At 49.0% G+C, this 57,671-nt stretch carries 56 protein-coding genes (2 of these 56 cut by a window edge); 15 read left to right on the top strand and 41 right to left on the bottom strand.

The features are described 5' to 3' along the window. The 4 genes from N179_RS13110 to N179_RS13125 all read right to left on the bottom strand — a co-directional run. Window positions 1-2,541: the 5' portion of an Ig-like domain-containing protein gene (locus tag N179_RS13110; RefSeq protein ID WP_075643014.1), read on the bottom strand. It extends 201 nt beyond the left edge of the window; 2,541 of the gene's 2,742 nt are visible here — the first part of the coding sequence; its start codon is at window positions 2,539-2,541; its stop codon lies beyond the left edge, outside the window. Between the two features lie 831 nt (window positions 2,542-3,372). Then, window positions 3,373-4,716: an Ig-like domain-containing protein gene (locus N179_RS13115; protein WP_143404479.1), complete on the bottom strand. Its 1,344-nt coding sequence runs from the start codon at window positions 4,714-4,716 to the stop codon at window positions 3,373-3,375. Between the two features lie 230 nt (window positions 4,717-4,946). After that, window positions 4,947-5,354 carry a hypothetical protein gene (locus N179_RS13120; RefSeq protein ID WP_035395896.1) on the bottom strand — a complete coding sequence of 136 codons (408 nt, stop codon included), beginning with the start codon at window positions 5,352-5,354 and terminating at the stop codon, window positions 4,947-4,949. Between the two features lie 73 nt (window positions 5,355-5,427). After that, a complete protein-coding gene (locus tag N179_RS13125) occupies window positions 5,428-6,663 on the bottom strand; it encodes a UDP-glucose dehydrogenase family protein (protein WP_075643016.1) in 1,236 nt (411 codons plus the stop codon). A 110-nt stretch (window positions 6,664-6,773) separates the two neighbouring features. Between N179_RS13125 and N179_RS13130 the strand changes: the two genes are divergently transcribed. Further along, window positions 6,774-7,022 carry a DUF1129 domain-containing protein gene (locus tag N179_RS13130; protein WP_244150242.1) on the top strand — a complete coding sequence of 83 codons (249 nt, stop codon included), beginning with the start codon at window positions 6,774-6,776 and terminating at the stop codon, window positions 7,020-7,022. A gap of 62 nt (window positions 7,023-7,084) precedes the next feature. Here the strand turns inward: N179_RS13130 and N179_RS13135 are convergent, their stop codons facing one another. Both N179_RS13135 and N179_RS13140 read right to left on the bottom strand, forming a co-directional pair. Continuing rightward, on the bottom strand, window positions 7,085-7,516 hold the full coding sequence (locus N179_RS13135) for a helix-turn-helix domain-containing protein (RefSeq protein ID WP_023469473.1): 432 nt from the start codon (window positions 7,514-7,516) through the stop codon (window positions 7,085-7,087). A 122-nt stretch (window positions 7,517-7,638) separates the two neighbouring features. Next, entirely contained in the window at window positions 7,639-9,072 is a 1,434-nt protein-coding gene (locus N179_RS13140) for an SdrD B-like domain-containing protein (RefSeq protein ID WP_075643018.1), read from the bottom strand. 140 nt (window positions 9,073-9,212) lie between these two features. Between N179_RS13140 and N179_RS13145 the strand changes: the two genes are divergently transcribed. After that, the gene (locus N179_RS13145; RefSeq protein WP_244150243.1) at window positions 9,213-10,730 is read left to right on the top strand and encodes a S8 family peptidase; all 1,518 of its coding nucleotides are present in this window, start codon (window positions 9,213-9,215) and stop codon (window positions 10,728-10,730) included. Between the two features lie 45 nt (window positions 10,731-10,775). On the opposite strand, the gene N179_RS13150 is transcribed toward N179_RS13145, so the two are convergent. From N179_RS13150 to N179_RS13160, 3 genes are read right to left on the bottom strand one after another with little or no spacing between them, the layout of a single operon-like run. After that, window positions 10,776-11,198, bottom strand: a complete 423-nt coding sequence (locus N179_RS13150) for a hypothetical protein (protein ID WP_053454386.1) — start codon at window positions 11,196-11,198, stop codon at window positions 10,776-10,778. A 7-nt stretch (window positions 11,199-11,205) separates the two neighbouring features. Continuing rightward, entirely contained in the window at window positions 11,206-11,628 is a 423-nt protein-coding gene (gene fabZ / locus N179_RS13155; RefSeq protein WP_023469477.1) for a 3-hydroxyacyl-ACP dehydratase FabZ, read from the bottom strand. 26 nt (window positions 11,629-11,654) lie between these two features. Continuing rightward, a complete protein-coding gene (locus N179_RS13160) occupies window positions 11,655-11,942 on the bottom strand; it encodes a DNA-directed RNA polymerase subunit beta (RefSeq protein WP_023469478.1) in 288 nt (95 codons plus the stop codon). A gap of 386 nt (window positions 11,943-12,328) precedes the next feature. Between N179_RS13160 and N179_RS13165 the strand changes: the two genes are divergently transcribed. Together N179_RS13165 and N179_RS13170 are read left to right on the top strand one after the other, a co-directional pair. After that, window positions 12,329-13,696, top strand: coding sequence for a copper amine oxidase (locus N179_RS13165; protein WP_075643019.1), 1,368 nt, complete (start codon window positions 12,329-12,331; stop codon window positions 13,694-13,696). Between the two features lie 88 nt (window positions 13,697-13,784). Further along, window positions 13,785-14,732 (top strand): class F sortase, encoded by a 948-nt coding sequence (locus tag N179_RS13170; protein ID WP_075643020.1) that lies wholly within the window; start codon window positions 13,785-13,787, stop codon window positions 14,730-14,732. 47 nt (window positions 14,733-14,779) lie between these two features. On the opposite strand, the gene N179_RS13175 is transcribed toward N179_RS13170, so the two are convergent. Continuing rightward, entirely contained in the window at window positions 14,780-15,103 is a 324-nt protein-coding gene (locus N179_RS13175) for a winged helix-turn-helix transcriptional regulator (protein WP_023469481.1), read from the bottom strand. Between the two features lie 67 nt (window positions 15,104-15,170). Beyond that, window positions 15,171-16,328, bottom strand: coding sequence for an AI-2E family transporter (locus N179_RS13180; protein ID WP_058264538.1), 1,158 nt, complete (start codon window positions 16,326-16,328; stop codon window positions 15,171-15,173). Between the two features lie 248 nt (window positions 16,329-16,576). Here N179_RS13180 and N179_RS13185 point away from each other — a divergent pair, with 248 nt between their 5' ends. Then, window positions 16,577-19,117 (top strand): HAMP domain-containing sensor histidine kinase, encoded by a 2,541-nt coding sequence (locus N179_RS13185; protein ID WP_075643021.1) that lies wholly within the window; start codon window positions 16,577-16,579, stop codon window positions 19,115-19,117. A 100-nt stretch (window positions 19,118-19,217) separates the two neighbouring features. Beyond that, entirely contained in the window at window positions 19,218-20,063 is an 846-nt protein-coding gene (locus N179_RS13190) for an NAD(P)-dependent oxidoreductase (RefSeq protein ID WP_075643022.1), read from the top strand. A 50-nt stretch (window positions 20,064-20,113) separates the two neighbouring features. Here N179_RS13190 and N179_RS13195 read toward each other — a convergent pair whose 3' ends face one another. Both N179_RS13195 and N179_RS13200 read right to left on the bottom strand, forming a co-directional pair. Beyond that, on the bottom strand, window positions 20,114-20,896 hold the full coding sequence (locus N179_RS13195; protein WP_023469485.1) for a flagellar hook-basal body protein: 783 nt from the start codon (window positions 20,894-20,896) through the stop codon (window positions 20,114-20,116). A gap of 15 nt (window positions 20,897-20,911) precedes the next feature. Continuing rightward, entirely contained in the window at window positions 20,912-21,706 is a 795-nt protein-coding gene (locus N179_RS13200; protein WP_075643023.1) for a flagellar hook-basal body protein, read from the bottom strand. Between the two features lie 242 nt (window positions 21,707-21,948). Here N179_RS13200 and N179_RS13205 point away from each other — a divergent pair, with 242 nt between their 5' ends. After that, on the top strand, window positions 21,949-24,801 hold the full coding sequence (locus N179_RS13205; protein ID WP_158024767.1) for a sensor domain-containing protein: 2,853 nt from the start codon (window positions 21,949-21,951) through the stop codon (window positions 24,799-24,801). A gap of 46 nt (window positions 24,802-24,847) precedes the next feature. Here the strand turns inward: N179_RS13205 and N179_RS13210 are convergent, their stop codons facing one another. The 28 genes from N179_RS13210 to prfA all read right to left on the bottom strand — a co-directional run bounded on the left by N179_RS13210 (window position 24,848) and on the right by prfA (window position 50,145). Then, window positions 24,848-26,044, bottom strand: coding sequence for a multidrug efflux MFS transporter (locus N179_RS13210; RefSeq protein ID WP_058712959.1), 1,197 nt, complete (start codon window positions 26,042-26,044; stop codon window positions 24,848-24,850). Window positions 26,045-26,238: 194 nt separating this feature from the next. Continuing rightward, window positions 26,239-27,219, bottom strand: a complete 981-nt coding sequence (gene mreB, locus N179_RS13215; protein ID WP_023469490.1) for a rod shape-determining protein MreB — start codon at window positions 27,217-27,219, stop codon at window positions 26,239-26,241. A gap of 217 nt (window positions 27,220-27,436) precedes the next feature. Continuing rightward, on the bottom strand, window positions 27,437-28,741 hold the full coding sequence (gene murA, locus N179_RS13220; RefSeq protein WP_023469491.1) for a UDP-N-acetylglucosamine 1-carboxyvinyltransferase: 1,305 nt from the start codon (window positions 28,739-28,741) through the stop codon (window positions 27,437-27,439). A gap of 221 nt (window positions 28,742-28,962) precedes the next feature. Then, window positions 28,963-29,202 (bottom strand): DUF1146 family protein, encoded by a 240-nt coding sequence (locus N179_RS13225; protein ID WP_235515945.1) that lies wholly within the window; start codon window positions 29,200-29,202, stop codon window positions 28,963-28,965. Window positions 29,203-29,514: 312 nt separating this feature from the next. Continuing rightward, the gene (locus tag N179_RS13230; RefSeq protein WP_029342737.1) at window positions 29,515-29,928 is read right to left on the bottom strand and encodes a F0F1 ATP synthase subunit epsilon; all 414 of its coding nucleotides are present in this window, start codon (window positions 29,926-29,928) and stop codon (window positions 29,515-29,517) included. Between the two features lie 26 nt (window positions 29,929-29,954). Further along, the gene (atpD, locus tag N179_RS13235; RefSeq protein WP_023469494.1) at window positions 29,955-31,373 is read right to left on the bottom strand and encodes a F0F1 ATP synthase subunit beta; all 1,419 of its coding nucleotides are present in this window, start codon (window positions 31,371-31,373) and stop codon (window positions 29,955-29,957) included. 36 nt (window positions 31,374-31,409) lie between these two features. Then, window positions 31,410-32,261: an ATP synthase F1 subunit gamma gene (atpG, locus tag N179_RS13240; protein ID WP_058704130.1), complete on the bottom strand. Its 852-nt coding sequence runs from the start codon at window positions 32,259-32,261 to the stop codon at window positions 31,410-31,412. A gap of 42 nt (window positions 32,262-32,303) precedes the next feature. After that, a complete protein-coding gene (gene atpA, locus N179_RS13245; protein WP_035395863.1) occupies window positions 32,304-33,812 on the bottom strand; it encodes a F0F1 ATP synthase subunit alpha in 1,509 nt (502 codons plus the stop codon). 19 nt (window positions 33,813-33,831) lie between these two features. Then, window positions 33,832-34,365, bottom strand: a complete 534-nt coding sequence (locus N179_RS13250) for a F0F1 ATP synthase subunit delta (protein WP_023469497.1) — start codon at window positions 34,363-34,365, stop codon at window positions 33,832-33,834. Then, the gene (atpF, locus tag N179_RS13255; RefSeq protein WP_023469498.1) at window positions 34,365-34,898 is read right to left on the bottom strand and encodes a F0F1 ATP synthase subunit B; all 534 of its coding nucleotides are present in this window, start codon (window positions 34,896-34,898) and stop codon (window positions 34,365-34,367) included. Before atpF ends, N179_RS13250 begins: the two co-directional genes overlap by 1 nt. Window positions 34,899-35,025: 127 nt before the next feature. Further along, on the bottom strand, window positions 35,026-35,238 hold the full coding sequence (gene atpE / locus N179_RS13260; protein WP_023469499.1) for a F0F1 ATP synthase subunit C: 213 nt from the start codon (window positions 35,236-35,238) through the stop codon (window positions 35,026-35,028). A 75-nt stretch (window positions 35,239-35,313) separates the two neighbouring features. Further along, window positions 35,314-36,057 (bottom strand): F0F1 ATP synthase subunit A, encoded by a 744-nt coding sequence (gene atpB / locus N179_RS13265; protein ID WP_023469500.1) that lies wholly within the window; start codon window positions 36,055-36,057, stop codon window positions 35,314-35,316. Window positions 36,058-36,065: 8 nt separating this feature from the next. Then, the gene (locus N179_RS13270; protein ID WP_023469501.1) at window positions 36,066-36,452 is read right to left on the bottom strand and encodes an ATP synthase subunit I; all 387 of its coding nucleotides are present in this window, start codon (window positions 36,450-36,452) and stop codon (window positions 36,066-36,068) included. Then, complete coding sequence (locus N179_RS13275) at window positions 36,449-36,667, bottom strand: AtpZ/AtpI family protein (RefSeq protein WP_023469502.1); 219 nt, start codon at window positions 36,665-36,667, stop codon at window positions 36,449-36,451. The genes N179_RS13270 and N179_RS13275 overlap by 4 nt, the downstream gene beginning before the upstream one ends. Window positions 36,668-37,444: 777 nt before the next feature. Continuing rightward, window positions 37,445-38,578 (bottom strand): non-hydrolyzing UDP-N-acetylglucosamine 2-epimerase, encoded by a 1,134-nt coding sequence (gene wecB, locus N179_RS13280; RefSeq protein WP_075643025.1) that lies wholly within the window; start codon window positions 38,576-38,578, stop codon window positions 37,445-37,447. Window positions 38,579-38,702: 124 nt separating this feature from the next. Further along, window positions 38,703-39,332, bottom strand: coding sequence for a uracil phosphoribosyltransferase (gene upp, locus N179_RS13285; RefSeq protein WP_023469504.1), 630 nt, complete (start codon window positions 39,330-39,332; stop codon window positions 38,703-38,705). A 72-nt stretch (window positions 39,333-39,404) separates the two neighbouring features. Next, window positions 39,405-40,385 carry a hypothetical protein gene (locus N179_RS13290; protein ID WP_075643026.1) on the bottom strand — a complete coding sequence of 327 codons (981 nt, stop codon included), beginning with the start codon at window positions 40,383-40,385 and terminating at the stop codon, window positions 39,405-39,407. Window positions 40,386-40,517: 132 nt separating this feature from the next. After that, on the bottom strand, window positions 40,518-41,159 hold the full coding sequence (locus N179_RS13295; protein ID WP_075643027.1) for an ABC transporter ATP-binding protein: 642 nt from the start codon (window positions 41,157-41,159) through the stop codon (window positions 40,518-40,520). Beyond that, window positions 41,156-42,184 carry an ABC transporter permease gene (locus tag N179_RS13300; protein WP_055969298.1) on the bottom strand — a complete coding sequence of 343 codons (1,029 nt, stop codon included), beginning with the start codon at window positions 42,182-42,184 and terminating at the stop codon, window positions 41,156-41,158. The genes N179_RS13295 and N179_RS13300 overlap by 4 nt, the downstream gene beginning before the upstream one ends. A gap of 75 nt (window positions 42,185-42,259) precedes the next feature. Further along, window positions 42,260-43,615: a HAMP domain-containing sensor histidine kinase gene (locus N179_RS13305; RefSeq protein WP_075643028.1), complete on the bottom strand. Its 1,356-nt coding sequence runs from the start codon at window positions 43,613-43,615 to the stop codon at window positions 42,260-42,262. Then, complete coding sequence (locus N179_RS13310; RefSeq protein ID WP_075643029.1) at window positions 43,612-44,280, bottom strand: response regulator transcription factor; 669 nt, start codon at window positions 44,278-44,280, stop codon at window positions 43,612-43,614. The genes N179_RS13305 and N179_RS13310 overlap by 4 nt, the downstream gene beginning before the upstream one ends. Window positions 44,281-44,354: 74 nt before the next feature. Further along, on the bottom strand, window positions 44,355-45,614 hold the full coding sequence (gene glyA / locus N179_RS13315) for a serine hydroxymethyltransferase (protein WP_058264526.1): 1,260 nt from the start codon (window positions 45,612-45,614) through the stop codon (window positions 44,355-44,357). A 111-nt stretch (window positions 45,615-45,725) separates the two neighbouring features. Beyond that, a complete protein-coding gene (locus N179_RS13320; protein ID WP_023469511.1) occupies window positions 45,726-46,265 on the bottom strand; it encodes a TIGR01440 family protein in 540 nt (179 codons plus the stop codon). Continuing rightward, complete coding sequence (gene rpiB / locus N179_RS13325) at window positions 46,265-46,705, bottom strand: ribose 5-phosphate isomerase B (RefSeq protein WP_023469512.1); 441 nt, start codon at window positions 46,703-46,705, stop codon at window positions 46,265-46,267. Before rpiB ends, N179_RS13320 begins: the two co-directional genes overlap by 1 nt. Window positions 46,706-46,710: 5 nt before the next feature. After that, on the bottom strand, window positions 46,711-47,226 hold the full coding sequence (locus N179_RS13330; protein ID WP_023469513.1) for a low molecular weight protein arginine phosphatase: 516 nt from the start codon (window positions 47,224-47,226) through the stop codon (window positions 46,711-46,713). Between the two features lie 17 nt (window positions 47,227-47,243). Further along, window positions 47,244-48,242: an L-threonylcarbamoyladenylate synthase gene (locus tag N179_RS13335; RefSeq protein WP_023469514.1), complete on the bottom strand. Its 999-nt coding sequence runs from the start codon at window positions 48,240-48,242 to the stop codon at window positions 47,244-47,246. Beyond that, a complete protein-coding gene (prmC, locus tag N179_RS13340) occupies window positions 48,239-49,087 on the bottom strand; it encodes a peptide chain release factor N(5)-glutamine methyltransferase (protein WP_075643030.1) in 849 nt (282 codons plus the stop codon). The genes N179_RS13335 and prmC overlap by 4 nt, the downstream gene beginning before the upstream one ends. Further along, window positions 49,087-50,145 carry a peptide chain release factor 1 gene (prfA, locus tag N179_RS13345; RefSeq protein WP_023469516.1) on the bottom strand — a complete coding sequence of 353 codons (1,059 nt, stop codon included), beginning with the start codon at window positions 50,143-50,145 and terminating at the stop codon, window positions 49,087-49,089. The genes prmC and prfA overlap by 1 nt, the downstream gene beginning before the upstream one ends. A gap of 156 nt (window positions 50,146-50,301) precedes the next feature. Here prfA and N179_RS13350 point away from each other — a divergent pair, with 156 nt between their 5' ends. The 8 genes from N179_RS13350 to treC form a co-directional block, all read left to right on the top strand. Continuing rightward, window positions 50,302-50,670, top strand: coding sequence for a GntR family transcriptional regulator (locus N179_RS13350; RefSeq protein WP_035395845.1), 369 nt, complete (start codon window positions 50,302-50,304; stop codon window positions 50,668-50,670). Beyond that, window positions 50,664-51,530 (top strand): ATP-binding cassette domain-containing protein, encoded by an 867-nt coding sequence (locus N179_RS13355; protein WP_023469525.1) that lies wholly within the window; start codon window positions 50,664-50,666, stop codon window positions 51,528-51,530. The genes N179_RS13350 and N179_RS13355 overlap by 7 nt, the downstream gene beginning before the upstream one ends. Then, the gene (locus tag N179_RS13360) at window positions 51,523-52,497 is read left to right on the top strand and encodes a hypothetical protein (RefSeq protein WP_075643031.1); all 975 of its coding nucleotides are present in this window, start codon (window positions 51,523-51,525) and stop codon (window positions 52,495-52,497) included. Before N179_RS13355 ends, N179_RS13360 begins: the two co-directional genes overlap by 8 nt. Window positions 52,498-52,667: 170 nt before the next feature. Next, window positions 52,668-54,026, top strand: a complete 1,359-nt coding sequence (locus tag N179_RS13365; RefSeq protein ID WP_075643032.1) for an alkaline phosphatase — start codon at window positions 52,668-52,670, stop codon at window positions 54,024-54,026. An 11-nt stretch (window positions 54,027-54,037) separates the two neighbouring features. Continuing rightward, a complete protein-coding gene (locus tag N179_RS13370; RefSeq protein WP_055969310.1) occupies window positions 54,038-54,685 on the top strand; it encodes a DUF4352 domain-containing protein in 648 nt (215 codons plus the stop codon). 128 nt (window positions 54,686-54,813) lie between these two features. Next, a complete protein-coding gene (treR, locus tag N179_RS13375; RefSeq protein ID WP_055969313.1) occupies window positions 54,814-55,521 on the top strand; it encodes a trehalose operon repressor in 708 nt (235 codons plus the stop codon). A 182-nt stretch (window positions 55,522-55,703) separates the two neighbouring features. Then, window positions 55,704-57,143 (top strand): PTS system trehalose-specific EIIBC component, encoded by a 1,440-nt coding sequence (gene treP / locus N179_RS13380; RefSeq protein WP_047394480.1) that lies wholly within the window; start codon window positions 55,704-55,706, stop codon window positions 57,141-57,143. Between the two features lie 21 nt (window positions 57,144-57,164). After that, a protein-coding gene (treC, locus tag N179_RS13385; protein WP_075643033.1) for an alpha,alpha-phosphotrehalase crosses the window boundary here: on the top strand, window positions 57,165-57,671 show its 5' end (the start). It continues 1,134 nt past the right edge of the window; 507 of the gene's 1,641 nt are visible here — the first part of the coding sequence; it begins with the start codon at window positions 57,165-57,167; its stop codon lies beyond the right edge, outside the window.

Consider the following 57,671-nt stretch of genomic DNA (forward strand, 5'->3'; position numbering starts at 1 on the left):
GAAGTCATCTTGCGTGTTAGCTGCATTAGTAACTGCCGCCAAGTTTTCACTGAATGTTACTTCGACTGTTGTTGAAGTAAGTTTCTTAGCAGAAACCAATGTTGGTTTTACGTTGTCAACTAATCCAGTAGCAATTACTTGGTTACGTGAAGCTGTGTCAAGTTTTGCACCCGCTTCAGAAACAACGCTTGATGATACTGTAAGAACAGCCGCTTGTGTACGAGCTACTGAACCTGCAGGAAGTTCGATTTTAACTGTGTTCTTAGAACCATCAAAGTATGCGATTGTTCCAGCAGGAAGAGCTTTGTTATCTAACTTGTAGTTAGAAAGATCGATAGCTGAGTTTGTCATCGGTGTTCCGAATGGAAGCGTGATAACGTTTGCTGAAGCAGTTGCTGTTACAGCAAAGTCAGTAGTCGTACCAGTAGCTTTTGTGAACGATACTGAAGTAGCAGCATTTGAGTTCAACGCTGAGTCTTTAACTGTACCTGCTCCAAGTGCAATTGTATACGCCCCTGAGAGAATTGCCCCACTTGCTGCTTGAACTGCTGTTGATTCAACTTGAAGAATTGTAAAAGCACCAGTAGAATCGGCTACAATGTTAGCATCTGATACCGTACGACGAACACCATCTTTGTCAGTAAGAATGATTTTAGAAGCATCAAGGTTACCGATCACTTCATCAAACTTGATGTTAAATACTTCATTTACAGTAGCTGAAGAATCTGCATCAACAATCTCGTTGAAACGTGTCTCAACTACAGGAGCAGTTGTATCTTTAGACAACGTTACAGATTGGTTCACTGCGTCACCAACAACATTATCAGCAACAGCTTTGAAAGCCGAGATGTTCAATGCAAGGTTAACAGAAGTTTCGCCAGTGTTGTAAAGTGCTACCCCACCATTGTTAGAAACAGTAACTGTCCATTCTTTTCCGGCTGCACCACTAACAGGAGCTGCAACAGTCAAATCAAGTCCGTTCTTCTTAGCTACAACAGTAGGTTGTGTAACTGGTTTGTTGAAAGTAATTTTGAATGTGTCTTCATCAACTTTTTCAACTTTGCTTACAGTTGGAGCTACTGTCACGTTAGAAATTGTGAAGTTTCCAGAAGTGAATGTTGTAAGGTTAGGCGTTCCAGCACCTGATGCTGCGTTAATGTTTGCAATGTCTTTAACGTTTGCAATCTGAACTGAGTAAGTTCCGTTGTCAAGGCCAGTCGCCCCACCAGAAATTACGAGTTCTTTAGAGTATGCTGACGCAGCAGCTGCTGCTTTTACAACACCATTAACTTTTACTAAACCAACTTCAGAAACGTAGTCGTTGAATGTAACTTTTAAGTCGTTACCGTCAACTTCAACTTTTTCAATTTCAGCTGCTGAGTTATCAATGAATGTGAAAGTCTTAGTGAAGTCATCAGCAAGTGGTTTTAAGTTTTTGTCAAGGATTGCTTTCTTCACTTTGACAGAAACATATGCACCATTGCTTAGTGCAGCTGTATCAGCAAGAGTAATTTTAACTTTAGTAGGATCTTTTTCATCTACAGCTACAGTGTAAGCAGTTGTAGCGAGTGCAGCTCCGTTGTTAACAGAGATTTCATAGTTAGCTTTGTTTTCAGCAGTGATTTTGTCAACGGCTTTGTTAAATTCAACAACATGATCTTTACCGTTAATCGCCTTAACTTCCTTAACCATTGGAGCTTCGATTGTGAAGTCTTTAGCAGGTGAAACTACATCTCCGATTTTAATCGCGAACGAATGTGTTCCAACTGGAATATTTTTACCAGAAGCTGTGAATTTACCGTTTTCGAGCTTACCGTCGATTGCAGGAAGTGCTTTGCTTTCGTCTTTGCCCGGGAAGATAAGAAGCTGTGCTTTTGCATCTTTCGCTGGGAATTTCACGTCAGCAGAAACTGAGAGATCATCAACTTTTACTTCGCCCATCACGTTTGTGATTTCAGCAGCTTTGACTTCATAAGCGATTGAACCCTTGATTGAAGAGTTTTTACCCATGTAGTTGTAAGAAAGCTTCATTTCGCCAGCTTTGTCTGTTTTTTCAGCCGTGAGGTTGAACGATTTAGCAGAACGAGCGATGACTTTACCGTCTTTGTATTTCACGTCGATTGTTGAAGGAAGGTTGAGTTTCTCACCAACTGCGACAGGAGCGAGCTTTGGCTCAACAACGTCAACTGGGTAGTTGTTCAACTTCACTTTGATCGAAGCTTTTTTCGTAGTACCTGAAACAGTACCAGAGATTGTTTGGTATTTACCGATGTATTTTTTGTCGTAAGAGACTTTGCCCCATTTGACTGAACGGTTTTCGTATTTCTTGTTTGAAAGCAATACTTTAACCGTTTTTGGAAGTGACAATTTTTTCACTGCGAATGTGTAACCACCGTAGTGTGAGATTGAAGCTGGGTTTGTAACAGATTTAACTGTGACTTTTGTAGCAGCATCCGCCGTAAGGCCTGGTGCTACTGCTGAAGCTGTCACTGCAAGAGCAGCTGCTGCAGCGTATAATTTGTTCGATTTCTTCGTGCCCATGTGTAAAAATCCTCCCTTAATTAAACTACTAGTTGACTTGACGACTTACCTCCAATAAAAGACAAAAGACAAACTTCAGGATCTCCTTCACCCAGCCTTTTCTCGTCCATACAATGGTAATTGAGTTGATATTTATACCAACAAAATTTCAATTGTATTTCAAATCCAAGTCAGATAAAGGAAGAAGTCTTACGTCCTGACGAAAATTGATAATTAGATAAAATAGGTAATATTAGAAACCTAATTTTTCCTTTTCTATCGAATCAGTATGTAATCGTCATTCCATATTCCTTATCGACACCTGATACTCCAATGTTTAACGATTTCTCGAAGAAAAATCGTTTTTCATGAATTTGCAGGTTAATCCCACTGTTTACCAGTTGTCTCGACCTACAAGAATAAATATACCGAAAGTGTTTCATTTCAACAACCCTAAATTTGTAACTAAAATGCAATCTAATGGTCTTATTAAAAATTTTTTACATGGTGTCTTATGGAAAATGATTTTCCGATTACCCTACCGTTAAAAAATACCTTTTTTTCGACAAAAAGTGACACGTTTTCACGACTGGGTGTCGAATGATTTTTTTATCAAAAAAGCTAGACTAACTTCTCTGCTTTTAGTCTGATTTTAAAAAACGCGGAAATGATTCGAAAGTCATGCTCCGATTTTCAATCCAAAAGAGATTAAAAAAATTTATTTTAGATGTTTTTTGATCCTTTCATCGCTTTTCCCCTGATTGTCCCCACTCACAAATTGTGTCAAAATCGTGAAAACGCATTCCTCGTCTGTTAGGAATGCGTTCTTTCTATAGATGATTAGCGAGATGATTAGCGCGTCACGTATATCTGCTTCGTTGTTTTCCCGTATTGGTTCTCAGAAGAGATAGTGATCTTTGTGCCACGCTTTGCTTTGGGAATTGAAAATGTATAGCGACCCGTTTGATTCGCTTTTTGTGTATACGTCCGCTGATTGATTGTTACTCGCACTGTAGCATTCTTCTCCGTCGTTCCGCTGACCTGTCGCGCTCCGGCTTTCACCGGATTGATTTGTAAGACTGGGAACAGGTGACTCGCTGTCATCCGGAAATGATAGTATCCGCTGTAGTACGTACTCCCAATCCGGAAGTAGTAGGTGCCTTTCGGAAGTTCGAGACTGTCCATCCATCTCCCTGGTGTCTTTTCACTTCCGCTCAGACTCCTATAATAGAGCGACTTGTTCATCGGATCCGTCCATTCAATCGTCATGGACGGATCGATCATCGTTGAGACGTCGAACGTCACCTGACTCTTTTTCGGCAGCGTCACGCGATAGTAATCGTGATGATCCTGCCACGTCAGCAGACCACTGTAGTCTTGCGCAAACAATAGACGTGTTGCTTCGAGCACTCCGTCATTCGGTTCCTGTTCATTCGTCGTTACCGGTTGCATCGCTGCCTGTACCTGATAACGACCGGTTTGTGTACTCGTCCGTGACAAGGTCAGGAAGTAAGTCCCCTCTTCTACATAAACCGTTCGACGGAATTTTCCCGGCGACTTCTCTTCACTGACGAGATAGCTTGAGAAGACGTTCTCGTTTAAACTGTCCGTCAGACTGATCGTTGCATTGCCGCGCAGGTATGTATCGATGGCTAGTGATAGCTTGCCGTTTTTTGGAACGTTCACTTGATAGATGTCTTTTTCATCTTGAGCAGACAGCATTCCACGGACCGCTTGCTGAAACGGTAAGACTTGCGCTTCTAGCGTACCGTTGTTCGGTTCCTGATCATCCGTCGTGACGGTCTCTGCTGTCGCACGAAGCGTGTAGGCTGCCGGTCGCTTACTTAAAATGTATTCCGATACGACGAGACGGTAGTTGCCCGGCTCCACGTATTCAGACAGGACAGCTTGTGCCGGTCTGACGCCGTCACTCGTTAAACTCTGATAGAGAACTTGTTTACCACGTTCATTCTGTAAGGTCACACGTGTATTTTCACCGAACCCACTGATGTCGACAGTCAACTTACTCGGACGCGTCACGGTGACATCGTACTTCGCTGACTCGTTGGCCTTTAGTACACCAGATACCGGTTGATCCCATACGAGTGGACCGTCCGCTTCGACCGCACCACCTGACCAGATCATCAGTAGTAAGCTCAGCACACTCGCTCGCCCGATCATACGTATTCTATTCATCGCCTTCACTCCTCGTTTTTAGGTCATGCCTTCCTCAGTATACGAAACGGACCGATAAAGGAGATTTGTTCTTTTCAGGAGAATGGGAACCGGTTCTTAAAAATCAGCGTTAACAAAAAAAGAAAGCCACGCAGGCTTTCTTTTTAAAGTCGATTTGCTAGTATTCGCCTGACCACAGCGTTCTTCTCTGACGAGTCAGCTACCTTACAATAGACCCTTTCTTATAAAACTCACGGTAGAGCATACATCGACTTTTCCAGTGCTTCAAGAAATGGACGCTCCGCAAAGGCATGACTCCGTTCTGCTGTGACGACGATCGTCTCCTTCTCGCGTTTAAAACGAACCGGTAGCCCTTCCGCAATCCAGTCGAGCTGGGCTTGCATCTTTTGGCGGATGCTGCCTCCCTTGCGTTCCGCTTCCATGAACTGACGTATGTACTGCAAGACATAGCCGAATCCGAACTCGATCGGAATTCGGAGTTCCGTTCCCCGTTGACGGATCCGGATCAGCCCTGCCCCGTAATGGACGGCACGTTCCCACTCTTCGTTCTGTCGTTGATTCCATCCGGGATATAACACGTGTGCCTCGAGCGCTCCTTTGGGACCGCTCGGTTGAACTGCGAAATAATCGATTTGCATGTCGCCTCGTCCTTTCATCTATCAAAATAGGGATGACACCATGACTGGTCTCATCCCTAATGACAGGTCGCACTTAGCGTTTGTTCGAAAATTCTTTTCCCGGACGTCCGATTGCTTCATAGGCGACGCCTGCTGGGGCATCAACGTACTGCCAACAGTTCCGTCCGTCGATCAAGCGTGGCGTCTGCATGACGCGCGTCAACAGTTCCGGCGCCATCGTCTTCATCTCCGGCCACTCCGTCATGATGACGGCGACGTCCGCTCCGCGTAACGCTTCTTCAAGCGTTGACTTTTGGTCAAGCAATGTCCGCGCTGCCGGGTCATACCCAGCAACGACGACACCAAGTTGCTCGAGTCGTTCCGCGAGGCGCAAAGCCGGTGCGTCCCGTAAATCGTCCGTGCCCGGCTTAAAAGCAAGCCCGAGCAGCGCGACACGCATCCCCCGCTCTGGACGGACCTTCGCGAGGACGTAATCGAGCTGGGCTTCGTTCGTCCGGTCAGCTGCTTCGATGACGTGCAGCGTCGTCTCGTGCGTTCGCGCAAGCGTCGTCAATGCGGCGATGTCTTTCGGGAAACAAGACCCACCGTAACCGGCACCTGCTCGTAAGAAAGCAGAACCGATCCGAGGATCGAGTCCGATCCCGTGGGCGACTTCCGTCACGTCGGCACCGACTGCATCCGCAAGCCGGGCGATCTCGTTAATGAAACTGATTTTGACGGCGAGGAAACTGTTCGCCGCATATTTCGTCAACTCCGCTGTCGTTGAATCAACGACGACGACCGGAGCTGTCGTTTGAAATAACTGCTCGACCGTTTTTGCAAAAGTGGCATCCGTCGTCCCGATGATTAGACGGCTCGGCTGACGGTTGTCCGCGAGGGCCGTTCCTTCACGCAGGAACTCCGGCACCATCGCGAAGCGTAACGTCGGGTGCTCGTCTTGCAGGCGGGCCGTTGTTCCCGGTGGTACCGTCGACTTGACGATGACACTCGCTCCCGGACGTGTTTCTTCAATCAAGCGTGCGACCGCTTCGACAGCCGATAGATCACAGCTACCGTCTGCTCGTTCCGGAGTCCCGACGGCAATCAAGTACAAGTCGGACGCCGGATAGTCCGTCGTGAACGTCAGGCGGTCGCGATTGAGGCGAAGTGCGTCTTCGATTCCTTCTTCGGTGATCGGTGCGATCCCTTGCGCTAACCGTTCCATCCGTTCTGCATTCAAGTCGACACACGTCACCTCATGTCCGTTTTCTGCGAGTCCGATCGCGGTGACGAGTCCGACATATCCTGTCCCAATCACTGTTGCTTGCATCTCCATCACGTCCTTGTCCATTTTTCTCTGTCTTCACTATACGGGAGGAAAGCCGATTTGTGCATCGAAAAAGCTTTCCGAATACGCTATACTGAGTACGGAATGGAGGAATGCATGTGGCGATCATCATTTTTAGCCTCATTTGTCTCTTCGCGTATCGGATCCGTAAGCTTCCAGAAGTCCTGCGGTCGATTTTACTCGTCCTTGGTTTAATCAGTGGATGGTTCGCGTTATTTGAGATCATTGGATATATCGAAGCCAATCCGTACTTGGCGGTCATCCCGATCGCACTCGGGCTCGGCTATTGGTACTGGAAACGTAAACAACGTTCCGTCAAAAAGACGCCTTCGGATCAGTGAAGGCGTCTTTTCCTCTTACATACGAAAGCGCACAAGGGAGATACCCCTACGTGCGCTTTGCTTTAGGATTGTTGTTTACGTTCCATCGACGCGATCTGTTCCTCGATATCGAGTAACTTCAATTCGTGTTCGAGCTCGAGGCGACGTTTCTTCCGTTTTAAGCGGGCGAGTTCTGCTTCCATTGAAGCTTTCGAGGCTTCCGGTGTTGCCGTCGTTTCACTCGATTGCATCGTCGCTTGGAGTGGATCAAAGACGTTCGACTTCGCGAACTGGGCTGCTTCCGGTCCGAACATATCTTGGATGATCGGGAGAATCTTGTTCAATGCGGTTCCCGGAATCTGTGATTTCTCATCGACTAACCGTTTCAACGCCAATTCATCGACACGGTACCCTTTGCCGTCCTGCTCCGCGTGCAATTCCCCTGTCCGAATCCAGCGCCGGACCGTCTCTTCCGATACCCGTAATAATTCACTGATCTGTTTTGTCGTTAACATCGAATCCCTCTTTCCTGTGATTTGATACTACCATTATGCGCATATGTGTGCGTGTGTGTCAATCAACACACATCCATTCACAAAAAAGAACGCCTCCACTCAAGAGACGTTCCATCTAAACCTTATCGTTTTCGGACAAGCAACCATAATCCGACGACGGCACTCATGCCACCGACGACCGCAAACGGAAACGGCTTGCCTTCCCCTGCTTGCGGTAGACGTTCCGCTGTAACGCTTGGAGTCGACGTAGTATCCGCTTTTGCTGCGACCGGTGCTGTCGATTTGACCGGACTAACGACTTTCGTCGGCGTTTCCTTGACCGGTTCAACAGGTGGAGCGAGTTCGACGGCAACCATCGTTCCGCCACCATCGCGTGTTAGATCAAGGACGGCGTCGACCGATTGACGCTTCAAGTGTTTCAAGAGGTGTGCCTGAGCATCTTTCGCCTCACTCATGTCCTCTTCAAACGCAATGTAATCGAGGTGATGCATCGCTTTGACTGTATAACCAGCAGGCGCTTTGACTTTTAGGATGTACGTGCCGACCGGGAGGCTGTCTCCTGATAAAACCTGATCATCCCCTTCGTCTTCAAACGTCCATGCCGTTTCACCCGTGACGGTATCCAGTAACGTGTACGTCATCGGGACGGTCTCTTCTTTTTCCTGCGGCTGTTGGTCCCCATTTGCGTCGACGAAGTTTGTCAGTGTTAAGAAGTGCGACGGCTCCGTCATCTCGTCCCCTTCCGTCATGCCGGCATCGATGACCCGGACGTCCCCTGCCTGGATCGTCACGTTCGTCGTTCCGAACGTGTTGACATCTGAATCCTGATGCGGCTTCGTGAACGTATACAAACCGATGTCATAACCATCGATCTTGACTTGATACGTCCCCGGTGTCACCTGTTCGAATATGTAGTTCCCTTGTTCCGTGATGGCCATGTCCGTGACGTCGCCACGTGGCGTGATCAAGAAGACACTCACGTCATCAAGAAGGGCTTCTGTCTCTTGGCGAATCCCGTCTTCGTTTGCGTCATACCAGACCGTTCCCGTAATTTGCCCCTTCGTCGCCTTGACGTTCGTCGCAGGAGCTGGTTTTGTTTCTGTGACCGGCTTTTCCTTTGTCGGCGTCGTCGGTTTTGATTGATTCGGTGTAACCGGTTGTGTATCCGGTTTGACGTCTGGTTTAACTTCTGGTTCCGTGACCGGTTCTTCCGGTGTCCCAGGATCATCCGTTGCCGGCTCCTCCGCGTCGACTTTCGGAAACTCAAGGATAATCGATTGCTGTGTCGTTGGTTCCGTGACGACGATCCGTGGTGCCGTCTCTGCTGTGAACGTCACCGTCGGATGCGCAGTGATATCGATGCCACTTCCCGTCAAACCGTCTGAGAACGCAAGCGCCGTCTCACTCGTCACATCGACGATTCCTTCTCCCGTGAAGGTCAACGTATACGGTCCTGTCCCGCTTGCTGTCACGTCCCATTTCGATTCGGCTTGGACCGGAGCGATGCCCGTCCCACTCCACATCAGGAGTAACAAAAAGATGATGATTTTTTTCATGGTGTCTCATTCAGCTCCGTTTCTAATAAGAAAAACATATCTAAATTTTAAACAACAACGTAAAATTAAACCAGATAATTTTGTTTGAACTGTCCTTTTTTTCAACTTTCCACCATTTTCCGTAAAGGTCGTGATTTTTCATGAAACGTATCCTTCCACTCCTACTCGGTGTCAGTCTCCTGACCCCGTCCGTCGCCTCGGCTGCTACGACACCACTTCCGGTGACGAGTCAGACGTTACGCGGTACATATGATGCGTCCGGACGTGTCGTCTTCACCCTACCTTCAGCCCTCTATATCGAACGGGCGACGCATCTCGAATTCGATCTCGATCGCTCGAAAGGTTCCGTCTATACCTCAAAGACGAATTACAGCAAAGGGACGACTTACAAACGGTATCGCCAATTGCAGGACGAAGCGTTGATCTTCCCGCTCAGCTGGTCCGGTACACAGTACGTCGTCTTCGAAGGGAAACCGGGAACCCGCTATCAAATTCCTTTTATCCTTCGTAAACTCCAGCCGCTCCTACCGATGAAACCAAGTGCGACGACGTCAAAGACCGCGAGTCTCCTCGTCAAGATGAAGCACGGCAGTCTGAAACAATCCGTCTCGACGTCGCTCCAGGCGACACGATCGTCGCTTCCGGGCCTGTCCCTCGAAGAATGGACGTTCAAGACGAATGCTGCCGCAGCGCAGGCAAAACGTTACTTAGAACGATCAGCTGCTGTTGACTACGTCGAGCATACACAGACCGTCCGGACGGCAAAGGATATGTATCGCCCGTACCAATGGTCGCTCCAGAACACAGGACAACGAAAAGGAAAAGTCGGGGCTGACATCCAGTACGCCGCTGCCTTAAAACGACTCGCCGGAAAAACGTTACAGCCGACACTTGTCGCCGTCGTTGATACCGGGATCAACTCGACCTATGCCGACTTCGCAGGACGCGTCCGGACCGATCTCGGGTACGACTTCATTCGCGGAAAGACTTCCGTCACCGATCCAGACGGTCACGGTTCCCATGTCGCCGGGATCATTGCTGCGAATGCCGATAATCTGTATGGCATTCAAGGGATCAATCCAGCGGCTTCCTTGATTCCGATTCGTGTCCTTGATGCAAACGGGCAAGGCTCCACGTCGGACGTCGCACGTGGTATTCTCCATGCGATCAAAAAAGGCGCCCGCGTCATTAACCTCAGTCTAGAAATGGATGAAAAATCACGCGCTATCGAGGATGCGATCGCGTATGCCGATCAGAAGAAGGTGCTCGTCGTCGCTGCTTCCGGTAATGACGGTGCGAAGACGATCAGCTATCCTGCACGCTATGCGCATGTTCTATCTGTCGGCGCGACGGACCGAAAAGATGTCCGCGCTTCGTTCTCGAATCGCGGAAAAGGACTCGATCTCGTCGCCCCAGGGGTTGAGATCCCAAGTTATATCGGTGACGGTGAACTCGCCTATTCGAGTGGGACTTCGATGGCGGCCCCTCACGTCGCAGCAGTCGCGAGTCTTTTGATGAGCTTGAAGCCGAGCTTGTCACCGAGTGCGACAGAGAAGCTTTTAAAATCGTCTGCCCGAGATCTCGGAACAAAAGGCTACGACACCTCATACGGCTACGGTCGCCTCGACGTAAACCGTGCCGTCTCGCTCGTCAAATAAACGATAAAGCGCCGATTCCTGTGACAGGAGTCGGCGCTTTATCGTTCATCGGATGATTTCGAGCGGAATCTCAATCCCGCGTCCTGCTCCGGCGTCAATGACGAGGACAGGCAGGCGATTTTCGTTGAAAACTTCATCTTCAACGGTTGTATCTGAAGTGTACGTGCGAATCTCACCCATTTTTTTAGCGGAAAACGACACGAATGGGAACGGAATCGATTGATTCGAGACCTCTAAGCGAATGTCGACTTGTTGATCGTCAAGACGAATGTCATTCGTCGTCTTGATCGTCAAACGCATCCGGTCCTTACTCGTCAAGGAAATCTGGGCGGAGATGTTCTCTGTCTGACCAGCCCGTTTGATCGGGTCGACGATGACCGATGGGGAAGCGGTCTCGACCTTTTCAGCACGCTGACAGCCAGGGATGATCAATAAGGAAATCGCGAGAGGAAGCAACCAGCGTTTCATCTGGTCGTCACTTAATTGCGAATGTCAATTCGGCAGTGCAGGCGACTTCCCCGTCTACCGTCGCTGTGGCACGACCTTTTCCGATAGGTCCACGTAACTTCGTCAATTCAACTTCGAGGCGCAATTGATCGCCTGGCACGACTTGACGTTTAAAGCGGCAGTTCTCGATGCCGGCAAAGAAAGCAAGCTTTCCTTGATTCGCTTCCATCTTAAGGACAGCGAAGGCACCGACTTGCGCGAGCGCCTCGACGATGAGAACGCCGGGCATGACGTTATAGTCAGGAAAGTGTCCGTTGAAGAATTCTTCGTTCGCAGACACGTTTTTCACTCCGACCGCGCGTTTGCCTTCTTCGACCTCTAAAATCCGATCGACGAGCAAAAAGGGATAACGGTGCGGAATGACTTCCTTGATTTGTTCGATTGTATACATATTAAACAGCTCCCATCACTGACAAATTAAGATTTCATCCAAAAATCGGTGATGCGGGTCCATGTGTCGAGCTTTAACACATCCATTGCCTCGCCACCACCAAACGTTGCATACCCTACCATTGCACCGACGACCAGTGCGACGATGACGAGAACGAGAACGATCAACAACCGGACGAGAATTGGGACACGTCGCGTCGTGTACTTCCGAAGACGTGGTGTTTTCTTTTCAGATGTTCCAGCGTCCTTGCCTTGTTGATGTCGCTTTGAACGTTCACGCGTTGGCTGTTCCGTACCTGCTTGGTCTTGTACCATTTTGATCACCTTTCATTGATTCAGTCTAAGCGTAGTATAGCACATTAGTACCAGGTAACAATATCAGGAATGACTTTGTTTTCTCCTGGTTCCTAGCTAGTGTAACACGAGCGATCGGTAAACATTTAAAAAAAGTTTTCTTTTGTTATATAAGGAAGTAAAAAATTCGCAACACATTATTTCCGTAAATCTCACATTTTTTTAAATCCAAATGCCATCCATCCGCGTAAGCCTTACAGATTCACGAGCAACACTTACAAGCACAGGATGACACGGGCCCGGTTTCATCCCTCTATTCAAGTTTAGATCAACGCTTCCAAACGTTTTTCATATTAAAAACCAAAGCAAGCGCTCCACTACCTTAAAATCGAGAGGATGGATTCAACATGAAACACACTAAAAAATTCGCAGCATCAGCAATGGCAGCAGCACTCGTACTTCCAGGAACAGCAGCATTCGCTTCTGGTGGCGCAGATGACATGAAACAAGAGGCACCAAAGAACGTCACGGTCAAAACAAAAGCTGCTGACCTTCGCGCAACACTCGATCAGTTACTTTCAGAGCACTTCGTCCTCGCTGTCATGGACATGAAAAAACAATATGACGGTTCAAAAGACGCAGAATATTACGAAGCAGCACTTAAACAAAATGCACTCGATATGACACCAGCCATCGCTTCAGTTTACGGCGATGAAGGCGCAAAACAATTCGAGAAAATTTTCGTTGATCACAATAAATACACAACAGACCTCGTCAAAGCTGTAAAAGCAGATGACCAAGACGGCATCAACGCTTCGAAGAAAGAGACAGAAGAGTTCGTACAAGATCTCTCAAGCTTCCTCGATACAGCAACGGAAGGGAAACTCCCGAAAGCAGCAGCTGAAGAAGTCCTCCGTGCGCACGAAGCAGACGTCTATAAGACATTCCAGCAATATGCAGCTGGTGACTACGAAGGATCGTACAACACATTCCGTGAAGGATACAGCCGCATGTACGATATCTCAAAAGCACTCTCAGTCGCTATCACAACACAGATGCCTGAGAAATTCGATAACACGAAAGCGGACTCAAAAGCAGCAGATCTTCGTTCAACACTTAACAGCCTTGCAGCTGAACACGTTGCACTTGCGAACCTCAGCATGACAGCTGGTGTTGATAAAGCGAAGGATTACGATGCAGCAAACTGGGCTGAAGATATGCACACGGCAGACTTCAAAGCAGCGATCAAATCAATCTACGGTCAAGCCGGTGCGGATCAGTTCGAACAAGATTGGACGAAAAACCACATCGAAGCACAAGCAAACCTTGTCACAGCAGCAATCAATGACGATAAAAAATTAATGGGTGACGCACAAGACATGCTCAAAATGTTCTCGAACGATTTCGGTGCATTCCTCGGTGCGGCAACAGAAGAAAACCTTCCAACAAAAGCAGCACAAGAAGCCGTATCAGGTCACGAGACTTACGTCCAAGATACGTTCATGCAGTATGTTGAAGGCGACTACAAAGGTTCTGTCGACACATTCCGTGAGTCTTACGCTTACATGTACGGCGTAGGTGAAAACCTTGGTGAGGCGATCGTCAAACAATCGCCAGAGAAATTCATGGATGGTACACCAGGCTCAATGCCGAACACTGGTAACGGTGGTATGAGCGACAACAACACAGCTGCAACAACAGGTGCAATCGCAGTATTCGGTCTCGCACTCGGAGCAGTTGGTCTTGTCCTCGCACGCAAACGTCAAAACGCCTAAGAAATTGGGTATAATCAAAAACAGGATAGCAATCTGCTATCCTGTTTTTACATAGAGAGACCCTTCTCTCGGAAAGGAGTTACACGTCATGCGAAAATGGTTACTGCCGACAAGCATCGTTTTGATGGTTGCTTCCGTCGGAACGCTCTTGTTCCTGCTCTTTAGCACACCGGAACAAGCAGCATCCAACATCACCCAAGGAACGGCGTCACCCAAGACGGTGACTTCTTCCGAGAATAAGAAGGAGGCGCCAGCAGAAGATCCGTTAAAACCATCGGACATCTTCAAAAAAGAGTTCAAGGATCTTTCGACGAATGAAGTCGAATTACCAAAGACTCTCTCGATTCCAACGCTTGACGTCAAAACAAAGGTCGAGCAAGTCGGTCTTGATAAGAATGGCGCCATGGCGACACCAAAGAATGAACAACAAGTCGGCTGGTATAAGTTCGGTCCACGTCCGGGCGATGTCGGGAATGCTGTCATCGATGGACACACCGATACGAAAACAGGTCCTGCCGTCTTCTATCAACTACGAGACTTAAAGAAGAATGATCAAATCAAGATTAAGGATGCTTCGGGACGGACGCTCGTCTTCCGCGTCAAAAAGCTTGTTCAATACGATCACTTGGATGCCCCGCTTCAAAAAATCTTTGGTGCTTCTGAGAAACGGAATCTTAACTTGATTACGTGTATCGGAACATTTGACCAAAATGCCGGAACGTATGATGATCGACTCGTCGTTTTCACAGAACTCGATGAGAAAGCATCTGATCCCGTCAAAACACCACCGAAACCAGCCACGAACGTCCGCGTCAGTGGTGGATTCGTGAACTGGTATGCTTCTACGGATAAAGATGTCGTCAAATACAACATCTATCAAGAAAAAGACGGTAAACGCAAAAAACTCGGTACAACAGATGTCATCGAACGGAAAGCCTTCCCACTTCCAGAAGATGCGACGGGTCGTTTCATCATTACAGCCGTCAACAAAGCAGGCATTGAATCGGAAGAAGCCTTCAGTGCCGTACATCGTTAAGATCCACACAAAAGCCAGAGTCTAGCGACTCTGGCTTTTGACGTTCCTCAATAACGAATATGCTGTTTGCTCCAGCGGATCGATTCCTTGAACTGACGGACGAGATCTTCTGCCGGTGCCGTTAAATAATAGGCCAGCCCGTGCACTTTTTCTGACATCTGCTGGACGACGAGACCATCTTCGATCAGCTCCTGCAGCTGTTCGAGGATTTGACCGTGTGACTGATCGATCCGTTGCTCGAGTTCCCCGATCGTCAACGCCCCATCACGCAAGAGATAAATGATACTCGACTTGAGGCTGTTTTCGAAGTTGTGTTGAAACTTCTGCAATGCCAGTAAATCGGCTTGTTCTTCGGTATGACGTGAATCCATCTGATCCCTGCCCCCTTTTTCTTAACTACGTCTTCAGTATGACGCACTTTTACGTAAATTTCAAAACTCAATCGCGCTCCGTGATGATCGTATCGAACGTCTTCTCTTCTTCCGTAATGACCATCTTCTTTTGCGACCGAAGATGATAGAGACGACGGATGTTCAGGATGACGACCTTCATGACGGCGTAGAACGGGACACCGAGTAAGACCCCGAAGAAACCAGCGATGTTCCCCGCAACCAGCAGGACGATGATGATCGTCAATGGATGGACATCGAGCGTTTTCCCTTGAACGAGCGGTGACATAATGTGCGAATCGATCTGTTGTGCTACCGTCATGACGATGATTGCATAAATCGCAAGAATCGGATCCTGGATGAACCCAACGATCAAGGCCGGAATGACACCGAGGACTGGACCGAGGAACGGAATGATGTTCGTCAGTGTCGCAAACAACGCGAGTAGCAACGCATAATCAATCCCGATGATCAGATATCCGATATAAGCGATGATTCCTACACCAATGCTGACGATGACTTGTCCTCGGATATAACTCATGATCGTCAAGTGAACGTCACCGAGGATTTTTTTCGTTTCTTTATGGTACTCATACGGCATCAGCTTGACGAGATTACCTTTCAGCTTATCACCATCAAGCAACATATAAATCAACATGATCGGGATGATGACGATCGTCACGACCGTCGTCGTCACGACACTGACGAAGCCACCGACACCCGTACCGATGTTCTTGAGGAACGTCGAAGCGTACTCCGAAATATTGCTAGAAAACTTATTGAACAAGTTATCTGGTCCTGAGAGGAAGCGTGAGAAGACCGAACTGTTTTCAAGTTGCTCTCGAACATCGATCAATTGACGCTGAAACTGCGTCGCAAGTGTCGGAATCGAGTTGACGAACTGTGTGATCTGTTCTGATAGCATCGGACCGAAGATGAAGCCGAGCGTCGTCAAGATTCCGATCAGACCAACGAGGACGATCAAGACAGCAGGCCGTCGCTTCATCTTTTTCTCGAGCAACTCGACGATCGGTAGCAGGACATAATAGAGAATCCCGGCGATCGCAAGCGGTGGTACGACCATCTGTAGCAAAATCGCGACCGGTCGGAATAGGAACGTGACATGATCGCCAATCCAGACGATGATGAGTAACGTCATGATCCACCAGGCGAATCGGTACCATTTGTTTTCGAACATTTTTTGCATCTAACCACTTCCCTAATTTAAAGTATGAAGTTCCATATCCCCTATTGTTTTCCTTAAAACCATACTTCTTAATCCTTATTCTCAGAAAATATATCGTTTCCTCCATTTTAACCAATATATGATATATTTGTTTTAATAAGATTTGCAGATTCAAATTTGCCGTACAAGTTGAATGTGCGTAAGATGAATATATTCGAACTTAAGCAATCTTTTTCATACATGTAAAATAGAATACGGAGGATACCCCAGTGAAATGGATCAACCATACCATCGGTCGCCAATTGATGTTCGCCTTCTATATGGTGTTCGTCGCACTCAGCATCACGTCTGCGATCGTTTATTTCTACACAGAACAAAAAATCGATCAGGCGAATGCGACATTCGATGACTTGAGTGAACGACGAACGAATGCCAACGCACTCGCAAGCGAGTGGACCGTCGCGCAAAGTAACGTCAAATCCTATTTGTTGACCGGCTCACAGGAAACACTGGATGCCGTCAAGACGAATCAACAGGAAATCAATCGTTTAACGACATGGTTCGAGAAGTACGCCGTGTACGAGCAAGGAAAAGAGTACGCAACCGCGACACGTCAAATGTATGACGATTATTTCGGAACAGCACTGCCACTCCTTACTGAATACGTCGACGGGAAGAAAGACGGGAAAATCGATGAAGCTTTTGTCGACCCTGATACCCTTGCTGCGCTTTCGAATGGGAAGGATCTGTTTAATGCAAACGGAACAATACGCGGATCGGTTAGTTTATCAGACGCTGATGTCGACATGACACGGATTGATACGTTACTTGCTGATTATCTGACGTTGATTCAAGGGAAGGAAGTCGATGCAAAGAACGATCTTCTTGGCGAAATGCGTGTCGCCCAGTTCATCTGGCTGTCGAACCTCGTCGTCTTGATTCTCGTCCTCTTCTCGCTCGTTCGTCCGTTCATCAGCCGCATTACGAAGCAGGTCAACGCACTGTCTCGCGATAGCGCTTTGCTTGCAACAGGTGAAGACATCCAAGCGATTCCATTACCGAAACGGAAGGATGAACTGCATACGCTGACGGCATCATTCAATCAAATGGCGGCATCGATTGCCGACAACAAGGTCCATATGCTGGCGAAGAACGAAGAGCTCCAAGCACAACAGGAAGAACTCGTTGCCCAGCAAGAAGAACTGCAAGCGCAGCAGGAAGAGCTTGAGGAAGCACTCGATATCACGCTTCGGAGCGAACAACATCTCAAGTATCGCAATGAATTGACCGAGACGCTTGCGTCCCGTGAGACACTGACGGCGTATCCGGAAATCATCGAGAAGCTCGTCTCGATCACACATTCTGAGATTGGTGCATTGTTGTTCCTTGATCAACAGGAAGTCCGTTCAACGATCGATTATGGGATGACGGAAGAGATGGTCGGTCGTCTTGTCTCCGATGATCAATCACTCTTGCACCGTGCACGCCTCCTAAAGCGTCCTGTCCATTCATCGAAACAGGTCGCGCATGAGAGTCCGCTTCCATACCCATACTATATGTATGAGGTCGCAGTCCCAGTTCTTGATCCGACGAAAGAGCACATGATCGCCTGTATCTATCTCGTTCGTTATCGTGACGCCTTCACAGCGGAACAGATGGATGACATCTTGTCGTTCTCGCATCAATTATCGCTTTCCCTTCTTCGGATGGGCATTTATGAAGAAATGATTCGTGAGAAGAATAAGACGACCCAACTATTAAACTCGATTCGTGAAGCCGTCGTCTACATCGAACATGAGACGGACGAATTGCTCGTCAACGAACCGCTGATGACGTTGTTCCCGGAAGTACCAACAGAGTTCAAAGACGAAGAGCGCTCTGCCTTCCAGCAAGCGATGCAGGCACTCGCTGACATCATCGATGAACCAGCACCATTCGAACGCTACATCGAACAGATCGTTGAGCTGAATTTACCAAAAGATAGCTTGATCGTCTCGATTCGAAAACAGAGTACGTACATCCAGATTTATGCCGAGAAGATCGAGGTCGACGGCATGTGGGTCGGTACGATGCTTGTTCTCCGTGACGTGACGAAAGAGACGGAAGCGGAGCGGATGAAGGAAGAATTCGTCTCGACCGTCTCGCATGAATTACGGACCCCACTCTCTTCGATCTATGGCTTCACCGAGCTGATGCTCAACAAACGGTTCGAGGAAGAACGGCAACGGAAATATCTCCAGACGATCCACTCCGAGACGGGTCGCCTGACGACGCTCGTCAATGACTTCCTCGATGTTCAACGGATGGAATCGAGCGAACACCGTTACGAGATGACGACGTTTGATGTCGTCGAACTCGCCCAGGATTTAATCGAGTTCTATGATGTCTCGCATGAGACACACACGATTGATTTCGAGGCACGTGGACCGATCATGATCGACGGCGACGCAGAAAAGATGAAGCAGTTGCTCAACAACCTGCTCAGCAATGCCGTCAAGTACTCACCGAGCGGTGGGACGGTCTTGATACGGATTACAAATGAACTTGGTTTCGCCCAAATCCGCATCCAGGATGAAGGCATCGGGATTCCACAAGACGCGCTTCCGAAGTTGTTCGATAAGTTCTATCGTGTCGATAACTCCGAGACACGAAAAATCGGTGGAACCGGTCTTGGTCTATCGATCTGTAAGGAAATCGTCAAACACCATAACGGAACGATTGATGTCGAATCGGTCGTTGGTGTCGGATCGACCTTTACGATTCGTTTCCCGATTGCTGTCATTTCGACGATTCTCATGTATGAAGATTAATCATTCGACCGTTCACATCACGTGGACGGTCTTTTTTGTCGTTAGATTCGATCAAGCGTGGGGTATAGTCAAAAGCGCATTATTTTAAGGAGGAATCGACATGCAACTGGGATGGATTGGTTTAGGACATATGGGTGTACCGATGGCAAAACGGCTACTCGACGGTGGACATGACGTGATCGTCTACAACCGGACGTATGAAAAGACGGTGTCGTTGACGGATCGAGGAGCAACAGCGGTCAAAGAAGCTAAGGACGCAGTACGTCAAAGCGACATCATCTTCATCATGCTCGCGGACGGACCAGCTGTCGCGTCCGTTCTCGAGAGTGTAACAGACGACCTCACAGGTAAGACGATCGTCAACTTGAGTACGATCTCACCGGAAGAGACGAAGAAGATGGCACGTCTCGTCGAAGAGAATGATGGGACGTATCTTGAAACTCCTGTTTCGGGGTCCGTCCCCGTTGCAGAAAACGGGCAGCTCGTCTTGCTTGCTGGCGGTGACGCAGACGTCGTCACGGCTTGTCAGCCGTATCTTGATCTACTCGGAAAGGAAACGATCCATTTCGGTCCACATGGCTCAGGAAGTGCGGCAAAACTTGCCATCAATCTCTTACTCGCCGTCGTCGGACAAGGAGTCGCGGAGACGTTGTTGCTCGGAGAAGGTGCGGGTCTTGAGAAAGAGAAGCTGATCCAGATGATCAGTGCATCGGGCATGAACACGCCGCTCTTCACCGGTAAACGGGACATGTACCGGAACAACGATTTCCCGTCTGCCTTCCCGCTTCGCTTGATGGCGAAGGATCTCGGGCTGATCATAACTGAAGCAAAACGTCAGCAGCTCGAGTTGCCGCTCGCTCAAGCAGCGGATCGTAGTTATGCGAAGGCAAAGCTTGACCATGGGAATGCCGATATGGCCGCTATTTATCAAGCGCTACAAGACTGAATATAAAAAGCAGATCCGCACTCAAATCTGAGGCGATCTGCTTTTTCATGTTATTTCAGTGACGTGACGATTCCCATCATCTGATCGGTCGTCATCAGTGCTTTTGAATTGAATTGATACGCCCGTTGAATCTGTGTCAAATTCGTCATCTCGGTTGCCATATCGACGTTCGACGACTCGAGTGTGCCGACCGTCAATGGATTTCCATCGACTGTTTCATACTGTCCTGGTGCTGTAAACAAGCCGGCTCCATCTTCCGTCAACTGATTCGGATTGTCGACATACCCCACAGCAAGTCGTGCGAGGACACGGCGCTCTCCATTGACGATTCCCGTGACGTTGCCGTCCTTGTTCAATTCGACACCCGTCGCATCCGCAGGTAAGAGAATTGGTTCATTTTGACCGTTAACGACAGACCGTCCCGCGTCATCCGTCAATTGAATACGCCCATCGGCTTGCGGAGATAGTTGGAAGTTTCCGTCTCGCGTGAACTTCGTCACCCCATCCCGATCGATGACCGCAAAGAAATGATGCGGATCCGATAAGGCGGCATCGAGTGCCCGGTCCGTCCGTTTGAACGTTCCCATCGAAAAGCGCGTCGCTTCATTGGCGACATAGCCGCCGACACCGATTCGTAAGCCGGCCGGTGTCGATAAAGGTCCCGTTTGCAATGCAGCCGGTTGGTTCTGGATGTTACGCGTCAACAGCTCCTTGAACTGGGCGTCACGACGTTTATATCCGTTCGTATCGACATTCGCTAAGTTGTGCCCGGTCGTATCGAGTTGTTTTTGTAATTGCGCCATTGTACTAGCTGACGTATAGAGTGATTGCATGGTATTCCCCTTTCATTATCGGACGCGACCGATTTCAGAAACTGCCTTTTCCGCTGTCCGGTCATACGCTTGAATGACTTTTTGATTCGCTTCAAACTGACGCAGACCAGCGTTCATCTCTGCCATCGTCTGTTCAATCGCGACGTTCCCGAGTTCAAGTACCCCTTGATCAACCTTGACGTTGCCTTGTGCCAACGCTTCAGGTGCCCGGTAGAGTCCGTTCTCAACCCGTTCGAGTTGTTCCGTATTATTCGTCGTCACAAGTCCTAGTCGTCCGACTTGCTCTCCGTTCCCCCGCGTCACGACACCTTCAGGTGAGACTTTGAAATCGTCATTGCCGACGTTCATGATATTTCCGTTCTCATCGAGTACCTGATCGCCGTCCGTCGTCCGTAAGATACCGTCTCCATCGACTGCGAACTGCCCATTCGTCGTATACAATGTTTCTCCTTCGATTCCTGTTCCTTCTCCCGTATTATGGAAAATCGTGAACATCGGCACACCGTCGATCGAACTAATCTGTAAATCCGTCGCATTTCCTGTCTCCGTGATGGATCCAGGTGCGAAGTTCGGTGTCGCCGCCTGCATAAACACACCTGTCGCGAGCGTACCGACGTTTCCAGCAGGTCGAATTCCCGTCCGTTCATTCGTCGCCGCTTGATGGATCATCATCTCCGGAAACGTGCGCAGGGATGCTTGATCGGCACGGAAGCCGGGCGTCCGTGCATTCGCTAAGTTATTACTCAACATCTCTTGTTGGCGTTGCAATGCCTGCATCGCACCGGATGCCGTATACATTCCGCGTAACATCTATATTTCATCTCCTCATTGACTTCATGTTCAATTCTATCTTTTAGTATATCGGTCCGTTTGCTTCAGATTATGAGTTTTTTTCAAAAAAAGGGAATAAAATTCTGAGTTGCATCTAAAGTACTACTATTCCTATCAAAAAATCATTCTCCTTCTTTTGAATTCGTTTCATATTCATAATTATTCCAATTGGGTATAATTAGAAGTAGTTCATATCGACCAGTTGAAACGAGGTGATGACGGTGTCTTTCTTTAAAAGACGTACGAACCAATCGACCACTCCTTCTTTAGATTTCACACTGTTGACAGACATGACCCACTTCCTTGAAAATCACCCGGATGCAGTTTATACGATGGATTTGAAAGGAAATTTCATCGCATTTAATAATAAGCTACCTCTTTTACTCGGTTATCCTACCGACGCGATCCGTAGTATGCATTTCAGCGAGCTGCTCATCAAATCAGAAGCTGAACGTATTGCACCACTAAAACATCGTGTTCACGAAGGCGAAACGATTCATTTCACAACGGACATTCAACGAAAAGATGGTCAAATCCTGACTGTCAACGTCACGAACATTCCCCTCTACAATCAACACGTCATCATTGGACTTTACGGCATTGCGCGTGACGTCTCCCAACAAAAAGAATTACGTACCGCTTATAATCGTCTACTTGCAAAGGAACAGTTGACGACGACGCTTGACGGCGTCACCTTTCTTGAATATATTCCTTCGACGAAACAACTGACTGCCGATGCCGCACTTAGTCAATTGCTAGAATGGTCACAGCGTCATGTCGCACAAATGGATGCATACGAACTGCTCGACGAAATCCACCCGGAAGACCGCGATCTATTCTTACAACAGAGTACTGCCTTGTGTGACGAGCAGATTGCTGAATTCTCGATGTCCCTTCGAATGAGCAAACGACGTCACTATACGAAAGTCGTTCGTTGTGATGCCTTACTTCAGCAAAACTCTTCTCCCCGCTGCGTCAACTTCATCCTGCATGATGCGACGGAGCTGACGAGTCTTGAACGCGAACGCGATCATGCCATTCAGTCCTTAAAGGATGTCTTCGGCTCACTGGATACGTCCATTTACGAACATATCTATCATCCGCAAACCGTCACGTTTCAATCAGCCGGTTTTTTAGCTCCCTATCAGCACATCCTGAACCGGATTGAAAAGGAACCCCAGTTATGGCGGACACTGATTCACCCCGAGGATTTACCACATTTAGAACTCTCGTATCCTGAGATTCGTAACGGTAAGGTCATCCGACACGTCTATCGCCTCCAACTCCTCGACAATGTCTTTTGGATCGAGGAAACCTGTATTCCAATTCTTGATAATAAGGGCGATGTCTCGGGTCATTATGGGGTCTCGTCTGACATTACGATTTTAAAAGAGCAACAGCATACGATTTGGCATCTCTCCATGCATGACTCGTTAACTCAGTTACCGAACCGCGCCTTTTTACTCGAGGAAATCACGAGTTTATTGAAGACACGAACATCGTTTACGTTGCTTGCTGTCACCTTTAAGCAATACAATGTCATTCATGAACGTTTCGGACATGATGTCGGAGATGAATGGATTCGCCAGACGAGTGCTGAAGTGCGTCGCTTTGCAGATCAAGATCATTTCGTCGGTCATCTGTTCGGTGATAAGTATCTCTTCATCATTAAGAAACCGATCGATGAGACAGCTATCGTGAAACTAAGCCATCAGCTACTGAAGCTATCTGAAAAACGTTTTGATGTCTTGTCTTATGAATTGTTCACGAACGTCTATATCGGTATCACATACGTCGTCAACGATAAACTATCAGCAGACGAATTATTGAAACAAACGTATACAGCACTCCGGCGTGCGAAATCACGAACGAAGAGCAATTATCAGTTTTACTCGACGACGCTCGATATTGATATGTATCGCCGTTATGAACTCGAACGGGATTTACGATACGCCATTCAAAACGAGCAGCTCGTCCTCGAATACCAGCCGAAAGTCGATGGCTGGAACGGAAATATCCAAGGAGCCGAAGCATTGATTCGCTGGAATCATCCGGAGTGGGGACGCTTGACGCCAAAGGATTTTCTCTCCTTGTCGGAAGAAAGTGAGATGTATCTCCACATTGGGGATTGGGTACTCGATCAGACATGTCGTTTTCTCAGTAAGCTTCGCGAACAACGCCATTCGAACATCGTTCCGATTTCCATCAACGTCTCCCCGAAGCGTCTGTTTTACGGAGATTTTGGACAAGTCATCGAACAATATCTCAAGCGATACCGAGTACCGGGTCATCTCCTTGAGATTGAATTACTCGAGTCCGACATCTTACTTGAAAGCGATAAAATCCATGAGATTCTAGAACGAATTTCTGCACTCGGTGTCCATATCTCCTTAGATGACTTCGGTACCGCCTATTCATCGATCTCTCACGTCCAGCGCTATCCGATCAATTGCCTAAAGATCGATCGTTCTCTCGCGCAACTGATCGAGCACGATCCAAAAAGTCGTTCCGTCGTCAAAAGCATTCTCTTCATGGCAAAGGAGTTTCAATTGACAGTCGTCGCAGAAGGCATCGAAACGATTCCGCAGCTCGACTTTTATCGCGAGTTACAGTGCGACCTGATTCAAGGTTATTTATTTAGCAAACCTGTGTCAGAGAGCACTTTTGAAAAATTACTGACGAAAGGGATGTTATATCCTCAACACACCGGTACAGCCGCTCCAGTCGAAGCGATCTTATCGTTATTCGCTCAAATCACGATTACCCGGCTAAACGGTCGAGCCATCCAAGTCGGATCCTCTGATATCCTGATCAACCGATGTACGAATAAGACGCTGTTCTTCTACTCTTCGATTCGTCTGCCGATTCATCAAAACATCGAACTAAACGTGACACTTGCCTCATTGATTCATCCCGAGATTTTTCTCGTTCCTGTATCCATCACGGAACTCGATAACGGCCTGTTCCATTATGCAGCGGATTTCAAGGTGCGTGCGCTCTCTTCTCTCGTCCAGGAGCAACTGAAACATTCTCAACCTTCCTTTTTGGAAGACGTTCTCGAACCGCCTTCTTAAGACAAAAAACACGTCGACTCCTTCGTTCGAGTCGACGTGTTTTACCTTATCCGTTATTTTTACTGAGCACTGCTGTTTGTGTCCGCTCTAACACGGCATTCGTGATGACGATCAGTCCAGTGAAGAGGAATAACGCTTCAAAGCCGAAGTGCCCGGCAATCTGTCCACCCGCGAGTGGTCCGAGGAAGTTCCCCATGAACTGCGCGGACTGGTTATATCCAAAAATCCGTCCTGACGCATTGGCTGGCGTATTCTTCCGAAGCAACGTTTGGACGGACGGCATTAAAGCAGCTGTCGCAAAACCAATTCCCATCCGTAAGACGATCAGTTGGCTCGTATCCGTGACGAACGCTTGCGGAATCAAGAACGCCGCAAAAATAAGTAGCGCAAAAAACAAGACACGCTCTGCTCCGATTTTATCCGATAGACGACCGAGTCGTTGCGCCGCGATCAATGCCGCGATCCCAGGTGCCGAAGCAACGATCCCGGATAGTAACGCGAGACGTTCTGTCCCCGGACTGAGTTCCCGGACGTAGAGCGACAGAATTGGACTAATCGATTGTGCCGCGAACTGAATCAGGAACGTCGTCAAAAAGAGACTTAAAATGAGTTCCGGATGACGAAGCGACTGGATAACTTCTTTCGCGGACGCCATTTTTTTGACTTCCATTGGGACGAATTCTTCTTTAACTAAGAAGTAGGTCACGAGGAAGGTAATGAAGAGCGGAACGCTCGTAAAGAGAAAAACGGGTCGAAGCCCAACAACGTCGGCGAGGAATCCTCCAATGAGAGGTCCTAGCAATCCACCGGCAATCCCACCGGTCGACAGGGTGCCGAGCGCCCAGCCACTTTTCTCTTTTGGGGTTTGGGAAGCAACGAGTGTAATACCGGCTGAAATGAATCCGGACACGGCTCCCATGACAAGACGTAAGAATACGAGTTGATAGACGTCTTGAACGAAACTAATCAAGAACATGACGATCGACATACCAAGACTTGCGCGAAGCAACATCAGCTTCCGACCTTTTCGATCGGCGAGACGTCCCCAGATTGGTGAGACGATCGCAGCGACGAGGAACGTTGCACCAAAAGCGATGCCGGACCAGGTCGTAATATCTTGTCGGCTGTCGACACCAAGTTCTTCAATGAATAAGGGCAAAAACGGTAAAACGAGACTGAGGGCTGCAGCGGTCAAAAAACTACCGAACCAAACGACGACTAAATTTCTTTTCCACAATGGCATTGTGGCATCACTTCCTTTTATTTTACAATTCGTTTCAATACAACATCTTCTAATATACACTTCACAATATGAAATGTCTAGCGTTTGAATCGTTCAAGTGTTTCTTCCAGTTGTCCTCTACTCTTCATTAATTCGCAAAATGGATGCTACAAAAAAAAGAAGCATTCTCCGATGAGAACACTTCCATCTTTTCATCACTTGCCTAAATTATCGAGCATGATGCCTGTACCGCGTGCGACACATAGCATTGGATCTTCTGCGATCAGAACCGGTAGTCCGAGTTCTTTTGCAAGCAGTTGATCGATGCCGTCAAGGAGTGCGCCCCCACCCGTCAGGATGATACCGCGATCGATGATATCCGCCGCGAGCTCTGGTGGTGTCTTCTCGAGCACACGCTTCGTTGCTTCGACGATTTCCATCGCTGCTTCCGCGAGCGCTTCGTGCATCTCTTCTGATGTCACCGTGATGTTGTGCGGTAAGCCTGTCACGAGATTGCGTCCCCGAATATCCATCTGTTCGCTCCGTCCGTCTTCTGAAACAGTAGCAACCGTCGTCTTGACCGCTTGTGCCGTCCGTTCCCCGATGATGAGCTTATGTGTATCCTTGATTGAACGGATGATGTCGTGGTCGAAGCGATCTCCTGCGACTTTGATCGTCTCCCCGCATACGATATCACCCATCGATAGCACAGCGACGTCCGTCGTCCCCCCACCGATATCAATGACCATGTGCCCTGCTGGCATCCAAATGTCCATACCGGCACCGACTGCTGCGACCTTTGGCTCGACTTCGAGGAAGACCGTCTTTGCGCCTGATTTTTCACCGGCTTGACGAATCGCCTTCGCTTCAACCGTCGTGATGCTTGCTGGTGTACAGATCAACATCCGGACGCCACCGAACATTTTACGGACTTCAATCTTATCAATGAAATGGCGAAGCATTGCTTCCGTCATCTCGAAGTCCGCGATGACTCCGTCTTGTAAGGGACGAATCGCGACGATGTTCCCCGGTGTCCGCCCTACCATCAAGTGTGCTTCCGTTCCTACTGCATGAATCTTACCTGTTGCCTTATCGATCGCGACGACCGATGGCTCATCGAGGACGATGCCTCTTCCTTTGACATGAATGACGACGTTCGCCGTCCCTAAGTCGATTCCGATATCTTTTGAAAACATCTCGTGTGCTCTCCTTTACCCGATGGCTATTCTTCCAAAATATAGAACGTCGTTTGGACGTCTAACCCATTTATGTATACATACTTTTCAATTCTAGCATACGCCTCATAACGAAACGACTTTCTTTTTCGCTTTTCACATTTCATTGTCATCTTTTTGAAAATACAGCAAAAAAGCATCATCTCAAAAACATGAGATGATGCTTGGATAATTGGAATTAAAGCTTTGTTGCTGCCGTTTCTTCGACGATTGCCGCTTCTTCTGTCACACGTTCGACGTCTGCACCGAGTGCTTGAAGTTTGAGGTGGAAGTCGACGTATCCACGATCGATGTGGTGAAGCGCACCGACACGCGTTTCGCCTTCAGCGATCAATCCTGCTGTGACGAGTGCAGCACCTGAGCGAAGATCCGTTGAAAGAACTTCCGCACCTTGTAACTGTACACCACCATTGATGATCGACGAGCGACCTTCAATCTTGATGTCCGCGTTCATGCGACGGAATTCTTCAACGTGCATGAAACGGTTCTCAAAAACTGTTTCCGTGATGACCGATGTGCCGCCTGCTTTGAGAACGAGGGCCATCATCTGTGCTTGAACGTCTGTCGGGAAACCAGGGTGTGGCATCGTCTTGACATCAACTGCTTCAAGTTTTGCTGGACCAACGACACGGAGTCCTTCTTCTGTATCCGTGATTTTAACGCCCATCTCTTCCATCTTCGAGATGAGTGGACGAAGGTGTTCGCGCTCAGCACCGATGACTTCGACGTCACCTTCTGTGATCGCTGCTGCGATCATGAACGTACCTGCTTCAATCCGGTCAGGAATGACATAGTGTGTTGCACCGTGTAATTTCTCGACGCCTTCGATGCGGATCGTTTCTGTACCTGCACCGCGGACTTTTGCGCCCATTGCGTTCAAGAAGTTCGCAAGGTCAACGATTTCTGGTTCTTTTGCGACGTTCTCGATGACTGTCGTTCCTTCTGCGAGTGTCGCAGCCATCATGATATTCTCTGTCGCACCGACTGATGGGAAGTCGAGGTAGATTTTTGCACCTTGGAGACGACCGTCGACATGCGCTTCAACAAATCCGTTTCCGATGATCGTCTTCGCGCCCATCGCTTCGAAGCCTTTCAAGTGAAGATCGATCGGACGTGATCCGATTGCACAGCCACCTGGCATTGCAACGCGTGCGCGCCCGAGGCGTGCAAGTAATGGACCCATGACGAGAATCGAAGCTCGCATCTTACGCACGTACTCGAGTGGTGCCTCGTCTTTAAGATTCGGCTCTGCATTGACCGTCACCGTGTTGGCTTCCGCATCGAATTCGACTTCCGCGTTCAAGTTGCGCAACACGTTATTGATCGTATAGACGTCTGCTAAACGTGGTACGTTTTGAAGGACGGATTTCCCTTCTGATGCAAGCAATGTTGCAACGAGTGTTTTTAATACGGCATTTTTTGCACCTTCTACTTTGACTGTGCCAGCTAATTTACGTCCGCCTCGGACAACGATTTTTTCCATTCCCCATACTCCTCTGCTTCGTTTCTGTTCTATTTATGATGGCGTGATAAGTGCGTATGCGGTTCGAGATGAACCGATAGAAGAGAAACTCCCAATAGTTAAAACTACTACGCGACTGTTTCGATGATTGATAAATTGACTGTGTTCTTTCATTAAAGAACAGTGTCCTTTTCCATGGTAATCCAGTTTCACGATACAAGGTTTACAATGAAGTTACAAGTTCAGCTGAATAAGAATTTCAGACGTTGCGCAAAACCCGCATATTCAAGTAAAAAGCGCGCCAGACTGGAACCAAGAGCAACAGCAAGCAGGACACGTAGTAAAACCGCCTGTGGACCTCTAGGATGTTGCAGGAATTTATCCCATTTGATTGGTAACATCACCCACCAAGCAAACAAGATGGCGATCACGTACATGAGCATGCTGATCAGAGCACTAATACCAATTGACGTCACTACCATTGCACCTCTTCTTCATAATTTCTTCAACTTTACCATGATTTCATAAAATGAATGATTGCGCAAACAAAATGACACAAGCTGCATTTATTTTATCGCATAAAATATATTTATTGAAGAGCAAATGAGGAAAATCATGAGCTTTCTGTTGAAGAAATCGTGAAAACAAGGCATATAGTGTTCTTTTACATATTTTTCGCTTCCTAAACCTGATTCCAAGCGCCTCGCTCAGAAAACGCTTCTTCGCACTCATTCATTGATGCGTCGTACAAAAAAAGACCCGATTCCATGAAGGAATCGAGTCTTTGATCGAAATCAGTCGCGACCGTAGTCTTTCAAGCTGAGACGGTTAACTGCTCGTTTCAGTGAAAGTTCAGCACGCTTGAATTCGAGTTCTGATAATTTCGTGTCCTGGAGACGACGTTCTGCACGAACCTTCGCAGCTGCAGCACGGTCGTAGTCGACCTTGTCTGCTTGCTCCGCAGTTTCCGCAAGAACCGTTACAGTATCCTGGCGCACTTCCATAAAGCCACCGCTGATAGCGATCAACGTGCGTCCGCCATCTTCGTGGCGCAACTTCAAGATGCTGATGTCGAGTGGTGTCACGAGTGGGACGTGGTGCGGGAGAACCCCGATCTCACCAGAAATCGTCTTCGCAACGACCATACGGACATCGCCATCATACACTTCGCCATCCGGGGTGACGATATTGACATGAAGTGTGTTCATCTCAAGTCCCCCTTATGCTTTGTCACTTAGACAAGCGCCTTCGCTTTTTCAATCGCATCTTCGATCGGACCGACGAGACGGAATGCTTCTTCCGTTAAGTCATCGTGTTTACCTTCGAGGATTTCTTTGAAGCCGCGGATCGTGTCCTTAACTGGGACGTACGATCCTTTTTGTCCTGTGAACTGCTCAGCTACGTGGAAGTTCTGCGACAAGAAGAACTGGATACGACGCGCACGGTGTACAGTCAATTTGTCGTCTTCTGACAACTCGTCCATACCGAGGATCGCGATGATATCTTGAAGTTCTTTATAACGCTGAAGTGTTTCCTGAACTTGACGTGCAACACCGTAGTGCTCTTCGCCGACGATTTCCGGTGAAAGGGCGCGTGATGTTGAAGCAAGTGGATCCACGGCAGGATAGATCCCCATCTCAGAGAGACGGCGCTCAAGGTTCGTCGTTGCATCTAAGTGAGCAAACGTCGTCGCAGGAGCCGGGTCAGTATAGTCATCGGCTGGTACATAAACCGCTTGGATCGATGTAACCGAACCTTTGTTTGTTGATGTGATTCGCTCTTGGAGCATACCCATCTCTGTTGCGAGTGTTGGCTGGTAACCAACGGCAGATGGCATACGACCGAGAAGGGCCGATACCTCAGAACCCGCTTGTGTGTAACGGAAGATGTTATCAACGAAGAGAAGAACGTCTTGTCCTTGCTCATCACGGAAGTATTCTGCCATTGTCAAACCAGTCAAGGCAACACGAAGACGTGCACCCGGTGGTTCGTTCATCTGACCGAAGACCATCGCTGTTTGTTTGATAACGCCTGAATCCGTCATCTCGTGGAACAAGTCATTTCCTTCACGCGTCCGCTCACCAACACCTGCGAATACCGAGATACCGCTGTGCTCTTGCGCGATGTTGTTGATCAATTCCTGGATGAGGACGGTCTTACCTACACCGGCACCACCGAAGAGACCGATCTTACCACCCTTGATGTAAGGAGCAAGCAAGTCGACGACTTTAATTCCAGTCTCGAGGATTTCAACTTTCGTTGAAAGGTTATCGAAAGTCGGTGCTTTTTTGTGGATCGGAAGACGTTCCACATCAGCAGCGATTTCTTTTTCATCAATTGGGTTACCGAGTACGTTGAAGACGCGACCAAGTGTCGCTTCTCCGACGGGTACCGAGATTGGAGCATTCGTATCGAGTACTTCCATTCCACGGCGTACTCCATCCGTAGAGTCCATCGCAATGGTACGGACGACGTCGTCACCAAGGTGCAGGGCGACCTCAAGCGTCAAGTCGATAGCCACTTCTTCTACAGTTTGCGGCGTATATTGAATACGAAGCGCGTTGTAGATGTTCGGTAAGTGTCCTTCGAACTTAACGTCGATGACAGGTCCCATGACCGCGACGACGCGGCCTTTTAAACCGAGTTCGTTCATCGTGTTTCCTCCTACCTATCGTTACGCCAGTCGGGGTTACTGCTGCGCAGCAGCCCCACTGACGATCTCTGTGATTTCTTGCGTGATCGCAGCTTGTCGAGCTCGGTTGTAGACGAGAGTCAATCGACCGATCAAGTCATCTGCGTTATCTGTCGCACTTTGCATTGCTGTCATACGTGACGCATGTTCTGCTACTTTCGCGTCAAGAAGCGCACCGAAGATCAAGCTCTCCGCATAACGCGGGAGGAGTTCAGCAAGGATTTGTTCCTCGCTTGGCTCGTACTCATAAGTCGTCGAAGACGAAGCTTCGATTTCTCCGAGTGGGAGAAGAGTTTCGACTTTCACTTCCTGGCTGATGACAGATAAGAAGTGGTTGTAGCACAGCTTGAGCTCGTCGATTTCGCCAATCGTGAACGCACTCACTGTGCGCTTCACGATCTCAGCGACGTCGACATACGAAGGAGAATCGTTCAAGCCTGTGATCGCATCCGTGACCGTGATTCCGCGTGAACGGAAGAACTGGACACCGACTTTACCGACCACGAAGAGAACGTAACTGTCCGTAGTATGCTTTTCTTTGATTTCCCGGTAGACTTCACGCAGCACGTTGGCGTTATATGCACCAGCTAAGCCGCGATCCGATGTGATGACGATATAGCCCGTCTTTTTGACGGGACGTTTCTCGAGCATCGGATGGCTCGCACCTGTCGTGCCATTCGCAATGGTTCCGAGTACCTCTTGCATTTTCAGCATGTAAGGTTGGAACTTCGCGCTATGTGCTTGAGCGCGGTTCAGTTTCGACGCCGAAACCATGTTCATCGCTTTCGTGATCTGTTTCGTACTTTTCGTCGAGTTGATCCGCGTTTGTATCTCGCGCAACGATGCCATTTCGATTCACCACCTTGTTAGTATCAAGAGCGTTCCGCCGGATTAGACCGTCGCTTGGAACGTTTTCTTAAATTCTGAGATTGCTGCTACGAGCTCTTCGTCTGCTGGAAGGTTACCTGTCTTACGGATCTCATCGCAAAGTTGTTTGCGGTTTTGATCGAGCCAGAGGTTGAGTTCCTTTTCAAAACGACGAATATCCGTTACAGCAACATCATCAAGGTGACCACGAGTCAAGGCATAGATGATGATGACTTGCTTATCGACAGTAAGTGGTTGGTTCAAGTCTTGTTTCAAGACTTCAACTGTCCGCTCACCACGGTTAAGCTTCGATTGAGTCGCTTTATCAAGGTCAGATCCGAACTGAGCGAATGCTTCAAGCTCACGGTAAGATGCGAGGTCAAGACGGAGCGTACCCGCTACCTTCTTCATCGCTTTTACTTGAGCCGAACCACCTACACGCGATACCGAGAGACCCGGGTTGATCGCGGGACGGACACCTGAGAAGAAGAGATCCGATTGAAGGAAGATTTGACCATCCGTGATCGAGATAACGTTCGTCGGGATGTAAGCTGAGATATCCGACGCTTGTGTTTCGATGAACGGAAGGGCAGTCAAGCTACCTGCGCCAAGCTCGTCGTTCAACTTCGCCGCACGCTCAAGAAGGCGTGAGTGGAGGTAGAAGACATCCCCTGGGTAAGCTTCGCGGCCTGGTGGGCGTTTCAAGAGAAGTGAAAGCTCACGGTAAGCAGCTGCTTGTTTTGAAAGATCATCATAGATGACAAGAACGTGTTTGCCTTGGTCCATGAAGTGTTCACCCATCGCGACACCTGCGAATGGTGCGAGGTAAAGAAGTGGAGCTGGCTGTGAAGCCGCTGCCGAAACGACGATCGTGTAATCGAGGGCACCGTTTTTACGGAGTGTCTCGACGACGCCACGGACTGTTGATTCTTTTTGTCCGATTGCGACGTAGATACAGATCATGTTTTCTTCTTTTTGGTTGATGATCGTATCGATCGCGATCGACGTTTTACCCGTCTGACGGTCACCGATGATCAACTCACGCTGTCCACGACCGATTGGAACGAGGGCATCGATCGCCTTGATTCCTGTCTGAAGTGGTTCGTGTACCGATTTACGCGCCATGACGCCAGACGCCTTACGCTCGATCGGGTTGTAGTGTTCTGTTTCGATTGGACCAAGACCATCGATTGGCATACCGAGTGGGTTGACGACACGTCCGAGGAGTGCGTCTCCTGTTGGTACTTCCATGATGCGGCCCGTACGGCGAACAGAGTCACCTTCTTTGATTTCAAGGTAGTCACCGAGGATGATGATACCGACGTTGCCTTCTTCTAAGTTTTGCGCCAAGCCCATTGTGCCGTTAGCGAATTCTACGAGCTCTCCCGACATGACGTTGTCGAGTCCGTGTGCACGAGCGATACCATCACCGATTTGGATGACCGTACCTGTCTCGTTCACTTCCATCGTAGAACCGTACTGCGCGATACGCGCTTTAAGCAGGGCGCTGATTTCTTCAGCTCTAATGCTCATGCGTTTCACCCCTATTTTCTTACGCTTTTAACAGCTCACGCTCAAGGCGCGTTAGTTTAGTTTCGATCGTACCGTCATATGTCGTGTAACCGATTTGAACGCGAAGTCCTCCGATGACACTCGTGTCGACGACGTTCTCGACTTCAAGCGTTTTACCTGATTTTTGGCCAAACGTCTCTTTCACTTTCGTGAGTTCCTCGTCTGACAATTTGTATGCACTCGTGACGATTGCCGTCGCGACATTGCGGTGTTCATTCAACAATGCAATGAAGTGTTCCGGTAATGTAACGATTTCTGCCGCCCGGTCGTTTTCGACCATGACGAGCAATGTGTTCAAGACGATCGAGTTAAAGCCAGTGAAGCTTGTTTGAAGAACTTGCTTGAGCTCTTCAGCAGAAATCGATGGGTTATCTAAAACCGAAGCGAGCTCTGGTGTTGCGTGGAGCACTTCGCCGAGCGTCCGCACATCAGCTTCTGCTTGCTCGAGCACATGGTGCTCAAGCGCAAGATCGAAGAGCGCTTTTGCGTAGCGTCCCGCTACGTGATCACGCATTAGTTCGTGCCCTTAGTATCAGCAAGGAATTGATCGACGAGTGCTTTTTGAGCGGCTTCGTCTGTCGCAAGCTGTGTTTTCATGACGTGGCGTGCTGCAGCGATTGCTTGAAGAGCGACATCGTTCTTCAAAGCAGCTTGTGCTTCAGCGCGTTCACGTTCGATCGCACGGCGAGCTTCTTCCTTACTCATTTCGGATTCAAGACGTGCCTGCTCCATCGCACGTGCTTGCTCTGCTTCTGCCTGACGGCGTGATGCTTCTAAAAGATCGCGTGCTTCCGTACGCGCCTTGTTTAATTCTTCGCGTTGTTGTTCTACGTAGACTTCAGCGTCTTTACGGCTCTTTTCAGCCGAGTTGATCTCGCTAGCCACATGCTCTTCCCGCGCTTTCATCATGTTGACGAGCGGGCCCCATGCGAATTTCTTCAAGAGGATGAGGAGCAAGAGGAAAACGACGATCGTGACGATCATGTTGGCTAATAAGAGTTGGTTGCCTTCGCCGCCAGCCTCTGCCGCAAGATACGTTAGATTCATTCGATTACACTCCCCTCGTGGTTGGTTCAACTTCAATATCTACATAAGGGAGCCTAAGCTCCCGTGACGGTTCACTCAAACGTTGAACGAATAGCGCCCTATGTAGTCCGTTCTCGTTAATCGTGGATTAAGAGTTGAGAAGAAGGAAACCGACCGCTACACCGATGATTGGAAGTGCCTCAACAAGACCGATACCGATGAACATTGTTTGACGAAGTTCGTTTTTGAGTTCTGGCTGACGTGCTTGACCTAATACTGTACCGTTTACGATAAGACCGTTACCGATACCTGCGCCGAGTGCGCCGAGTCCGATGATGATCGCTGTTGCAATAAGATTCATGATAAATTGCCTCCCTAGAGTATGTTCATTGATTTGTCGTGCTGTTATCGGAAAAGCGGATGCTTTACCTTCGAATTAATGGTCGTGCGCTGCCTTATGTCCGATGTAAACCATCGTCAGGATAAGGAAGATATACGCTTGGATACCACCGATGAAGAGTGAGAATCCTTGCCAGATCAACATCGGGATACCCGAGATGATCGCGCCGACTGGTCCGAGGAATTGGAAATCGTTCGTACCAGAGACGATACCGATCGAAAGAATGATTCCGATCATGATTTCACCAGCGAAGATGTTTCCGTAAAGACGAAGACCGAGCGTCAACGTGTTTGCAAACTCCTCGATGATGGTAATGATAAACATCGGCGTCATGAATGTTTTCGCATAAGCGCCGAAGCCTCGCATCTTCACACCGTAGTAATGACTTAAGACTACTACGAGAGATGAAAGTGCCAGTGTCACGTAAGGATCTGCAGTTGGTGAGTTGAACCAAATGTAGTGTCCCGTCACGACGTTGAATGGGAGACCCATGATGTTGGACACAAGGATGAACAGGAATAATGTCATTCCGAACGTAAGGAAGCGACCCCCTGTTTTCCAGTCCATCGTGCTGCTGATGATACCGCGAACGAATTCGAGGAACATCTCCATCACGTTTTGAGCACCGGTTGGCTTCATCACAAGACGTCGCGTACCGGCCACGGCAATCAAGAAGACGAGAGCAGCAGCAATCAATACTGTGATCAAGTTCGTCCAGCTACCGTACAGAACGAAGTCACCCCAGAGTGGGATTTCGTAAAGTGGCATTTCGTGGTTCATTTGACTATTCACCTCTTTTCCCGCTTGAGTTCGTGAGTCAAGAACTCACAAAATTGTATGACGTGGCCGGCGAGAAGGCCTATTACCACCGCAGTTAATGACAATTCAGTTTGATATTTCAAACCGATCATCACACAAAGTACCGCGACCGCCATGCGTGAAACGGTCCCTCGAGACACTGGCTTGCGCCCGGTCTCAATTACACGATACATACGATCGACGCTTAATCGTTGAAGCGTCAAGATCAGAAAGCTGCCAGTTCCACCAAGTGCTAGTCCATAAATGACTGGGTCACTCGGGCGTCCGATGAGCAGCAGGACAGCCAGGATTCCATAAAAGAGTCCAAACCATCGTAAGTACGCACGATACAACGCATCTTGAAGGATGATGTTCATGTCTTCTCCCCTAACAAGTGCCTGATCATGGCGATCATGCAAAGAATGCCGATGAAAATCCCGATGAACACGGCGAACGTCGCACCCATTTTCTCCCACCATTGTTGTTGTTCCCCATAGTTCCCAACCAAAAAGCCAATGACGATCGGTGCAGCCAGTGCCGTCGAAATTTGCGAGGCCATGACCATACTCTTCGCGAGCCCACTTTGGCGCACTAGAGACGACCCCCTTTTTTCCCAATTGTGAGTTCTTTTTCTTTCCCACAATTTGCGGATTTTCATACTAGTCAAGAATACAATGAAGCAGCTTTCATAGTCAAATGAATTCACAATAAAAACAGAGCCGAAAAACCTATACATATCAACGAATGATAAGGTTTTCACAGATGTCATCCGTGCAACTCATTTCACGAAGATGTGAAGAAAATATGTAGTACTATCAACGGTTATAGAGATTGTTCATATGGTGAACAAAACCGTTGAATAGTAACGTTATATCGTGCTACCTCAACCGAAACAAGACCTCTAAAATTGATTTGTGTCGATTTTGTGAAAAAACATTTTCTGTTCACAATTGTAAACGCTTCCTAATCGGGACACAAAAACAGCTCTGACATCTGTTTGTAACAATAGATTTCAACGATTTCCAATTTTTCAATCGTGAGGTGTGTCACAGCCTGAATCGTCATGGTTTATCTTCCAGTTTCAAGGTCATCTGGTTTTACATTTTCTAAACAAATGGGCTGATTTTAGTGGAAATGGTAAGAATCAAAGATGTTATTCCTATAAACTAAAACCTCTTGTCGCCATAGATGTACTAAAACAAAAAGAATCGCTTATTTCACGCGACTCCTACAGGAAAAAGCACAAGTCTTTGTGCTGTCAGAGACAGGTGAGACCTGACTCCTCGTCTAAGGACGATGGAGACGCGGCTTGCGTCTCGCCTGAGGAAAGCAAGTGAATGTAAGCGATTCGGAGAGTACTAGTCGTTTCTCATTGCGTGAGTAGCGGTGCCGGCGCTTCCCCTTGACCGAAGTGATGCAGGATCGCTTGGACGATCCGTTCTGACGCATGACCATCACCGTATGGGTTTGAGGCATGTGCCATTTCTTTATAAAGTGCGTCATTCGTCAACAGTTCGGTTGCCATCTGATAAATCGTCTCTTCTTCTGTTCCGGCAAGCTTTAACGTCCCAGCAGTAATTCCTTCCGGACGCTCGGTCGTATCGCGTAAGACAAGAACCGGAACACCGAGTGACGGCGCTTCTTCCTGTACACCACCGGAGTCCGTCAAGATTAAGTGAGCACGACTCGCGAAGTTGTGGAAGTCGAACACGTCGAGCGGAGCAATTAACGAAATCCGATCATGTCCCTCAAAGACCGTCTTCGCCGCTTCCTGAACAACTGGGTTAAGGTGAACTGGATAAACGACGTGTGTATCCGGGAATGCATCGACGAGACGACGAATCGCGCGGAACATCTGGTGCATCTTCTCGCCTTGGTTCTCACGACGGTGCGCTGTCATCAAGATCAACTTCCGATCCCCGACCGTCTCAAGCATCGGATGGACGTAATCGGCTTGGACCGTCGTTTGCAGGGCATCGATTGCTGTGTTCCCTGTAATATAGACGCCAGCATGACGATTCTCGGACGCAAGGTTCGCTGCCGCTTGTGCGGTCGGAGCAAAATGTAAGTCTGCGAGCGTCGACGTCAACTGACGATTGACCTCTTCCGGGAACGGTGAGTATTTATTATACGTGCGCAGCCCTGCCTCGACGTGACCGACCACGATTTGGTTGTAATAGGCAGCAAGGCTCCCAACGAACGTCGTCGTCGTGTCGCCATGGACGAGGACAAGGTTCGGCTTGATCTCTTTCATGATCGCATCGAGTCCTTCAAGACCACGCGTCGTAATGTCAACGAGAGTTTGACGTTGCTTCATGATGTTCAAATCGTGATCCGGTTCGATTTCGAACAGGGTAAGTACTTGATCGAGCATCTCGCGGTGCTGGGCTGTGATTGTGACATGAACATCAAAAGCAGGGTGTTGCTTCAGGGCGTTGACGAGCGGTGCCATTTTAATAGCTTCCGGTCGAGTCCCGAAAATCGGCATGACTGTAATCGGCATGGTGACTTCCTCCTTTTTTCCTTTTTTCATTAAAACATATTTCAGCAGTCTTGCGCAGTTTACGAAATAGCAACGAAAAGACCGCAGATCATCGTCTGCGGTCTTTTTGTGTATCTTACTATTTTTACTTCGTTCCAAAGAGACGGTCTCCTGCGTCACCGAGTCCTGGGACGATGTAGCCGTGGTCGTTCAACTTCTCGTCGAGTGCCGCGAGATAGATATCGACGTCCGGGTGTTCTTCTTGAACGCGTTTGACGCCTTCAGGTGCTGCACAGAGACATGCGAGCTTAATGCTCTTCGCCCCTTGTTTCTTTAAGGAGGAGATGGCGTCTGCCGCCGAACCACCTGTCGCAAGCATCGGGTCAACGACGACGAAATCACGTTCTGCGACGTCTGTTGGGAGCTTGAGGTAGTATTCCGTTGGCTCGAGTGTCTCCGGATCACGGTACAAACCGATGTGACCGACCTTGACGTTTGGCATCATGCGGAGCATACCGTCGACCATCCCGAGACCGGCGCGGAGAATCGGGACGATCCCGAGTTTCTTGCCTTCGATCATCTTCTGCGTCGTCTTCGTGACCGGTGTCTCGATCGCGACATCTGTGAGTGGAAGGTCACGTGTGATTTCATATGCCATCAATGAAGCCACCTCGTCGACAAGTTCCCGGAATTGTTTCGTTCCTGTTTCGACCTTACGCATGATCGTCATCTTGTGCTGAATCAATGGGTGATCAAATACATGTACTTTACTCATTGTTTGCATCTCCTCTCCATTCTCTTTTCGCATTGTACTCTAAAAGCGCACTGCTTGGGAACTGTTTTTTCGTCAGTCCCCAAGCGTGCTCTTGCCGGAAAGAATCGCTTTCGCCGCGTAAGACCATTCATTGTCCGGCTGTTGTGCGAGTTCTTGCAAGGTCGCGCGATAATCACCTTTTTTATATTTTTGTTCATAGACCGCTTGCATCCAGAGGACATCACTCATGTAACCCGACTTCGGAAAATCCTCACGGTACGCGATATAGTCCGCCTGTGTCGTCTTCTTTAACTTACCAGCGGCAATCAACTTATAAAAACGCGCCATCCCTGCCGTCTCTTTATTTTTCAAGACGTCTGCACTCAACAGGTCATTTGCTTTTTGATAATCCTTTGCTTGGACAGCCGCAACCGCTTCCTTTAATGCGGCTTCCGGTTTCAGACCACTCGTTTTCGTCGTTTTCTTTTCCTTAACCGGCGACTCTTCTTGTTTTACTTCCACTTCCGTCTTTTCCTTCTGATCGGTATTCAATTTCTCGTTTTCTTTTTTTAATTGCTCGACTTCCGTTTGTAAGTCAGCCAACTGTTGCGCAATTTTTTGATCGGTCTCTTCTTTCGGTGCAGCATTTTCTGAAGTAGGAGACCACGCTTGAATACCTACGAATAAGAGGCCGGCCGCTACCACTCCGGTTGCCGCCATCCACCATTGATTCTGATTCACCGCTTGGCGCCACTGTTTTAATTTGTCATGTTTCTGAATCGCTTCCGGCAGCGCCTTGAATCGCTTCTTCGCAAGACGTCGTCCGCCTGCCTTTGAGGCGATCGCAAGACGATATGTATAATATTCAACCGGCATCGGTAAATGTTTCCATTGCAGAAGCCGTGCATCCGCTTGTTCATAAAAGCCTGCTTGTTGCATGATGATGATCGTCTTGAAATCTTCGTACAGTCGTTTGTATTCTGATTTCGTCGTACTCTTCTTCTCCAACCATTTCAACATCTGGCTTCCTGTCGTCGACGCGAGCTCGGCTTGGGTCAACTTCATAATATTCATAACGCGTAAACTCCTTCATTTCCTTTTTTAAAAAGTATAGCAAATTTTTGGAATGACATCGCCTCCTCTTACAAGATTGAATATAAAAAAAGAATCGCTTTCCATTCTCTCGAAAGCGATCCATTCGTTGTCTTATGCTGTATGAATTTTTCCATCCTCGATCCGCCAGATGCGATCACAGACGTCAAGCATCCGTTCATCATGAGTGATGACGATAATCGTCTTGTTTGACTCATGCGCTTGCCGTTGTAATAGCTCCATCACTCGACGCCCATTCGCATAATCGAGATTTGCGGTCGGCTCGTCCGCTAAGACAAGTTGCGGATCATTGACGAAGGCGCGGGCAATCGCGATGCGTTGACGCTCACCGCCCGATAACGCATGCGGCAAATGATCTTTGCGATGTTCGAGTCCGAACATGGCTAGTGCTGCGACCGTATCCACTGTTCGTCCAGCTTCTTTTGCGACGAGTTCCAGTTGCTCCTGGGCTGTCAAAAAGGGTACGAGATGCGACTCCTGAAAGATGAACCCGACTTCCTCAAGACGTAAGCGACGACGTTCTTCGCCCGATGCTTCACTGACGCACGTATCATCAAAATAGACGGCACCTTTTGTTGGTGTCTGCAGTAAACCGAGCAACTGAAGGAGTGTACTTTTCCCACTCCCGCTCGGTCCAACAAGGGCAATCAGTTCCCCTGCTTCTGCCTGTAAGTTGATATCGTGCAAGACGGTCATCTCACCATAACTCTGTTCAATCTGTTCTAACTGAATCATCCGTTCATTCCTCCCATCGCGTCTGCCGCCTCAAGTTTTTTCACCATTCGTAACGGAACGAGCGCTCCGAGGATCGCTGTTACGAGTAAAATGCCGCCGTACATCAGACTCGTCGACCATTCAAATCGGAAGGGAAGATCCGCTGGTAAGAAGCGGCTCGTCAGATAGGTGATAACGACACTGACACCAAAGGCGAGGCTCGTCAGGAGGATGACTTGTACGAGTAGACTCGCACCCATCGTCCGTGTTCGGATGCCGATTGCTTTTAGGACGCCAAGTTGTTTCATCTTCTGCATCGTCAAGATATAGAAGAAAGCTGTCAGAATCAATGCCCCGATGACGACGAGTGCAACCCGCATCATCTGGAAGGAGTTTTGCTCCGCTGCATAGCCTGGCACATTCTCAACGACTGCTTGTTTTGAGAAGACCGCTTGATCCGTTTGTAATGACTGACCGATGTACGCTGAGACGTATGATGCCCCCATCTTCGATTGCCATGCTTGCCACGATTCATCCGTCATCCAGAGGACAGGTGCGTGACTATAACGTCCGTCCGTGACCGTGCCGGCAATCCGGAACGTCTCTTTCGTCCGAAAATCGGTGATTGTATCGCCGACACGGGTTCCGCGTTGTTCCGCGTATGCAGCATCGACGAGCACCTCACCTTTTTGCAATGATTGCAACTGTTTTGGACCATAATTCGTAGTCTCTGGTAACGCAAAGACTGTCACATCATCCTTCGTTCCATTCTTCTTCTCAAGCACCATGTTCTGGACACCGAGCGCTTCCGCGCCCTTCGGTGTCTCATCCGCCCGTAAGAATGAACGGGTCAGCTGCCCTTCCGCATCTTTACTCAGTGCAAACTGCTCGACCGGCAGATTACGGACGGCAGCCCCATTGTCGTAGGCCAGCCCGTCCGCAAGACCGGTGATCATTAAAATCAATAAAACGATCAACATCGTCACGATCGTCATCCAACTGAATCGTCCTTTCATCCGGACGAGTTCTTTCCATCCTAGTTTCATTGCATGATCCCTCCTGTATGTTCGCTACAGGATTGATGATACGACTGCAATATGAACGGAACATGAACGCACGCGTCAAGTACGTAAAAAAATCAATGTCACAGTCAGACCGGATGAATCGGACGACAAGCTCGCATCCCCACCAAGTTGGCGCATCGTCTCTTTGACGATTGCAAGCCCAAGACCCGTCCCGCGCGACGTGCGGGACACATCACCTTGATAAAAGCGTTCAAAGGCATGTTCCATCTGTTGTTCGGTCATGCCTGGTCCTTCGTCCTTGATTCGGACGATGACCTGATTCACTTGTTCTTCCGCTTGAATGTGAATCGTCGCTCCTTCGGCTGAGACCGAAACAGCGTTTCGAATGACGTTTTGGAAAACATGTTCGAGCGCACTAGCATCTGCTTGAATCTGTAGCGCTGCTGGTACATCGAGTGCGACGGCGATGCCTTGCTCATCGAGCTGAAAGGCAAGTGTTGCGAGTGTCGTCTCTAGACTCGCGCGTAGATCGAGTGCTTGCCGCTTAAAGCGCCGTCCTTCATCGAGCTTCGCTAAGATCAATAATTGACGCGTCAGCTCCGACATTCGCGCTGCCTCTTGTTGAATGATCGTCCGTCTCCTGACGTCTTCTCCCGTCACGTCGAGTTGTCCCGCGTACCCCGAGATCGTCGTCAGCGGTGACTGAAATTCATGCGAAACGTTTGCGACGAACCGGCGTCGTTCTGTATCAGACGCTTCGACTGCCGTTGCCATCTCGTCAAATCGCCGGGACAGCTCTCCAATCTCATCGCGTGCCTTCGTTCCGACGCGGATTCCGTAGTCACCGTACGCCATCTGTTCCGTCGCTTTTGTCAGGCGCCGGATCGGACGCACGAGATACCGGATGGAGAAGACAAGCAAGAGGAAGCTGATCACGACCAGCAGTCCGAGAAACAGACCGACGAACAGGTGCAACTCACGGATTTGCCGACTCAAGTCCGGACGGACGAAGATTGCATCCGTTCCTTGCGCCGTCTTGACTGACGTCCCGTACGTATTGATGACTTCATTGTCGAATAGACCGAGCAAGAAGAGGTGGAACGGATACTCACGCATCCCGTAGTACGGTTGACCATTTTTCACTTGCTCGACGATTTGACTTGAGAGCGTTTCATCACGAAATGGATTTCCGTAACGCTCCGTTCCGTCTTCGGTCTGCACATATAGTTGAAAGCCAGTCGCTTGTAACATCCGGTAAAACGATTCCGTCTTTCCGTCACCGTGCGTCTCGTAATAATCAATCGCTGTCTCGACCGCTTCCTCAACTTTTTGGCTATAGCTGTCCTGCCAAAACGAATAGTAGGCGATGTTACTGATTAAAAGCGCGAGTAGTGCGGACACGAGTAGGACGACACAGACGAGTCCGACGATTTTCGTATAGAGGGATCTCATGATTCGACCTCCAACCGGTACCCGAGTCCACGAACCGTCTCAATCTTCACCTGATTCGTCTCCTTTAAGCGTCCACGGAGTCGTTTGATGTGGACGTCAATCGTCCGGTCATCTCCCATGAAATCAAGTCCCCAGACGTGTTCAATCAATTCCTCGCGACTGAAGACCCGTCCCGGAAAACTTGCCAGCTGATGTAATAATTCGAATTCGCGCCGCGGAAGTGTCCACTCGGTCGACTGGATCGTCACGAGCTGACTGCGTTTATCGATCGTGACATCTCCGAGATGTAGGACGGGTTGCGCCGCTTTTTGATAGCGCCGAGCCACGGCGTGAAGCCGAAACACTAATTCTTCCGGATCGAACGGCTTTGTGATGTAATCATCAGCACCTGCTGCAAAACCGTCCCGCTTATCCGTCAGTTCACCGAGCGCCGTCAGCATCAAGATCGGGATGTCCCCGTTTTGCCGTAATCGCTCACACAGGACGAGACCGGTCTGCCCGGGGAGCAAGACGTCGAGTACGGCTGCTTCAAACGTCATCGTCTCGATCCAAGCGAGCGCTTCGTTTCCGTCTGCTGTCGCTCGGACGGAATGTCCGTCGGCTTGTAACGTCGATACGACAAGTGCTTGGATATGTGGATCATCTTCAACGACTAGAATATACATCGTACGCCTCCTTTTTTAGACAAACAAAAATCCCCTTCCCCTTCTCATAACGAAAAGGACGAAGGGGATGACGGTCATCCGCGCTCTGGGTAGAGTGGGAAACGACCTGTCAAAGCAACGACACGCTCGCGTGCTTGTGCGAGAACGTCTGCTTCTTCTGGATGGTTCAAGACGAGTTCGATCAACTCGGCGATTTCTTTCATCTCCGCTTCCTTGAAGCCACGTGATGTCATCGCTGCCGTTCCAATCCGGATACCACTCGTGACGAACGGGCTCGCTGGATCGAACGGAATCGTGTTCTTGTTGACCGTGATGCCGGCTTCGTCAAGTGCATGCTCAGCGAGTTTCCCCGTGATCCCGAGCGGTTGCAAGTCGACGAGGAGCAAATGATTGTCCGTTCCGCCTGAAACGATCCGGAGTCCACGCTTCGTCAATTCCTCACCGAGGACTTTCGCGTTCGTGACGACTTGACCGATGTAGTCCTTGAACTCTGGTGCCAGTGCTTCACCGAACGCGACAGCTTTCGCGGCGATGACGTGCATGAGTGGACCACCTTGGATGCCTGGGAAGATCGCTTTATCGATCGCTTTCGCATGCTCTTCTTTACAGAGGATCATCCCACCACGTGGACCACGCAACGTCTTATGCGTCGTCGTCGTGACGAAGTGTGCATGCTCGACCGGGTTCGGATGCTGACCTGCTGCGACGAGTCCAGCGATGTGTGCCATGTCGACCATCAAGTAAGCACCGACGCTGTCTGCGATTTCACGGAAACGTTTGAAGTCGATGACGCGCGGATACGCCGATGCGCCCGCGACGATTAATTTTGGTTTGTGCTCTTCTGCTAATTGTGCGACGACGTCGTAATCAATCATCTCTGTCTCTTGATCGACACCGTATTCCACGAAGTTGTACTGGACACCGGAGAAATTGACGGGGCTACCGTGCGTCAGATGGCCACCGTGCGAGAGGTTCATCCCGAGGACCGTATCGCCTTGCTCGAGAATCGTGAAGTAGACCGCCATGTTCGCTTGTGCGCCCGAGTGTGGTTGCACATTCGCGTGCTCCGCCCCAAAGATTTCCTTCGCGCGGTCGCGTGCTAAATTCTCAGCGAGATCGACATACTCACAGCCACCATAATAACGGCGACCTGGGTAACCTTCTGCGTACTTGTTCGTCAAGACGCTGCCTTGTGCTTCCATGACAGCTTGCGAGACGAAGTTCTCGGATGCGATCAATTCGATGTTATCCCGTTGACGACCTAGTTCCTGGCGCATTGCCGAAAAGAGTGCCTCATCTTGTTGTTTCAGATACGTAAGCGGTGTTTGTTCCATCTGAATTCCCCCATTTCATTTCGATAGACCTATCTTAACACGAATGTTTCGTTCCCGGCATCCCTAAAAACAACATCAAAAAAGCAAGGGGTGCGCAACCCCTTGCATCAATCATTCGTATTTAGCACGTGCTCCACCGATTAATTTCGGTCGTGTCACGGCTGCCGTCACGTGTGCCTCACCGATTTCCTTGTGCGGCAAACGCACGGGAATCGCAACAGCCTTCAAGTGCATGCCGATGAACGTGTCCCCGATATCAATCCCGGCGTCTGCCTGAATCGCTTCGACGACGACCGGTGCCGAGAAGCGCTGATAGGCAGCACTTGCCATCGATCCACCGGCTTCCGGAACCGGAACGACCGTCACTGGATCAAGTCCGAGTCGCTCTGCCGTTTGCCGCTCAAGCGTCAGCGCCCGGTTGATATGCTCACAGCCTTGGAAGGCAAGATCAACTTGGTGCGACCGACGAAAGGCATCAAACACGTCGAACAACGCGTCCGCGACTTCTGGCGAACCGGCCTTGCCGATTTGTTTGCCGATGACTTCGCTCGTCGAACAGCCGATCACGAGCAATTTTCCTTTTAAGGAAAATCGTTCATCCAGAGCGTTCAGTGCTTCTTCTAAATCGTGCTGGATGCGTGTCAAGTCCATTACTTCACCTCATAATCTGAGATTTTGCAAACGCGGTTCTCATGACGTCCGCCTTCGAATTCCGTTTCAAGCCAAAGCTGTGCGATCTCACGAGCCAGTCCTGGACCGATGACGCGTTCGCCCATCGTTAAGATGTTCGAATCGTTGTGCTGACGCGTCGCTTTCGCACTGAACGTGTCATGGACGAGTGCTGCTCGGATGCCCTTGACTTTGTTCGCTGCGATTCCGATCCCGATCCCTGTTCCACAAATCAAGATACCACGATCAAACTCTCCGCTTGCGACTGCCTCAGCGACTGGAATCGCGACATCCGGATAATCGATCGAGTCGGCTGAATGCGTACCGAAGTCCGTATAGTCGATGCCGAGCTCTTGTAAGAGGTCATTGATTTCTGCCTTTAACTTAAAACCGCCATGATCCGCGCCGATTGCTACTTTCATCTTTACTATTCCCCCGTTTGTTTAGGTTGTTTTTTCGGAAGTTTCCGTGTATCCGGAGCTTTTCTTCCGTTTCCGTTCTGCGTCAATTTTAACACAAGACGGTTGACGAGGGGTTCGAGTTCATTACGTACTTGCCGGTAGACGTTCATCGATCCGCCGTACGGATCGTTGATATCCCGTTCAAGCCCTGTCACATATTCATATAAGGTGAACGTCCGTTCTTTCAGTTCCGGATAGCGTTCACCGACTTCCTGCTTGTGCTGACGCGTCATCGTCAAGATGATGTCAGACCAACGTCCGAGTACATCATCAAAGACTTGCGTATAGTGCTCGAGTTCGATCCCGCGCTCACGCAACACTTGTAAGGCGTTCTCGGACGCATCAAATCCTTGCATCGAACGTAGTCCTGCTGAACGGACGTCAAATTCCTGATCAGCGACTTTCGAGCGTAGTAACGCCATCGCCATCGGGCTACGGCATGTATTTCCTGTACAGATGAATAAAACGCGACGTGTGCTCATCTCCGTATCCTCCTTCTTCAAGGGCGAATGACCCGACCACCTGCTGCTTTATGGAGGCGGTTGCGGACCGCAAGCCCCACCCCTTCTTCTGATAGGTCTCGTACAAAAATCTGATCCACCGTCGTCTGATCAAATCGCCGTAAACAATCGTAAAGACGTTGTGCCGCCGTCTCCATCGAATTACCAAGGGAGCAGCGAACATCTGCGTCGACATCCTCCCCGTCAAACAGGAGAACGCCCGTCTTGTGTCCGGTTTGTCGCGCATCATCGATGAGTTGCTGTAAGAATGAAAGATCCCCTTCGACGACGGACAGTGTTGCTTCCGGCGCATAGTGGGTATATTTCATCCCGGGTGCCTTCGGTGTAACATCTTTCATCGATAAGGCAGGATCGAGTGTGACAGGACCGATGACCGACTCGATTTGTTCGCGTGTCACGCCACCCGGTCGTAAAATCGCCGGTGGCGTCATCGTACAATCGATGACAGTCGATTCGACCCCGATGCCCGTTTCCCCTCCATCGACGATCGCAGCGATGCGTCCCGAGAGGTCATATGCGACGTGCGCAGATGACGTCGGTGAAGGTTTTCCGGAACGGTTGGCACTCGGTGCTGCGAGGCCCAGCCCTGTCGCTTCAATTAATTGAAGCGCGAGCGGATGGTCTGGCATCCGTAATCCGATCGTATCTAGTCCTGCTGTGACGAGTGTGGATGCGGTGCCGTTCGATTCGAGGATGATCGTCAAGGCTCCTGGCCAGAACGCCTCCATCAAACGTGCCGCGACATCTGGAATGTGCGTGACGAACTGATGTGCCTGTTCTACGGATGCGACATGGACAATCAGTGGATTGTCGGAAGGTCGACCCTTCGCGGCGAAGATTCGCCGAACAGCCGCTTCGTTCGTTGCGTCTCCTGCGAGACCATAAACGGTCTCGGTCGGCATCGCCACGACCTCTCCTTCCTGCAATAACCGAACTGCTTCATCCATCGTCTGTAAGTCAATCATTTCCGTCTTCACGCTGTACAATCCTTTCGTTCCGCATACACGATACGGTCTTTACCGTTTATATCTTTTAAAATACCCGTTTCCGCATTTGGATAACGTTCTTTTAACATCATTTGCACTTCTGGTCCTTGATTGTGTCCAATTTCAAACGCAATCAGTCGGAAATCGTCGCGTAAGACCCGTCCACTCTCCTCGACGAGACGTCGGTAAAAGACGAGACCGTCTTTTCCGCCAAACAGGGCGAGATGCGGTTCATGATCGAACACGACTTCACTGAGTAATTCTTCTTCCTCGATATAAGGAGGGTTCGAAACGAGCACCCGGACGGAATCATCTGCGAGCGGTGCGAGTAAATCTCCTTCAAGGAACGTCACGTCTCCACCAAGCGCTGCTTGATTTTGCTTCGCGACCGCGATTGCAGCTGGTGAAATATCGACGGTCGTGACCGGTTGCTCGAGTTCGAGGGCGAGCGTGATTCCAATCGCCCCGCTACCGGTACCGATGTCGACGATCTGTCCCGCGGTGAACGTCTCGCGTTTGAGACGCTCCGTCACGAAGACGATCAACTCTTCCGTTTCCGGTCGTGGAATCAAGACATCCGGTGTGACACGAAAGTCCCGTCCGTAAAACGGCTGATAGCCGATTAAATGCTGAACGGGCACACCGTGAACATGAGCAAGCAAGTATTCACTGAATCGGAAATCCTGCTCCGGTGTCAATTCATCGGACAAGCGGACAAGGAGTCCGGTCCGGTCGACTTCTAAGACGTGCATGAGTAACCATTCGGCACTTGAACCCTCGCGTCCTGCTTGTTCCATCATCGTTTTTGCCTCATTTAGACGTTTTGCGATCCGCATCAGTTTGCCGCCTCCGATGCTCGCGCCTGATGTTCCATGACGAGCGTATCGATGACTTCATCCATCTCGCCTTGCAAGATTCGATCAAGCTTCTGAATCGTCAATCCGATGCGATGGTCCGTCACCCGGTTTTGGGCGAAATTATACGTCCGAATCCGCTCTGAACGGTCACCCGTACCAACAGCCGACTTTCGTTTTTCATCATACTCCGCTTGCTGTTCGCGTTGAATTTTATCGTAGACACGCGCCCGTAAAACTTTCATCGCTTTTTCCTTGTTCTTGATTTGCGATTTCTCATCCTGACAGCTCGCGACGATCCCCGTCGGCACGTGTGTAACACGGACGGCGGACTGCGTCGTATTGACGGACTGTCCACCCGGTCCACTCGACGTGAACGTATCGACCCGGACATCCTTATCATGGATTTCGACCTCGACGTCTTCTGCTTCCGGTAACACGGCAACCGTTGCGGTCGATGTATGAATCCGTCCACCCGATTCCGTTGATGGAACGCGCTGGACGCGGTGTGCCCCGTTCTCATACTTCAGCTTCGAGTAGGCGCCTGTTCCTTTGACGATAAAGATGATTTCTTTATAACCACCGAGCTCCGTATAGCTCGCGTCGATGATCTCAATCTTCCAGTTCTGTTTCTCAGCAAACTTCGAGTACATCTTAAACAGGTCACCCGCAAATAAGGCTGCCTCATCTCCCCCTGCCGCACCACGAATCTCGACGATGACGTTCTTATCGTCATTCGGATCCTTCGGTAAGAGTAAAGCTTTCAGCTTCGCTTCGAGCTCTTTGATCTCCGGCTCAAGCATCGCGACTTCTTCCTTCGCAAGGTCGCGCATCTCCGGATCTGTCAACATCTGACGTGCCTCTTGATAGGCTTCCATCTTCTCGCGATAGACGCGATATGTCTCAACGGTTGGGGCAAGCTGCGACTGCTCCTTTGAGACCTCGCGTAATTGATTCGTATCATTGATGATGGCTGGATCAGCCAACATATCATTCAGTTTTTCATAACGGTCCTCTAAGGCACTCAATCGATCCAACATCTCGGTCATCCTTCCTGGCGGTTCTTCTGTCGTCAGTATAGCAAATATTGCGATCGTTGGCGTAACCGTCTTCTCGAAAAGAAACATTGACAGACCGATTCAAAATTCCTATAATTGGTGTATTAATTGAATTAGTACACTTAAGGAGGTGAAGAAATGTTCACCGTCGATCCGAAAAGTCCCTTGCCGATTTATGAACAGTTAGTCACGCAAATCATCCGCTCGATTGCCCGTGGTCTACTCCGCTCCGGCGAACAGATGCCATCCGTTCGTGAACTTGCCGGTACACTCCTTGTCAACCCGAACACGGTCTCCCGTGCCTATCAGGAACTCGAGAGCCGCAACTTCATCGTCACGATGCGCGGCAAAGGCTCCTTCATCTCAGATATCCCCCTCAGTGAAGTCAAACAAGCCGCTATTCAAGATCCACTCACCCGTCTTTGTTCCGTCGCCGACGAACTCTCGATCTCAAACGAAGAACTCTATCAACTCATCTTACACATAAGGGAGGATTCCTCATGTTGACCGTTTCTCATCTAACGAAACAAATTGACCGTACCATGATTTATGAAAATGCATCCTTCACCCTGCCAGCAGGAACGATCACCGCGTTGATCGGTCGTAATGGTGCCGGAAAAACGACGTTACTGAAAACACTCGTCGGTGCGCTCGAGCCGACACGCGGAAAGGTTGAATGGAACAACGAATCCATTCACCATGTCCCGCAGACGCGAGAGCACCTCTTTCTCGTTCCGGACTCCGTCTCCGTCTATCGTCAAATGACACTTGGCGAACTGATCAACTTCTACAATGCGTTCTATCCGAATTTCGAAAAGACGTATATCGAAAATTATTGTCGCTCGTCGAATCTCGATCGTGGTCGTCGCGTGACATCTTTATCAAAGGGACAAGCCCAGTTGTTCCTTCTCCAACTCGCGTTTGCAACGAATGCCCCCGTTCTGTTGCTCGATGAACCAACCGATGGACTTGACCGGATCAACAAACGTGATTATCTGAAACAACTCGTCTCGTTACTTGCGGAGCGTCAGACAGCCGTTCTGATTGCTTCCCATCAACTCGAAGAACTCGATTCCCTTGCCGACCGCGTCATGACGATCGAAAAACACCTCGTCCGCGAACCGAAGGCACTCGATGATGCCAAAGCTAGCATGCAGAAATGGCAAGTCGTCTATGAAGACGTTCCAGAGCTCAGTCATGCCGATCTCCACGTCTTATCCCAAACGGGTCGGGTCGTGACGTTACTCGTCTTATCGGATGAAGGCGCACGTTATCTTGAAACGACAAGCCCTCTCTTAAAGGATGCTTTACCGGTGCAGATGGAAGATTACTTCTTAGGGACATTTGGAGGGAAACGACATGGTTAAGCAATTGATCCGCTATCATATCAAGCAAGGTATTTGGCCTCTCGCTTGTTTCATTCTGCTCGCAATCTTCAGTTATGGGTTCGGCAGTTATACCGTCATCAATGAATTCGAAAAATACGATGTATCTCAGCAACCCGATCTACTCAACACTGTACTCGTCAGTCCGTTCTTCGCTGGGTTCGCAGCAATTCTGATTGCCGTCTTTGCAATCCTGATGCTCGGCTCTGAGCGTGGAAGTGGTCGTAGTTTGATCTTGCATGCACTCCCATTCCCGAAGGTCTGGTTGTTCTGGATCAAATGGATCATCGGTGTCGTGACATTGATTGTCTTCCCGATCATCGGCTTTTTTGCTAGTTGGTTATTACTTCAAGCATTCGGAATCGATCCGTTCGATTACGTCACGTGGTCGTCACTCCTTCAAGATTTTGGTCTATTCCTTCTATTTGATGTGACGATTTTGACGATCTTCTTATTCGCCGGAACGATTGCTGGTGATATCATCGGACAACTGTTACTCGGAACGTTCTTCTTGTTCTTGAATTACTTCACGTATTTCAGTATCTATGCTATCGGTCAACTGGGTTTTGGCGTGGGCTATGAAGAGTTAGACAAACCAACAAGCTTTTTGATGACGATCACGACGCCATTTGCGCTCTTCTTCGAGTACAATACCGATTTCAACATCACCTATGCTGTGTTGTTCAGTTTAGCCTTGACGGTCATCTTACTGATTTTCGGTAGTCGTCTCTATGTCAAAGGTGCGAACGAACGTCTCGGGCGTTTCACGATTTTCCCGAAATTACATCCAGCACTCATCATCACCTTCTCGATCTATACGACGATTCTGCTCGCTGGCATCATCGGTCTGATTTCGTCTGAGAACCAGTTCCTGTACTGGCTCGCGATCGCGATTCTCGCCTGGCCGACGTTTAGCTCGTATCGTCGGATGATTGGGTGGAGTCGCTAATGCAACGAATGGACCTTCTGAAATGACTTTTCAGAAGGTCCATTTTTTTGTCATCGATTCTTCACAAAGCTTTACAAACGATAAACATGGATTTCACATTCTATCCGTAAGGTGGAGTTTGTAGGTCGTATCAATCATCAAACCCCAGCACCTTTCGAGGAGGAACTCTTATGAAATTAAAACGTATCATTCCGATTTTTGCCTTATCAACCCTTTCCCTTAGTACGATGCTCTCGATGCCTGAAGCAGAAGCAAAGACAAAACCTGTTAAATCACCGGAAATCCGGAACGTCATCTTCTTGATCGGCGACGGGATGGGGGTCTCGTATACATCAGCACATCGTTACTTAAAGAACGATCCATCGACACCGGTTGCTGAAAAAACAGCGTTTGACCAATACCTCGTTGGTCAACAGATGACTTATCCGGAAGATCCGAAGGAAAACGTCACCGATTCCGCTTCCGCAGCAACAGCGATGTCATCCGGCATCAAGACGTATAATGCAGCGATTGCCGTTGATAACGATAAATCGGAAGTCAAGACCGTCCTTGAAGCAGCGAAAGAACGTGGTAAGTCAACAGGACTCGTTGCAACATCGGAAATCACGCATGCGACACCTGCTTCGTTCGGTGCTCATGATGAGAGCCGAAAGAACATGAACGCGATCGCAGACGATTACTTCAAGGAACGCGTCAATGGGAAGCATAAAATTGACGTTATGCTCGGTGGCGGTAAGTCGAACTTCGTCCGTCCGGATGTTGATTTGACGAAAGCATTCAAAAAAGACGGTTACAGTTACGTCACGGATCTGGATCAATTGCAAGGTGATAAAAACAAACAAGTCCTCGGTCTGTTCGCAGATGGTGGATTACCAAAACGGATTGACCGCGAAAACTCGGTCCCATCGCTTGAACAAATGACGAACTCTGCCATTAAGCGACTCGACTCGAATAAAAAAGGATTCTTCCTGATGGTCGAAGGTAGCCAAGTCGACTGGGCCGGTCATGACAATGATATCGTCGGTGCCATGAGTGAGATGGAAGACTTCGAGCGGGCATTCAAAGCCGCGATCGCATTTGCAAAGAAGGATAAACATACACTCGTCGTCGCGACAGCTGACCACTCAACGGGTGGATATTCAATCGGTGCAGATGGCATCTATAACTGGTTCGCTGAACCGATCAAAGCGGCAAAGAAAACACCTGACTTCATGGCGCAAAAAATCGTCGATGGTGCGGACGTCCGCAAGACGTTGACGACGTATATCGATCAGGACAAACTCGCCTTGACGGACAAAGAAATCGATAGCGTCTCCCGCGCTGCTGAATCGAAGAAATTACTCGAGATTGATAATGCGATTGAAGAAATCTTCAACGAACGCTCGCATACAGGCTGGACGACAGGTGGACATACAGGTGAAGACGTACCGGTCTATGCGTTCGGTCCTGCTAAAGAACGTTTCGCGGGACAAGTCGACAACACGGATCACGCGAAAATCATCTTCGATCTCTTGAAATCGAAGAAATAAGGAGAATGTTCATGAGACAGATACTTGCTACTTTGATGCTCGGGACGGTGCTCGCTGGTTGTGGCACTTCAGCATCACAAGACACACCAAAAGAACCAGCGTCTGCGAAACAGGAGCAGCCGGTATCGCTTGAAAAAACAAGCGCCTACGTTCCAAACCCACAAATTCCAGACGATCGCGATTTGACAAAAATCGATCAGACCGTCACGGATGATAAGGGCGACCTGACGCTTAAACAATTCAAACGAGTGAACGAAACACGGAAGATTGGTCCGATCGAGATGACGATCGAAGAGATCAAAGTATTCCATGCTCGTCCAAGCTATGGCATGATTGATTTCTTCCATGGCTTTACGCACGATGAATCCTTTGATTTGATCAAGACACGGGTCACGATCAAGAACACAAGTAATGAACCGGTCACGTTCAATCCTGTCGCCCACTTCAAACTCGATGCTGCGACAGAAAAGACGCTCGAGGACGACGTCTATTTGGAGTCGCTTGCGAAGACTTACGCCCCGTCCGAGTCACGGAGTGGTAACTTCGGCTTCATCTTGGAACATCCGGTTGACTCGATTGAACTCTTGACGAGTGATGTTCTCGATGAAAAACAAGATGTCCTCAAAAAAGGAACGACGTTTTCGACGTCTCTTCGTTGACTGACATTCACACTTCTACGCTCTATCTATTTTCCGGTCATGTCCGGATCATAGGTGGAGCTATTTTGATGCCTGTAATCGTTCCGTGCTACACTAAAGGCATTATTTGAGTGTAAAGGACGGATCATATGCCGAAGTATGTAAACATCTATCACGAGCTCGCACAGCGGATTCAGGAAGGAACGCTTCCGGCCGAAACGAAATTACCTTCTGAAACGGAATTGATGCATGAATTCGAGGCGAGCCGCGGAACGGTTCGAAAAGCGATTGATGCCCTGCAAGAAAAAGGCTTCGTCCGTAAACACCAGGGGAAAGGTGTCTTCGTCCTGTCGCAAGAAGCGATCGAGTTCCAATTCAACGGCATCGTCAGCTTCTCGGAAGCACATCGCCGGATGGGGCGTCATACCGTCGAGACGGATGTCTTATCCTGCGAAGTCCTTTCCGCTTCTGCTGAACTCGCTTCATTATTACATGTGGCACAAGGAACGGACGTGACGCGCATCGAGCGCATTCGCCAAATCGATGGTGAACGTGTCATCCGTGACATCAATCATTTCGTGACAGCACTCGTACCCGGACTCACTACTGACATCGCTCAAGGTTCGATCTATCAGTACATCGAAGAGACACTTGGTCGGCAGATCAGCTACGCAAAACGAAAAATCGAAGCTCGCCCTGCGACAATGGAAGACCAAGAACGACTCGACCTTCACGATATGACGCATGTCATCGTTGTCACGAACGATACGTATTTCTATGAAGGACAACATTTCGAACGGACGGAATCGCGTCACCGGCTCGATAAGTTTCAGTTCACTGATATTGCCCGTCGTTGAATATAGGCTGCAAGATGAGGGAATCCGTAGATGACGGATTCTCTCTTTTTTATTCTTCCCAACTTATCTATATAAGTTCTTGACCAACTTATATAGATAAGTTAAGATAAGTGTGCGCAGATAAGAAAACGTTTTCATTTCAAAAGTGGTCGAGTATGTCACTTCCAAAAAGGAGCATCGAGATGAAACCAAACTATCGTCAGATTGCAGAGCAAATCATTGAGAACATCGGAGGTAAGGAGAACGTTGAGCAGGCAGCTCACTGTGTCACCCGTCTTCGTTTAACGCTTAAGAATCAAGAGCTTGTCGATCAAGAAGCCTTACTTGAAGTTCCGCTCGTCAAAGGCGCGTTCTTGAACGCGGGTGTCTATCAAATCGTCATTGGTGCCGGAGACGTCGACCGGGTCTATGCAGAATTCATTCAATTAACCGGTTTACAGGCAACGACGATCGCAGATGTCAAATCGTCTGGCGCTGCCAAGATGAATCCGTTCCAAAAGTTGATCAAAGTCTTTTCTGATGTCTTCATGCCTATCATCCCGGCGATCATCGTTGCTGGTCTCTTAATGGGAATCAATAATCTATTCGGTATCGAGTTCGGTGGCAAGACGATGATTGACCGTTACCCGAATCTGCAAGGGTTATGGGACCTCATCAATATGATGGCAAACACGGCCTTCGTCTTCCTCCCGGCACTCGTCGGTTGGTCAGCGACGAAACGCTTCGGTGGAAGTGAGATTCTCGGGATCGTCATGGGTCTGATGCTTGTTCATCCAGATCTCTTAAACGCTTGGAACTACGGACAAAGTGCTCTAAAAGGTGAAATCCCGACGTTCAACATTCTCGGTCTCTTTGAAATTGAAAAAGTCGGTTATCAGGGACAAATCCTCCCTGTACTCGCCGCTGCTTATGTTCTCAGTACGATTGAACGTTGGCTCAAAAAACGGGTACCGAATGCGATTCAATTACTCGTCGTACCGATTACGACGATCACATTGACGGGATTCCTCGCCCTTGCCGTCATCGGACCAGTCACGCGTCAAGTCGGTGACTGGATTACGATCGGTGTCGTCAATACATTCGAAGCTGTTCCATTACTCGGTGCCCTACTCTTTGGTGCACTCTATGCGCCGCTCGTCATCACTGGCATGCACCACATGTTCATCGCTGTTGATCTACAGTTGATCGGACAAAGTGGGACGACGTTCATTTGGCCGATGATCGCGATTTCGAACATCGCTCAAGGTTCAGCAACACTCGCGATGCTTTTCCTCGCGAAAAACGTTAACGATAAAAACATGGCATCAACGTCCGCTTTATCCGCCTACTTCGGAATCACGGAACCGGCCATGTTCGGGGTCAATCTCCGGTTCAAGTATCCGTTTTACGCGGCACTCGTCGGTTCAGCGATTGCGTCAGCTTTCATCGCTGTCAGTGGCGTTCTTGCTCCTGCGATCGGTGTTGGCGGATTACCTGCTTTCATTTCGATCGTACCAGGTTCGATTCTGTCGTTCATCGTCGGCATGGTGATTGCGATCATCGTCCCTGTCGCCTGTACGTTCCTGTTCCACTATGTCTCAACGAAACGCGCAAAAAAAGCTGCCCTGAAAAAAGCAGCGTAATTCTAGAAAGGTGTGTATCTCATGATCACGACAACCGATTGGCGCAAATCCGCCGTTTATCAAATTTATCCGAAGAGTTTTTATAGTCCGGAGGGCAAAGCGACCGGTACATTGCGTGGCGTCACTGCCAAACTCGATTATCTGGCGGATCTTGGTGTCGATTACCTTTGGTTGACGCCGGTCTATGCCTCACCGCAGAACGACAATGGCTATGATGTCAGTGATTATTACGCGATTGATCCATCCTACGGAACAATGGCCGATTTCGAGACGTTACTTGCAGAAGCAAAACAACGCGGTCTGTCTGTCATGATGGATATCGTCGTCAACCATTGCTCGACGTCGCACTCTTGGTTCGAAGAAGGACGTCACCCGGATAGTCCCTATCACGACTATTTTATCTGGCGCGAGACACCGAACGACTGGGTATCAAAATTCGGTGGTCCCGCTTGGTCATTTGATGAGGTAGCCGGCAAGTATTACTTGCACCTGTTCGACAAGACACAAGCGGATCTGAACTGGGAAAAT

It is taken from the genome of Exiguobacterium indicum HHS 31, assembly GCF_001939065.1.
Lineage (GTDB): Bacteria > Bacillota > Bacilli > Exiguobacteriales > Exiguobacteriaceae > Exiguobacterium_A > Exiguobacterium_A indicum.

Excerpts from the sequence above, each read along its gene's own strand:
- N179_RS13115 (WP_143404479.1), bottom strand. The coding sequence starts at position 4,716 with ATGAATAGAATACGTATGATCGGGCGAGCGAGTGTGCTGAGCTTACTA.
- N179_RS13120 (WP_035395896.1), bottom strand. The coding sequence starts at position 5,354 with ATGCAAATCGATTATTTCGCAGTTCAACCGAGCGGTCCCAAAGGAGCG.
- N179_RS13125 (WP_075643016.1), bottom strand. The coding sequence starts at position 6,663 with ATGCAAGCAACAGTGATTGGGACAGGATATGTCGGACTCGTCACCGCG.
- N179_RS13130 (WP_244150242.1), top strand. The coding sequence starts at position 6,774 with ATGCATGTGGCGATCATCATTTTTAGCCTCATTTGTCTCTTCGCGTAT.
- N179_RS13135 (WP_023469473.1), bottom strand. The coding sequence starts at position 7,516 with ATGTTAACGACAAAACAGATCAGTGAATTATTACGGGTATCGGAAGAG.
- N179_RS13140 (WP_075643018.1), bottom strand. The coding sequence starts at position 9,072 with ATGAAAAAAATCATCATCTTTTTGTTACTCCTGATGTGGAGTGGGACG.
- N179_RS13145 (WP_244150243.1), top strand. The coding sequence starts at position 9,213 with ATGAAACGTATCCTTCCACTCCTACTCGGTGTCAGTCTCCTGACCCCG.
- N179_RS13150 (WP_053454386.1), bottom strand. The coding sequence starts at position 11,198 with ATGAAACGCTGGTTGCTTCCTCTCGCGATTTCCTTATTGATCATCCCT.
- fabZ (WP_023469477.1), bottom strand. The coding sequence starts at position 11,628 with ATGTATACAATCGAACAAATCAAGGAAGTCATTCCGCACCGTTATCCC.
- N179_RS13160 (WP_023469478.1), bottom strand. The coding sequence starts at position 11,942 with ATGGTACAAGACCAAGCAGGTACGGAACAGCCAACGCGTGAACGTTCA.
- N179_RS13165 (WP_075643019.1), top strand. The coding sequence starts at position 12,329 with ATGAAACACACTAAAAAATTCGCAGCATCAGCAATGGCAGCAGCACTC.
- N179_RS13170 (WP_075643020.1), top strand. The coding sequence starts at position 13,785 with ATGCGAAAATGGTTACTGCCGACAAGCATCGTTTTGATGGTTGCTTCC.
- N179_RS13175 (WP_023469481.1), bottom strand. The coding sequence starts at position 15,103 with ATGGATTCACGTCATACCGAAGAACAAGCCGATTTACTGGCATTGCAG.
- N179_RS13180 (WP_058264538.1), bottom strand. The coding sequence starts at position 16,328 with ATGCAAAAAATGTTCGAAAACAAATGGTACCGATTCGCCTGGTGGATC.
- N179_RS13190 (WP_075643022.1), top strand. The coding sequence starts at position 19,218 with ATGCAACTGGGATGGATTGGTTTAGGACATATGGGTGTACCGATGGCA.
- N179_RS13195 (WP_023469485.1), bottom strand. The coding sequence starts at position 20,896 with ATGCAATCACTCTATACGTCAGCTAGTACAATGGCGCAATTACAAAAA.
- N179_RS13200 (WP_075643023.1), bottom strand. The coding sequence starts at position 21,706 with ATGTTACGCGGAATGTATACGGCATCCGGTGCGATGCAGGCATTGCAA.
- N179_RS13210 (WP_058712959.1), bottom strand. The coding sequence starts at position 26,044 with ATGCCATTGTGGAAAAGAAATTTAGTCGTCGTTTGGTTCGGTAGTTTT.
- mreB (WP_023469490.1), bottom strand. The coding sequence starts at position 27,219 with ATGTTTTCAAAAGATATCGGAATCGACTTAGGGACGGCGAACGTCGTC.
- murA (WP_023469491.1), bottom strand. The coding sequence starts at position 28,741 with ATGGAAAAAATCGTTGTCCGAGGCGGACGTAAATTAGCTGGCACAGTC.
- N179_RS13225 (WP_235515945.1), bottom strand. The coding sequence starts at position 29,202 with ATGGTAGTGACGTCAATTGGTATTAGTGCTCTGATCAGCATGCTCATG.
- N179_RS13230 (WP_029342737.1), bottom strand. The coding sequence starts at position 29,928 with ATGAACACACTTCATGTCAATATCGTCACCCCGGATGGCGAAGTGTAT.
- atpD (WP_023469494.1), bottom strand. The coding sequence starts at position 31,373 with ATGAACGAACTCGGTTTAAAAGGCCGCGTCGTCGCGGTCATGGGACCT.
- atpG (WP_058704130.1), bottom strand. The coding sequence starts at position 32,261 with ATGGCATCGTTGCGCGAGATACAAACGCGGATCAACTCGACGAAAAGT.
- atpA (WP_035395863.1), bottom strand. The coding sequence starts at position 33,812 with ATGAGCATTAGAGCTGAAGAAATCAGCGCCCTGCTTAAAGCGCGTATC.
- N179_RS13250 (WP_023469497.1), bottom strand. The coding sequence starts at position 34,365 with ATGCGTGATCACGTAGCGGGACGCTACGCAAAAGCGCTCTTCGATCTT.
- atpF (WP_023469498.1), bottom strand. The coding sequence starts at position 34,898 with ATGAATCTAACGTATCTTGCGGCAGAGGCTGGCGGCGAAGGCAACCAA.
- atpE (WP_023469499.1), bottom strand. The coding sequence starts at position 35,238 with ATGAATCTTATTGCAACAGCGATCATCATCGGACTCGGCGCACTCGGC.
- atpB (WP_023469500.1), bottom strand. The coding sequence starts at position 36,057 with ATGAACCACGAAATGCCACTTTACGAAATCCCACTCTGGGGTGACTTC.
- N179_RS13270 (WP_023469501.1), bottom strand. The coding sequence starts at position 36,452 with ATGAACATCATCCTTCAAGATGCGTTGTATCGTGCGTACTTACGATGG.
- wecB (WP_075643025.1), bottom strand. The coding sequence starts at position 38,578 with ATGCCGATTACAGTCATGCCGATTTTCGGGACTCGACCGGAAGCTATT.
- upp (WP_023469504.1), bottom strand. The coding sequence starts at position 39,332 with ATGAGTAAAGTACATGTATTTGATCACCCATTGATTCAGCACAAGATG.
- N179_RS13290 (WP_075643026.1), bottom strand. The coding sequence starts at position 40,385 with ATGAATATTATGAAGTTGACCCAAGCCGAGCTCGCGTCGACGACAGGA.
- N179_RS13295 (WP_075643027.1), bottom strand. The coding sequence starts at position 41,159 with ATGATTCAGTTAGAACAGATTGAACAGAGTTATGGTGAGATGACCGTC.
- N179_RS13300 (WP_055969298.1), bottom strand. The coding sequence starts at position 42,184 with ATGAAACTAGGATGGAAAGAACTCGTCCGGATGAAAGGACGATTCAGT.
- N179_RS13305 (WP_075643028.1), bottom strand. The coding sequence starts at position 43,615 with ATGAGATCCCTCTATACGAAAATCGTCGGACTCGTCTGTGTCGTCCTA.
- N179_RS13310 (WP_075643029.1), bottom strand. The coding sequence starts at position 44,280 with ATGTATATTCTAGTCGTTGAAGATGATCCACATATCCAAGCACTTGTC.
- glyA (WP_058264526.1), bottom strand. The coding sequence starts at position 45,614 with ATGGAACAAACACCGCTTACGTATCTGAAACAACAAGATGAGGCACTC.
- N179_RS13320 (WP_023469511.1), bottom strand. The coding sequence starts at position 46,265 with ATGGACTTGACACGCATCCAGCACGATTTAGAAGAAGCACTGAACGCT.
- rpiB (WP_023469512.1), bottom strand. The coding sequence starts at position 46,705 with ATGAAAGTAGCAATCGGCGCGGATCATGGCGGTTTTAAGTTAAAGGCA.
- N179_RS13330 (WP_023469513.1), bottom strand. The coding sequence starts at position 47,226 with ATGAGCACACGTCGCGTTTTATTCATCTGTACAGGAAATACATGCCGT.
- prmC (WP_075643030.1), bottom strand. The coding sequence starts at position 49,087 with ATGCGGATCGCAAAACGTCTAAATGAGGCAAAAACGATGATGGAACAA.
- prfA (WP_023469516.1), bottom strand. The coding sequence starts at position 50,145 with ATGTTGGATCGATTGAGTGCCTTAGAGGACCGTTATGAAAAACTGAAT.
- N179_RS13350 (WP_035395845.1), top strand. The coding sequence starts at position 50,302 with ATGTTCACCGTCGATCCGAAAAGTCCCTTGCCGATTTATGAACAGTTA.
- N179_RS13355 (WP_023469525.1), top strand. The coding sequence starts at position 50,664 with ATGTTGACCGTTTCTCATCTAACGAAACAAATTGACCGTACCATGATT.
- N179_RS13360 (WP_075643031.1), top strand. The coding sequence starts at position 51,523 with ATGGTTAAGCAATTGATCCGCTATCATATCAAGCAAGGTATTTGGCCT.
- N179_RS13365 (WP_075643032.1), top strand. The coding sequence starts at position 52,668 with ATGAAATTAAAACGTATCATTCCGATTTTTGCCTTATCAACCCTTTCC.
- N179_RS13370 (WP_055969310.1), top strand. The coding sequence starts at position 54,038 with ATGAGACAGATACTTGCTACTTTGATGCTCGGGACGGTGCTCGCTGGT.
- treR (WP_055969313.1), top strand. The coding sequence starts at position 54,814 with ATGCCGAAGTATGTAAACATCTATCACGAGCTCGCACAGCGGATTCAG.
- treP (WP_047394480.1), top strand. The coding sequence starts at position 55,704 with ATGAAACCAAACTATCGTCAGATTGCAGAGCAAATCATTGAGAACATC.